The organism is Acinetobacter sp. CY73 (assembly GCF_059515865.1).
Genome location: NZ_JCAKMZ010000013.1, coordinates 1 through 57,671, shown reverse-complemented (window position 1 = coordinate 57,671; position 57,671 = coordinate 1). Strand labels below are relative to the sequence as shown.

The window sequence follows — 57,671 nt, the reverse complement described above, 5'->3', positions numbered from 1 at the left end:
GCATTCTTTGCAAAAATTAATTCACTAAATAGACTTTTTGAATTAACGCAACTCTGCACGTTCCACAGCACCATTTTGTAGTGCAGCATTGGCATCACGTTGTTGTGAATCCATCGTTTGAGGTTGCGTGCTATTTGAAGTTGGTGGTGCTTGCACTGGATTTGAAGTCGGAGCAGTATTCGTTGAACTTGTGTTCGATGAATTTTGCTGTGCGTTAGACGTTGTTGGTGTTGATGTGCGATAACCATAGGTATCAATCTTGCCACGGCTTTTACTTGATTTAGGTGGGGGCGTGGTTGTGTAATGTGTCGTCCCTTTGCTATCTACCCATTTGTAATATTCTTTTGCAAAGCTAAGTGATGGTGCTGAACACAGCAGACTCAAAGTTGCCCCAAGTAAAACAGATTTTTGCATCAATTTTTTATTGTTCATACCGTGTACCTAATTCCCAATTACATTCAAAATGAATCGTTGTATTTAAATTTTTAAAACATTATATCCTGTTACTGGAAATTTGGATATTTTGTCTTAATTTTAATCGAAAAGTATGAGGTTAAAAGATTTCCTTTTGAAATTTATAATCTTATAAGTGATTGAATTATTATTTATAAATGATACAAGAAAAAGTTATAGTTTGAAATTCGCCCGCTTGGTAAATAAACAATAAAAAGCACACATCAAACCTTGACTTTAGTCCTATAAATAACTAAAAATGCTGCTCTAGTTTTATATGTTTTGTTCGATCACCCTTCGAATGAAACACATTGCTTGTAATAACATCTGCTCTAAGCCGAGAAGATGAAATCGCAGAAATATGTTTATCCCAACATGTTGAATATGCACTCACAACTCAAACGGTTGTGAATCAGAAATTTTTTTATTACAGCAAAAACGAATGTATATGTGTGCTATAACAGTGCATACAAATGAATGAATGAGTCTCGAGTTATGTCTCCCATAACTTCGTGCATATAATATTTAGGGTGAAGACGTTGGAACTTTTATCTGGTGGTGAAATGCTTGTTCGCGCTTTGGCTGACGAGGGCGTTGAACATGTTTTTGGGTATCCAGGCGGCGCGGTTTTACATATTTATGACGCGTTATTCAAGCAAGACAAAATTAATCATTACTTAGTGCGCCATGAGCAAGCTGCTGGTCATATGGCGGATGCTTACTCGCGCGTTACAGGTAAAACAGGTGTGGTTCTCGTGACTTCAGGTCCGGGCGCAACCAACACCGTGACACCTATTGCAACTGCCTACATGGACTCAATCCCAATGGTGATTTTGTCTGGTCAGGTGCCGTCGCATTTAATTGGTGAAGATGCTTTCCAAGAAACAGATATGGTCGGTGTATCACGTCCAATTGTGAAGCATAGTTTCCAAGTGCGTCATGCAAGTGAAATTCCAGAAATTATTAAAAAAGCATTCTATATTGCGTCTTCAGGTCGTCCAGGCCCTGTTGTTGTTGATATTCCAAAAGATGTAACGAATCCAACGGATAAGTTTGCATACGAATATCCAGAAAAAGTAAAAATGCGTTCGTATCAACCGCCACATCGCGGTCATACTGGTCAAATTCGTAAAGCCATTGATGAATTAATTAACGCTAAACGTCCTGTCATTTATACAGGTGGTGGTGTTGTTCAAGGGAATGCTTCTGAATTGTTGACTGAGCTTGCACATCTTTTAAATTATCCAGTAACCAATACCTTGATGGGTTTAGGTGCTTTCCCTGGAAATGATGAGCAGTTCATCGGTATGTTGGGTATGCATGGTACATACGAAGCCAACATGACGATGCATAATGCAGACGTGATTTTAGCGATCGGTGCACGTTTTGATGACCGTGTAACCAATAATCCTGCAAAATTCTGTCTCAATGCAAAAGTGATTCATATTGATATCGATCCAGCCACGATTTCAAAAACCATCATGGCGCACATTCCAATTGTGGGTGCGGTAGAGCCAGTTCTTCAAGAAATGTTGGCTCAATTGAAACAATTGAATGTTTCTAAACCGAATCCAGACGTGATTGCCTCTTGGTGGTCGCAAATTAATGAATGGCGCAAGGTTCATGGCTTACGTTATGAAGCGGCTGTGGATGGTGGTATGAAACCACAACAAGTGGTTCAGGCTTTGGATAAAATCACCAATAGCCAAGCGATTATTACTTCTGACGTCGGTCAGCATCAAATGTTCGGTGCGAACTATTATAAATATACACGTCCACGTCAATGGATCAACTCGGGTGGTCTAGGTACCATGGGTGTTGGCTTGCCGTATGCAATGGCAGCGAAGCTTGCGTTCCCAGATCAACAAGTGGTGTGTATTACAGGTGAAGCATCGATTCAGATGTGTATCCAAGAGCTTTCTACGTGTAAGCAATATGGCTTAAATGTAAAAATTCTATGCTTGAATAACCGTGCACTGGGTATGGTTAAACAATGGCAGGATATGAATTACGAAGGTCGTCATTCAAGCTCGTATGTAGACTCATTACCTGACTTTGCAAAATTGATGGAAGCTTACGGTCACGTCGGTATTCAAATTGACCATGCGGATGAACTTGAGTCTAAGTTAGCAGAAGCGATGGCGATTAATGATAAATGTGTATTCATTAACGTGATGGTTGATCGTTCAGAACATGTATACCCAATGTTGATTGCAGGTCAATCTATGCAAGACATGTGGTTAGGAAAAGGGGAGCGCACAGCATGAGACACATTATCTCTGTACTTGTAGAAAACGAAGCAGGTGCGCTTTCACGTTTGGTCGGTTTATTTTCTCAACGTAACTATAATATCGAGACTCTAAACGTAGCACCGACTGAAGATTCGACGATGTCACGTTTAACCTTGACCACTTATGGCGATGATCACAAAATCGAACAAATTACCAAACAATTAAACAAGTTAGTTGAAGTGGTAAAAGTGGTTGATTTGTCTGAAGGTGCACATATTGAACGTGAACTGATGCTGATTAAAGTTAAAGCATTGGGTTCTGCACGCGGTGAAATTAAGCGCACAGCGGATATTTTCCGTGGTCAGATTGTCGATGTAACTCCTACAACATATACGATTCAAATCGCTGGTACGACTGAAAAAATTGATGGTTTTATTGATGCTTTGGCTGAAAATACCATTCTTGAAGTTGTACGTTCGGGTGTATCTGGTATCGCACGTGGCGAAAAAGTTTTAACGCTTTAATTTTCTCAAAAAGAAAATTAGACAAAATAGATTTAAATTTTATTCACAAATTCTTCCTGCTCTTTGAGCAAATCTGACCAAGTCATTCAATACTTGGTCGGGGAAAGGGAAAACAAAAGCATTTTAGCGGAGACAGCAATGCAAATTTTTTACGATAAAGACACAGACTTATCAATCATCCAATCTAAAAAAGTAGCGATCATTGGTTACGGTTCACAAGGTCATGCGCATGCGCTTAACCTTAAAGATTCAGGCGTTGACGTAACTGTAGGTTTACGTGCGAACTCTGCATCTTGGAAAAAAGCTGAAAATTCTGGTCTTAAAGTTGCTGAAGTTGCTGCTGCTGTAGCGCAAGCTGACGTAGTAATGATTTTGACTCCGGATGAATTCCAATCTCAACTTTACCGTGACGAGATTGAGCCAAACATCAAGCAAGGTGCGACTTTAGCATTTGCTCATGGTTTCTCTATCCTTTATAACCAAGTTGTGCCACGTAAAGACTTAGACGTCATCATGGTTGCGCCTAAAGCACCTGGTCATACCGTTCGTTCTGAATACCAACGTGGTTCAGGTGTTCCTGATTTAATCGCGATTCACCAAGATGCTTCTGGTAATGCACGTAACGTTGCACTTTCTTACGCTTCAGGCGTAGGTGGTGGCCGTACTGGTATCATCGAAACTTCTTTCCGTGAAGAAACTGAAACTGACCTTTTCGGTGAGCAAGCAGTTCTTTGTGGTGGTGCTGTAGAATTAGTTAAAATGGGCTTCGAAACTTTGGTTGAAGCGGGTTATGCACCAGAAATGGCGTATTTCGAATGTCTACACGAACTTAAATTGATCGTTGACTTAATGTTCGAAGGCGGTATCGCGGACATGAACTACTCAGTATCTAACAACGCCGAATATGGCGAATATGTAACAGGTACTGAAGTCATCAATGAACAGTCTCGTGAAGCGATGCGTAATGCGCTTAAACGTATTCAATCTGGCGAATATGCGAAGATGTTCATTCAAGAAGGTGCGTTGAACTACCCATCTATGACTGCTCGTCGTCGTCAAAATGCTGCTCACGGTATCGAAGTAACGGGTAACAAACTTCGTGCGATGATGCCTTGGATTCAAGCAAACAAAATCGTTGATAAAGAGAAAAACTAATTTCTTGAATCATTTGATTTGAATGCGAAAACCCACTCATTTTGAGTGGGTTTTTTAATAGATCAAAATTTAAGTTGCGTGCCTCAAAATATAGCAAAGCACTGCTTTGCTATATTTTTCGTACCTTGGATTCAAGTGAACAAAATCGTAGACAATGAAATGAGCTAAGTTTAAATTTCTAACTCAAAAATCCCTTGTTTTTAACAGAGGCTTTTTTGCGTAAAAATGATTCTCTTTATTTTGGAATTTTAAAGATGGTTGATCTAGTATCTTTTTGGAATATTTGCAATTTTTTTTTAAATTTTTATATACTTTAGCTATATATGAGTAAGAGAATAATAATGAAATTTAAATTTTTCACAGTTATATGTGCAAGTCTTTTTAGCAATTTTGCCTATTCTGAGATTATGACGCATGCAAAATATCAGTCTATGAAGCAAGAAGCATTGGATTTTGAAAAAAAACTTGAACCGCAAGTTTTGTCGGCACTTAATCTATCTAATGGACCTATTTTAAGAAATATATTTGAGGTCTGTACACCGCTTGAATTGCCTACATCATTTGAGGTTGTAGCACATGTCAATCCCAGTGGAATTGTTGAAAATGCATGGTCAGATACTCAGACCTTGTTTGGGCAGTGTGCTGCGAGAGTTTTTATAGGTAAAACTCAATACCCAATTAATCAGCAATATTATTATTCGATATTAAATCTTAATCTTACATCTAAATAATAACTTCAACATGAGGATATGTTTTTGATTTTGGGAAGATTAGCTTTATTTTGGTTGAAAAAACATGAGATTAGAAAATGAATTGAGGGTATGGAAGTTTTTCTCTTTTTCATGGACTGAGATCGGGTTGAGCGAAAGTGAGCTTCAAAGTCATGTAGAGGGTTTGCATATAAATCAACTTTCAATAAATGAGATTAAAGTAGTTCTTTATAGCCAAGTTTTATGGGGTTTTGCTTGGATTTCTTTAAGTATTTTATTTTGCTTTATTCCTTTGGTTGGAGTTTTAATTGCTTCGAGAATGATGCCAGATTGGGAGTTTGACAATATTTGGCTTAAGCATAGGTATCTCCATATACAGAAATGTAGATGGTTTTATGTGTTTTGCCCTTTGGCTTGGATAGGGTGGTTAGTAGGCTATATGGTTTGTAGACGAACGATGAAATTGATTTCTTCATTTTATGTGTCAATTAAATAGATCGTTTAATTGGGTATGAGAAAATCAGTAATTTGGTATTTGAGTGCGATGCGCTTATGCTAAATTAAACTAATTTTTTTGGATTTATGCAGGATTTTATAATGAAAATAAAAACATTTCTTAGCTCAATGCTGATCTCAATGCCTGTATATACGCATGCTGAGATAGTTCAAGATTTATCACTTAATCCATTAAAAAAACTGAGTGTTCGAGTCTCCATGCAACGCATGTTGCAATCTACAGATCAACAATATTTCTTAAGTTTATTTGCTGGTGTTACCAATCCTAAAGCCACTTTAACTGTGTTAGAAAATTCAGATTCAATTAAACTTAAAGGTACGCAAAAGGGTAACTATTTAACCCTGAATGCGGATACAACAACACAATCCAATATTGAAGTACTGAAGCAAATCACAGGTGTTTTAGATTCAAATTCAGGTATATTTCAAACAAAAATATTATTGGATGATGAATGGCATGAAGTTCAATTTGAGCCTGCCTTTAAAGTCGAAAATAAACCACTCTTTACTTTTAAATTCTATGGGGTAAAAGCAGATACCCAAACGCGTGAACAACTTCTTACACGTGTCGATGTGATCAATAAAACCAACAATACCGTGGCGCAAACACTGACAGGATTCTCAGCGTATCCAAACAGTATGGGCTATATGGATATTAACTTTGATGGTTATTATGACGTGATTTTGTCAGATCTGTCGCAAGACCGAAAAGTCACAGATAAGCGCTATATTTATTGGATGTATAACCCAAAAACCACCAAATATCAGCGCTCACCGCAGTTGGAAAAAATTGTAGGATTTCCAAACTTACATGGTGAAAAGCAACAGATTGATTTTGGAAATGGGCAATTGTTCCAAGTTGAAAATGGCTTACTCAATCAAATTGTTGCTGATGAATAAAGGGTATGATGACCACAAGTAAATGATCTAAGTGTGGTGATTTAAAATCATAGAAAAATTCTATAAATGCATCAGAATATGTTTGTAGAAAAAAATATCACGAGACTTTAATGAAAAATTCATGATATTGAAATTATTATCTTTTACTGTTTGGTAATGAAAAAAGAAATAATAGAGGTGTAATGATGAGAATCATGGACACTGCATTATCTAGACAGAGAACAATATGTGATCACAATCGTTTTCATTTTAAAAGTCAAAATAATCCACAGTCTGAATTAAAGTTAGTCGAAGATTTGATTCGCCCTCGATTAAAAATAGCCATTGTCACTGAAACGTGGTCACCTGAAGTCAATGGTGTGGCATTGTCGCTCTTGCATATTTGTAAAGGATTACAGAAGCTAGGGCATAAGATTTTATTAATTCGACCTTCACAAAAATTTGCCTGTACAGAATTTGCTCCAAATAAGGAGTGTTTGGTGAATGGGCAGACGATTCCAAAGTATGGACAAATGCAGTTTGGGTGGCCTCAATACCGTAAGGTTTCTAAGTCATTTGAAGCTTTTGCCCCTGATATTGTTCATATCGTGACGGAAGGGCCGTTAGGGCTTGCTGTACTTCAAGCTGCAAAAGCCAAAAATATTCCTGTAACCAGTGGTTTTCATTCTGCTTTTCAAGATTTTAGCCGATTTTATGATTTGGCTTTTTTGGTCAAGCCGATACAGCATTATTTAAAATGGTTTCATAATAATACACGTGTCACGTGTGTACCTAGTCGGGACACAGCAGAAGCCATCCAAAATTTTGGCGTGACCTGTGAGGTGCAGGTGATTAAAACAGGTGTGGACATAGAAAAATTCTCACCACGTTTTAGAAGCTCAGTTTTACGCCGTAAATGGAATGTATGTGAGTTTACAACAGTGATGCTCTATGTAGGACGAGTGTCACAAGAAAAAGAAATTCAAGTGCTGATTGATGCCTATATTCAACTCAAACAAAACTCAGATAAAAAAGCAAAACTGGTCATTGTGGGAGATGGGCCAGATCGGGAGCGACTTGAACGTTACAGCAAAGAGCATGATGTGATTTTTACAGGTGTATTGCGAGGTCAGGCACTGGCAGAAGCATTTGCCAGTGCAGATGTATTTTGCTTTGCCAGTCAGACTGAAACTTTTGGCAATGTCGTGTTAGAAGCGATGGCAAGTGGCTTAGCTGTTGTCGCTTATGATTATGCGTGTGCCAAACAATATTTAGATGCAGATTCTGCATGGTTGATTCCACTTGGGGAAAAACCACGATTTAGTCAACAATTACAGAACCTACCCAACAATAAAATACTGCATGCCATGGGACGAAATGCGCTGATTAAAGTTGAAAATGCAGGGTGGAGTCATCCTGTTCAGCAGTTAGAAGCCATGTTTTATCACATTGTTCATCAAGATGTCGGTCATCAAGATTTGGGTCGCCCAGGTTTAGGTCATAAAGATCAAGCTCATCCCGGTCAACCTAAGCAACTTCTCAATCCTATACATGCAAGGAGTGGAGATTATGAATATTAAAAACACCAAAACAAAAATATTGGATTTAGATTTAAAAGGCTGTTTATACCTCAATCATTTTTCGCATCAACACAAGATCGCTCATTTTTTTAAAGTCATTAGCCGACTGGGTGATGGTTTATTTTGGTATTTGATGTTGGTTTTGGTATGGGGCATACAGGGAATCGGCTACAGCCTACAAATTCTTTATCTCATTTTGGGTTGTAGTCTAGGAACAGTGATTTATAAAACTTTAAAGAATAAAACGACCAGACCTAGACCGTATCAAGTGCATCAGGTGATTCATTTGGGTGAGCGACCACTGGATCATTTTAGTTTTCCCTCAGGGCATACCTTACATGCGGTCATGGTTACTACCATCTTGGGGTATATTCAGCCGATGTTGTTAATTGTGATGTTGCCCTTTACGCTCTTGGTGGCATTGTCTCGGATGGTTTTAGGCTTGCATTATCCAACAGATGTATTGGTGGGGGCGTGTATTGGTGCGGTCATGGCGGTGAGCATGATTCACTTTGCATCTTACTTGAATATTCTGCTTTAGAGCCTTTTAAAAGTTGATGGTGAATTAGATGAACGCTGTAACAAAATGAATAGGCGTGTTTATTGAGTTTTGTTAATATTTAGCTTTAAAGCATTGAATTTAGGAATACCTATGGGCTTACGTTGGACGGATACCCTTGATATCGCGATTGAACTTCTTGAAGCACATCCAGATGTTGACCCACAATGGATTCGTTTTACGGATTTACATGCATGGGTATGTGCTTTACCTGATTTCTCTGATGATCCAAATAAATCGACTGAAGGTTTGTTGGAAGGAATTCAGATGGCTTGGATTGATGAGGCGCGCTAAGTCTCCAATTGAAAAAATCGATTTTTTTACACAGTAAAAGCAGAAAAATGGCTTTTATTCGGTATAATGCGCAAAATTTTCTCGTCTAAATAGACTTAAGGAGCCGATCATGGCTATTGAACGTACATTATCTATCGTTAAACCAGACGCAGTTGCTAAAAACAACATCGGCGACATCTTTGCTCGTTTCGAAAAAGCGGGTCTTAAAATCGTTGCGACTAAAATGAAACATTTGACTCAAGCTGAAGCTGAAGGCTTCTATGCTGAGCACAAAGAACGTGGTTTCTTTGGTGACCTTGTTGCATTCATGACTTCTGGTCCTGTAGTTGTATCTGTTCTTGAAGGCGAAAACGCTGTTCTTGCTCACCGTGACATTCTTGGCGCGACTAACCCTAAAGAAGCTGCTCCTGGTACGATCCGTGCAGATTTCGCTGTAAGCATCGACGAAAACGCTGCTCACGGTTCTGACTCTGTAGCATCAGCTGATCGTGAAGTTAACTACTTCTTCGCTCAAACTGAGATTGCTCCACGTACTCGTTAATACGCAGTATTCGAACCAGATAAGTGATATACTGCTTATCTGGTTTTTTTATTCCCGAAACATTTTTTTGCTCGATTATTGAGCAATCGCTTCCATCCCACGACATGATTTAGGTAGTCCTCATGAATTCAGAAGTTGTCGCTTCATCCGTACATTTAGATGAACCACAGCAATCCTCTCCTCGTACAATTCAAACCAGTACGGTTGAGAAGGTGAACTTACTGGGCATGTCTCGTCCTCAAATGGAAAAATTTTTTGAAGACATGGGAGAGAAGAAGTTTCGTGCAGGACAGGTGATGAAATGGATTCACCAGTTCTTTGTGACTGACTTTGCTGAAATGACCAATATTTCAGGCAAGCTCCGTGAAAAATTAGAGCGCATGTGTGAAATCAAAGCGCCAGAAGTGGTACATCGTAATTATTCAAAAGATGGGACACGTAAGTGGGTATTCCGTGTCGGTGATGGTGAAGGGTCTTTGGTTGAGACTGTACTGATCCCTGCTGATGATAAAACGGGTGCACGTAAAACTTTATGTATCTCATCGCAAGTCGGTTGTGCGTTGGATTGCTCATTCTGTTCGACAGGTAAACAAGGTTTTCAACGTGATTTAAACCAAGCAGAAATTATTGGTCAGCTTTGGATGGCAAACTTTTCTTATATGGAAGAGGTGCCTGTAGCTGATCGTGAGCGTTCGGTGACGAACGTGGTGATGATGGGGATGGGCGAACCATTACTCAACTATGATGCAGTATTAAACTCAATGCGTATCATGCTTGATGACTTTGCTTATGGCATGTCTAAACGCCGTGTGACCCTTTCGACGTCAGGGGTCGTACCGAAGATTGACCAAATGATCAAAGACATTGATGTTGCACTCGCAATTTCATTACATGCTCCAAATGATGAGTTACGTAATGAGTTGGTGCCGATCAATAAGAAATATCCGCTTGAGCAGTTGATCGCAGCTTGTCAGCGTTATATTGCCAAAGATGGCAATGAAAGTTCGCGTAAACATGTGACCATTGAATATGTGATGCTCGATGGTGTGAATGATCATCCAGAGCATGCGCAGCAAATGATTAAGTTGTTGAAAAACTTACCAAGTAAAATTAATTTAATTCCATTTAATCCATTTCCGCATGCGCCATACGGTCGTTCAAGCCGAAATCGAATTATTTCTTTCCAAAAAACTTTGTCTGATGCCGGATTTGTGTGTACGATTCGTCAAACACGTGGTGATGATATTGATGCGGCGTGTGGACAATTGGTCGGTCAAGTGGCTGACCGAACTCGCCGTGCAGAACAATGGAAAAAGAAAGTCGAAGAACGTAATGTGATTATGCGTTCTCAAGGCTAACATGATATAGCGAAAAGATATTATAAAGGGGCAGGTTTTGAATAAACCTATGTATAAAAAAACGGTCGTTGTATTCGCGATGTGTTTATCTGCATTGGTGGTCCAAGGTTGTCAAACGACGACCACTGGATCTGTCTTAAAAAAAGACCCTGAAAAAGCAGTCAAAGTCCGTACTCAAATGGCGGCAGAATATATTCGTAGTGGTGATTTAGATGCCGCAAAACGTGCATTAGATCAGGCGCTGGAAACGGATTCGAAAGATGCAACTGCTAATATGATGATGGGTGTCTTGTTGCAACAAGAAGGCAGTCAAATTAGCTTAGATAAAGCCGATCGTTATTTTAATCGTGCGATTTCTTTAGAATCTGATAATGCGCAAGCGCGTAATAATTACGGGACCTATTTGTTTCAAGCTAAACGCTATAATGATGCAATACAGCAGTTTACAATTGCTGGCGCAAGTTTAGGGTATGATCAACGCTTTCGAGCTTTGGAAAACTTAGGTCGCACCTATTTAGCAGTCGGTGACAGTGCAAACGCAGAAAAAGCATTTAAACAAGCACTGTCGGTCAATCGGAATTCTGCGATTTCCATGATTGAATTGTCTGAAATTTTTTATTTACAGCAGAACTTTGCTGGTGCTCGACAGGTATATGAACAATATGTTCGTATCGTCGGTCAAAAAAATCAGGGTGCACGTGCACTTTGGATTGGTTTGCGTATTGCGCGTGCCAATGGTGATGATATGGGAATGAACGTGATTATTAACCAATTACGTGCACTGTTTCCAGAGAGTCAAGAATATCAACGTTATTTGCAATTACAGTACAGTACTGAGGCCGTATGGAAGTAAATCCTAATTCACAGCAACCTACTGGTTCAAGCGTAGTACCTAATGTTTTAGGAAATATTCAGCGCCCTGGTGAGTATTTGCGTCAAATCCGTGTGTCTCAATCACTTGAGCTTTCACAAGTCGCTCAAGATTTGAAAATGCCGATGAAAACTTTAGAGGCATTAGAACATGATGATTATACCTCTTTGCCTGAAGCAACCTTTATCAAAGGCTATTACCGTTCATACGCAAAGTATTTAAAAGCAGATGCAACAGCCATTATTCAGCGTTTTGATGAAATTTATGAAAATGATACCGGCTTATTGCCGAATCACGCTCTAAATAATTCTCCAATTAAAATCATGGGTAAATTGTCGGGATCTAAATCAGATCGCAATCGCAAATGGTTAAAGCGTATTTTATATACCTTACTCGCATTGGCTATAATTTGGATGGTGGTTCTCGGGATTCAAAAAATCACAGCGAAAAATAAATCTACAACATCATCTACGACACAAAACAACGATCTTCAAGTTTTAAACTTGGATAATAACGCGACGACTGCTGTTTCAGGTGATCAAATGGAGTTACAGTTTACGCGTCCAACATCGGTACATATTGTCGATAGTACAGGTAAAGTTTTGGCAACAGGTCGCCAATCTACGGCATTGATTTTGAATGGTGAATCTCCATTCCAAATTCGTTTGGATGATGCAGAAGCTGTGTCATTGAGCTTAAACAAAGAGTCGATTTCATTGTCTCCATATACTGTGGACGGAAAAGCCGAATTCCGTTTGTCTCGTTAATGGAAAAAGAGTAAAGCGTACATGATCGTAAATCCAATTAAGCGCCGCCCGACCCGTAAAATCCGTGTCGGTTCTGTATATGTCGGTGGTGATGCACCGATCAGTATTCAAAGTATGACCAATACTGAGACTTGTGATGTGGCTGCGACAGTTGCACAGATTCAGCGTTGTGCAGATGCGGGCGCAGATATCATGCGTGTTTCTGTACCGTCGATGGAAGCCGCTGCTGCTTTTGGTGAAATTCGTAAGCAAGTGACTGTGCCTTTGGTTGCAGACATTCATTTTGATTATAAAATTGCGCTTGCTGTCGCGGACTTTGGCGCAGATTGTTTACGGATTAACCCAGGCAATATTGGTTCTGAAGCAAAAATTCGTGAAGTGGTTGCTGCGGCACGTCATCATGATATTTCGATGCGCATCGGTGTCAACGCGGGTTCGCTTGAGAAAGATATTCAGAAGAAATATGGCGAACCCACAGGGCAAGCTTTACTTGAGTCTGCAATGCGTCACATTGATATTTTGGATCGTTTAGACTTTCAAGAATTCAAAATTTCGGTAAAAGCATCAAATGTGTTTTTAACAATGGATGCTTATCGTTTATTATCAGAGCAAATTGATAATCCTCTACATTTAGGTGTAACAGAGGCTGGGATTTACCGAACAGGTTCGGTGAAATCAGCGATTGCTTTGGGTGGTTTGTTGATGGAGGGCATTGGTGACACCATGCGTATTTCATTGGCAGCAGAGCCTGAAGAAGAAGTGAAAATTGGTTTTGATATTTTAAAATCATTGAGTCTTCGTTCTAATGGGATTAATTTCATCGCTTGCCCAAGCTGTTCACGTCAAGAATTTAACGTGATTTCAGTGATGCAAGCATTAGAAGAGCGTTTAGAAGATATTCGTACACCGATGGATGTGTCGGTGATTGGTTGTAAAGTGAATGGGCCGGGTGAAGCCAAAGAAGCGGATATTGGCGTTGTGGGTGCTGCACCACGTTCATTGGTTTATCGAAATGGTGAGAAAAGCCATTTAATTGATACCAACCAATTGGTTGACGAAATTGAATCAATGGTTCGTCAACGCGTCATTGAGCTTGAAGAAGCTAAATCTAAAGAGATCATTCGTACAAGTTTTGAGTAAGTTTAAGTCATGAGTTCAATCGTCGCAATTAAAGGTTTTAATGACATTCTCCCAACGCAAACCCCTGCGTGGAGACGTCTTGAGCAACATCTAGCATCAATCATGGATGCTTATGGTTACCAGCAAATCCGTCTGCCGATTGTTGAACAAACAAATTTGTTTAAACGTTCAATTGGTGATGCAACCGATATCGTTGAAAAAGAAATGTACACGTTCTTTGATAAAGGGAATCCACCTGAATCTTTGACTCTGCGTCCAGAAGGAACAGCAGGTTGTGTACGTGCAATGCTTGAGCATAATATGCTACGCAGTGCGACGCCACGCGTCTGGTATGTAGGTCCAATGTTCCGCTATGAAAAGCCACAAAAAGGTCGTTACCGTCAATTCCATCAATTCGGTGTAGAGACATTCGGTGTTGCAACACCTGATATGGATGCTGAATTGATTTTGATGACGGCACGTTTGTGGAAACGTATGGGTGTTGCCGGCAAAGTACAGCTTGAACTTAATACTTTGGGTGAGTCAGACGAGCGCGCTGAATATCGTCATGCTTTGGTTGAATATTTGACTGCGCATAAAGATGAGTTGGATGAAGATTCTCAACGTCGTTTAACCACGAATCCATTACGTATTTTAGATTCGAAAGATGCACGAACTCAGCAAATTCTTGAAGATGCGCCAAAATTGCATGATTTCATGCAACAAGATACCATGGATCACTTCGCTAAATTGCAACAGTATCTAAGCGACGCTGGCGTGGATTTTGTGATCAATCAAAAATTAGTCCGTGGTCTAGACTACTACAACAAAACGGTATTTGAATGGACGACAACCCATTTGGGTTCACAAGGTACCGTTTGTGCAGGTGGTCGTTATGACGGTCTTGTAGGACAGTTGAAAGGTAAGCCAGAGCAATCTGTACCAGCAGTGGGTTTTGCGATGGGTATGGAACGTTTGTTGCTTCTTCTTGAACAAGTTGAAGACAATACGCCTGTACGTGACTGTGAAGTATTCTTGTTGGCAGATCCAAATACCCAAGGTCAAGCCTTGGTATTGGCGGAGCAGATTCGTAATCAACTTGAAGCGGCGAACAGTAATATTCGTTTAAAAACAGGTTCACAAGGTTCGATGAAAAGCCAAATGAAAAAGGCAGATCAATCGGGTGCATTGTTTGCTTTGATTTTAGGTGAGCGTGAATTAGAAGCACAACAACTGTTGGTGAAAGAGTTGGCGACAGCTGAACAAACCGAAGTTGCGATTGCTGATATTGTTTCGTTTATCATTGAAAAAATTTAGTCTAAATAATTCCAAGATAGGGTAAGGGTAATCCATGAACGCAATGACTGACCAAGAACAGCTTGATACAGCAAAGTCATTTTTCCAAAAATACGGCTCTGCCATGATCAGTGGTGTGCTCATTGCGTTGATTGCTTTCTTCGGATGGCAGTATTGGAATAAGAAAAACGCAGCTGAAGATCAAATTTCAACAGCAAAAGTTCAACTTTTGGTGGATGAAGCTCGCGCGGCTGAGACGGATCCTAAAGCGGCTGCAGCACTTGCGGCATCAGCTGATAAATTGGTTAAAGAAGACCCGAACTCTATACATGCAGTTCAAGCGCAAATGGTGATGGCAAAGCATGCTTTTGATCAAAAAGATTATGCAAAGGCTGAGCGTGAACTGAAAAAAATTGAAAATACTGAGTTAAAAGATGAAGGCTTAAAGCAAGTGGTTAAGATTAGCTTGGCAGATGCTCAATTGGCTCAGAAAAAATATGATGACGCTTTAAAGACTTTATCGACAGTAACATTGCCTGCGTTTAAAACGACTGTTGAGGAAGCACGCGGTGATATTTATGTGGCTAAAAACGATATTGAAAATGCTAAGAAGGCATATCAAAGTGCTTGGAATAATTTAGTAGAAACGAAACAAGAACGTCAAATTTTACAAATCAAATTGGAAAGCGTAGGTGTGCTGGTTGATGATATTGAAGTTGACCGCCCAATTATTCAAGTGGAAATGGATGAGTCTCAGACTGATCGCCCTGTCGCAGTAACACAAACGGATGAGTCTTAATGGATATAAAATATAAAATCTCGTGTGCATTAACCGTACTATCAATTGCAATGGTAGGCTGTTCAAGCAATAAAGTTAAAGTTGAAGACGTTAAACCGAATCCATTACCAAAGATTGCACAATCAGCAAGTTTAGCGCAAGTGGGCTCTTATAAAGTATCGGCTACGCCAGCTGAAGACCCGTTACGCTTAACCATGAAAAGTGATCAGGGCGTTTTATTTCTACTTGATCCAAAAGGTTCTGTCAGTGCTTATAAAGGCAAGCAGCGCGTTTGGGAAAAACAAGTTTCGAAAATTGGTTTGAGCTCAGGTGTTGAGGCTGCCAATGGTTTAGTGGTTGTCGGGAATAGTAAAGGTCAGTTATTTGCTTTAGATCAAGCAACAGGTGCTGAAAAATGGACGGTAAATCTGTCAAGTGCATTGATCAGCACGGCTTTGGTACAAGCGGATCGTGTCATAGTCGTTGCCAATGATGGCACTGTTTATGGCTTAAATGCTGCAACAGGTCAACAAGTGTGGACCTATAAACTACCGGCTGAACAGTTGAGTTTACGTGGTCAAGCTTCACCTGTAAGCTTGGATGGTCGTACAGTATTACTTGCATCTTCGAATGCATTTATCTATGCGATTGATAGCATCACAGGAACCTTGCGTATGCAACGTCGTGTTGCTGTGAGCGATGGGCGTTCTGATATTCAGCGTTTGATCGATATTGACGGTGAGCCAACAGTTGCAGGTCAGTTCGTGGTGACCACGAGCTATCAAGGTCAAGTCACTGTCACAGATTTAGCTTCACAACGTGTTGTATGGAGTGAAGACTCAAGTAGTACAACGCGTCCAGAAGTGTCTGGACGTCAAGTTTTTGTTGCACAATCTGATGGTAAGCTGAAATCGTATGACTTGGTGACAGGTCAAGTGATTTGGGAAAATGATCAACTTTTACATCGTCAATTGAGTAATCCTGTAATGCTGGGTCAACAGCTTATTGTGGGTGATTTGGCGGGTGCATTGCATTTGATCGATCCAACAACAGGAAACTTGGTTGGTCGCGAAAAAACCAGCAGTGAAGTTCGTACTTTGCGTGTAATGGACAACCAACTCTATGCCGTAACACGTGCTGGCGCTTTAAGCATTTGGCAGAACCGTTAATTTTTTTTCTGCTTATGTTAAACTAGCACAACTTTCAAATTTTATGCCTCGGGGTCTTCGATTTTCTAAGACCCCGAGCTTTTTATTCAGGTGCTTTACCTGAGGGGCTGTTCAACATAACAGTGCCTACAATCTTCCACAGTTTCTGATGTTCAGGCCAATTGAGTTGGCTGATCTTGTTAAAGGTTAATCTATGAAACCCGTTATTGCGCTCATTGGTCGTCCGAACGTCGGAAAATCAACGCTATTTAACCAAATTACCAAAAGCCGTGATGCACTGGTTGCAGACTTCGCGGGTTTAACGCGTGACCGTAAGTATGGTGATGCTAAATTTGAAAATAAATCATTCATCGTCGTTGATACTGGCGGTATTGGCGAAAATGAAGGTGGTATTGATTCATACATGGCAGAGCAGTCTAAAACTGCCATTAATGAAGCAGATATTATTGTATTTGTCGTTGATGCTCGTGCAGGCTTACTTGCTTCCGATGAACAAATTGCACGTGAGCTTCGTACATTAGGTAAGAAAGTTTATTTGGTTGCAAACAAAGTGGATGGCGTACATGCCGAAGCGGCTTTGGTTGAATTCTACAAATTGGGTATGGGCGAACCGATGCAAGTGGCTGCAAGCCATGGTCGCGGTGTACAGCAAATGCTTGAAGAGGTGCTTGCAGAAGTTCCTGAAGATCAAGATGAAGCTGAACACGATAAAGCAACAGGGCTACGTTTAGCGATTATTGGTCGTCCAAACGTAGGGAAGTCCACGCTAGTGAACCGTTTGTTGGGTGAAGACCGTGTGGTTGCATTTGACCAACCTGGTACGACACGTGATTCGATTTATATTCCGTTTGAGCGTGATGGTCGTCAATACACATTGATTGACACTGCAGGTGTACGCCGTAAAGGTAAAGTAGATGAAATGATTGAGAAATTCTCAATCGTGAAAACTTTACAAGCGATTAAAGATGCGCACGTGATTGTGGTCGTGCTTGATGCGCGTGAAGGTGTGGTTGAGCAAGATCTACACTTAATTGGCTACGCTTTAGAGGCGGGTCGTGCCATGGTCATCGCCATTAATAAATGGGATAACATGACAGAATACGATCGCAAGCAATGTAAGCTTGATATCGAACGTCGTTTTGACTTTATTCCTTGGGCGAAGGTTCATTTAATCTCTGCATTACATGGCACTGGTGTGGGCGAGATGTACCCATCAATCCATCGCGCATATGATTCTTCACACTTAAAAGTGTCACCTGCGAAGATCACTCAAATTCTGAGTGATGCTGTTGATGCGCATGCACCACCCATGGTACAAGGTCGTCGTATTAAAATGCGTTATGCGCACATGGGTGGTCAAAACCCACCGACGATCGTTGTCCATGGTAACAAGGTGGATAAAACGCCAGCCGATTATCGTCGCTACTTAGAAAACGTATTCCGTAAAGTGTATAAGCTTGAAGGAACACCCGTTCGTATCGAATTTAAAACATCTGAAAACCCATTTGAAGGTCGTAAGACGGTGATGGATGAGCGTATTGCAGCGCGTAAGCGTCGTTATGTTCAGAAATTCAAGAAAGCTGAGAAGAAGTTTAAGCGTTAATTTTCTAATGCATCACTTTAGATAATATCAGCGAAAAGCCCAAAGTGATCTTTGGGCTTTATTTGTATTTCAATTCTAGATTTATTTTTAAATGTATATAGGATTTCTGCACTCAAATGTTATAATTGGTTACAAGAGAGAATTCTTCATAGCAAATAATTACAGCGAAATTACGCTTTTAGGATCTGTATGATTCAGATTAATTTATCATATGTAAATTACTGTGATGTTCACCACCCACTAGATGCGATCGATATTATTCCCGCCATGCAACGCAGACGTTTGTCTTGTCTTGCAAAAATTGCGCTCAATAATTTGATAAAAACTAAAGAAAATTGCGCGATCAACTATATTGTTTGGGTCTCTCAATATGGCGAAGAAGAAAAAACACTCAAAATTTTAGAAGATGTATTACAAGATCAAACCCCATCACCAACACAGTTTTCAACGTCAGTTCATAATGCTATTTCAGGTTTATATTCGATTTTATGTCAAGACAGTACCCCTGCGACAAGTTTAGCTGGTTCTTGGAATGATGCACTGATTGAAGCGTATGCTTGGCTTAGAACTTCACATCAGTCGGATGCAAAGGTCATGATTGTTTACTATGAAGGGCCGTTACCAGATGTGTATAAGGAGTCACAAGTGTTCGATTCTTTTTCCTTGTCAGCAGTGGTGGGTTTGGCACAGCCTAACCTTGAAGTGAATGCTTATGATTTTACAGATAAAGGTGATCACTTTAAGCAGGCGAAGCAATTTTTAAACTTTTGGCAGGGTGACCAACAACATTTTAAGGTCTGGTCAAAATGTTAAATTTCAACCACCTCAAAAAAAATGCTAACTACAAGTGGCGTGTTGCTGCAACAGGTTTGAGTTTTGCAAGTTTTGGTTTGGGTGGTGTAGTTATTGGAAGCCTAATCGCGCCTGTGATTAAATTGACGACCCAAAATCCTGAATTACGTCAAAAAAGAACACAAAAGGTGATTAAACATAGTTTCAAAGGTTTCACTGAAATGATGGTGAAACTTGGCATTATGACCTATGACGTACAAGGTTTAGAAAAATTAGAAAGTAGTCGGCAAGAACTGGTGATTGCCAATCATCCAACGCTGATTGATGTGGTGGTTTTGATTGGTTTAATGCAAGAAACAAATTGTGTGGTGAAACAGGCTTTGTGGGCCAATCCATTCACCAAAGGTCCCGTGCAAAATGCTGGCTATATTTTAAATTCAGGTTCAGAACAGTTTATCGAAGACTGTGTTGCTCGTTTAAAGCAAGATAACGCTGCATCTTTGTTGATTTTTCCGGAAGGAACACGAACTGAAAAAGGACATCTTTTAAATCAGTTTCAGCGTGGGGCAGCCAATATTGCTTTACGTGCTCAAGTGCCTATACGACCCGTATTGGTCACTTGTACGCCATCGACTTTGACTAAAAATGAGCATTGGTATCATATTCCATCTCGACCCTTTCATATTCAAGTTAAAGTTTTAGATCCAATTCATGTCACTGATGTATTAGATAATGTGACGGTGAACCCTAAAAATGTCCGTCATTTGAATCATCAGCTACAGCAGTTTTTTAACCAAGAGTTATTGAAAAAATGAGCAATCTTGCTGAAGAATTAAAGCAAATGATTATTGATGTTTTAGTCCTAGAAGACATCACATCCGATGATATTGATACTGAAGCCCCATTGTTTGGTGAGGGTTTAGGCTTAGATTCGATTGATGCTTTAGAGCTCGGTTTGGCATTAAAAAAACGTTACCACATTCATTTAAATGCCGAGTCAGCTGAAACAAAACAACATTTTAAATCAATTCAAAGTCTTGTGGCTTTGGTTGAAGCACAAAGAACACTGTAAGAGGCCATTATGCTTAGCCAAGATCAAGTACTGAATCATCTGCGCGAGTGGATGGAGGAACTGTTTGAAATTGAACCTGAAGATGTTCAACTGCAATCAAATTTAGCCACTGATCTCGATGTAGACAGTATTGATGCGATTGATTTAGTGGTTAAAATTAAAGTATTGACAGGAAAGCAAGTGAATCCAGAAGACTTTAAGAGTGTAAGAACCGTTCAGGATGTCGTCACGGTCATTCAAAACATGACCGCTGAATGAATACCGTCTTAAAAGGGATTAGCGTGGTTGGATTGATCCTCTATCCCTTTTTGGTAGCTTACGGTTTATCCCATGGCCATGTGTTTTGGGTGGCTGTTTTGCTTATAATTTTCGGTGCTCTTCGATTGATGGGAGGGGGCAACCCCCTTATGTGGCCACTAACATTATTTGCCATTTTATGTGGTGGACTCAGTCTTGTGTTTAAAGATCAGGCTTGGTTAAAGTTGTATCCTGTGCTGATGAGTCTGGGGGCCTGTGGTATTTTTACCATGACCTTGATTAAGCCACCCTCAATGATTGAGCGTTTTGCACGACTGATTGAGCCAGATCTACCGCATGACGGGGTAATCTGGACCAAGAAAGTGACTCAAATTTGGTGTGTTTTCTTTGTGGTCAATGCTCTGATTGCCTTATATACGGTGTACTTCGCCAGCACTCAAGTTTGGGTGATTTATAATGGTTTTATTTCCTATGTGCTGATGGGGATTTTACTGCTGGGTGAATATCTTTTACGTAAACGCCAGCAACGTTTAAATCAAATGCAGCATTAGGCTTGCAGTATTTCTATGGATCGCTATGTGTTGTCATTTTAGAGACTATTTAAACTCTCCACGGATCTTATGTGTGAAGCCAGATCTGAGTGGTGTGAGTTTTCAAGAATTTTGGCAGGATGTGGCGGGGCAAGCAGCATGTATCAAGCAGAAAACCACGCCTGTTTGGGCACTCTGGGAGCAGGACAGCTACACATTTTTGGTGTTGTTTTTTGCAGCACTCAATGCAGGAAAAAAACTGCTACTGCCTCCTCATCGTATTCGTGATCTAGAACAAGAATTAGCACAGCAACAGATTTATTTTTTAAGCCGGACTGAACCTAGACCCTCTCTTGAACCGATTGAAATCAATGTTGATGATCAGTTCCTAAAAGACGCTGAAGTTTCTTTTTATACCTCAGGCTCTACCGGGCAAGCCAAAAAAATACCTAGAAATTTAATGCAACTCTTCAATGAAGTGGCAGGTTTAGAGGCGACTTTTAAGCGAGAACAACAGGGAATTGCCTTAGCAACAGTCAGTCATCAGCATATTTATGGCTTATTGTTTAAGTTGTTATGGCCTTTGGCGAGTGGACGGAGTTTTTATCAGCCACAACTGGCATTTCCAGAAGATGTTGTGGATGCGCAACAACATTTAACTGATTTCAATGTCCCGAACTATGTGGTTTCAAGTCCTGCATTGCTCAAGCGATGGACGGCTGATGTGTTGCTTAAAGACTGTATTAACGTGTATTCGTCTGGCGGTAAGCTTGATTCGGGTATTCGTCCTCAACTGAATCGACCGATTATTGAAGTTCTAGGCAGCTCTGAGACAGGTGGGATTGCATATCGACAACAGGATGAGGCCGCATGGACACCTTTTCAAAATGTCGAAATCAAGTCAAGTGCACAAGACGAACTTGCTGTCAGAAGTAATCATGCGTGTGATCAGGATTGGATTTTGACCGGTGATCGCGTCAAAGTATGGGATTCTCGAAATGTTCAATCTGCATTTGAATTGTTAGGTCGTTTAGACCGCATCGTGAAACTCGAAGAAAAACGACTGAGTTTGGATGCGATTGAACAGGTATTAATGTCGCTGACAGAGATTGAGCAATGTTATGCTTTGCTCATCCAAAAGGAAAATCGTCAGGTCTTGGCAGTCGTGGTGAAGTTGTCTACACAGGCTCGGCACGATTTAATCGGATTAGGAAAAGCCCGCTTTGTTCAAGGTCTCAAAACACAGTTGGCAGATAAATTAGAAGCACTTGCGATTCCAAGGCAATGGCGTTTTTTAACTGAAATGCCGCAGAATGCGCAGTCCAAGCTCAATAAACAGTATTTGGCTTCTTTGTTTGCTCCGCTTTATGTGCCTGTCGTGTTATCTCAATGTTTTGAACAAGATCAAATGCAAGCACGTTTAGAAATATGTCCTGAACTTGAGTGTTTTAAAGGGCATTTCCCGAATCACCCGATTTACCCAGGGGTAGGACAAATTGGATTTATCCAACATTTTGCAAAGCAATATTGGGCAGATTTAAAGTGGTGCTGCGGATTTGAGCAGCTGAAGTTTCAAGATTTAATTCGACCTTATGATCAGCTTGAAATGACGCTCACACGTAAAGCAGACAAGGTCATTTTTGAGTTGATCAAAACACAGAAAATAGTGGCATCGGGTCGACTGAATTTTGTTTCTGACAATCAGACCACCTCGGAGTAATAAAGTATGCAAACATGTTTTGTGATTCCGGTCTACAACCATCCGCATTATTTACAAGCGTTTATGAAACACTTAAGTGGCTTTGACTTGCCGATTGTAGTCGTCAATGATGGAAGTGATGCAGAGTGTTCGACAATCCTACGTCAACTGCGTTCGCAGTATAAGCAAGTTGATTTGGTTGAGCATCAAGTCAATCAGGGTAAAGGACAAGCAGTTATAACAGGGCTTCTACATGCCTATAATTTGGGTTATAGCCATGCTCTACAAATCGATGCAGATGGTCAGCACGATTGGTCCGATATTCAACGCTTTTTAGATGCAGCGCAACAACACCCAGAAGCGATGGTCATTGGGCAACCGATCTTTGATCAGTCTGTACCACGGAAACGTTTATATGGTCGTTATGCGACCCATATCTGGGTCTGGATCAATAGTTTATCTTTTGAGATTAAAGACAGCATGTGTGGTTTCCGTGTTTATCCTTTAGCACAAACCGTCAAGGTATTAAACTCGGCAAAATTTCAGCCGCGCATGGGGTTTGATTCAGAGATTTTGGTGCGTTTAAAATGGGAGCAAGTTAAATTTATCAATGTTCCCACGCAGGTCATTTACCCGGAAGATGGTATATCCCACTTTAATGTTTGGCGTGACAATCTAGGAATGACGCAGGCACATTCGCGTCTGTTTGCGGGCATGCTCTATCGTTTACCTACCTTACTGTATCGTAAAGTGAAAGGTGAGTAACATGCCACGCAGCCAAGCTCAGGCATGGAACACCATCAAAGAGCGTGGAGGGATGCTTCCACTGATGTTGGTGCTGTTTTTCTATCGTTTGGGAGGGCGCTGTTTATGTCGAGTTGTACTGTATTTTGTCATTTTGTGGTATTGGGTGTTTTCAACGACAGCACGCCAAGCATCTGTGCAGTATTTACAAAAATTGCATAATTTTGCAGGCGCTTTTTCACCCTTTGAAGGGGTGCCGCAGTTACCGCAGACCTTTACCCATCTCATGCAATTTGGCGAATGCATTCTCGACAAAATTGAAGGTTGGTTGGGGCGAGTTTCTGATCAAAATTTGCAGTTGCATGGACATGAGCATTTTCGTGAACATTATCAAAAGGGGGCGATTATTGTGGTGTCGCACTTTGGTAATATTGAATTACTACGAGCAGTCAAATCTGAGCATCCACAAAAAATCAATGTGTTGGTCTATCAGAAACACGCGACGCAATTTAATCAGTTCCTTAAAAAGCTTAATCAACATGCTGATGTGAATTTGCTCTCGGTCGATGCTTTGGGCATTGAAACTGCTTTAATCTTGCAGCAAAAGCTTGATCAAGGGGAGTGGATTATCCTTGCAGCAGATCGTGTACCGATTCAGTCTGATCGTATACAGCCCATTGAATTTTTGGGAGAACATGCGGATTGGCCGGAAGGCGCATGGATTCTTGCCAACCTTTTAAAAGCCCCTGTGTTGGCCGTGTTTTGTTATCGTGTCAAAGATCATTTCGAAGTGCATATTCATAACATTGCAGCACAACTCAATTTTCCTCGCAAAGATCGAGCGACAGCCATACGTCAAGTGATGCGAGTTTATGTTCATTTGCTCGAACAACATTGTCTTCGGGCACCCTACCAGTGGTTTAATTTTTATAATTTTTGGAATAAAAGATGAGTCTCGTGTTAATTGTTGGGGAAGCACCGCTCAGTATTGAAGATGTGATTGCTGTGGCTCGTAAAGAAAAAACGGTTGCATTACCATCTTCTTTGGCATGGAAAGAATTGATACAAAGAGGGGTTGATTTTCTTGATCAATTATTGCAAGACGAAGGTGTGATCTATGGAGTAACCACAGGCTATGGGGATTCTTGTCTAGTCGAAATCCCACCGCATCAAGTCAATGAGTTACCTTTGCATCTGTCACGTTTTCATGGCTGTGGACTGGGTCAGAATTTGGATATTATCACAGCACGGGCTGTGGTCGTGGTGCGTCTATGTTCTTTGGCTCGAGGCTATTCAGGGGTTTCACTGGCACTGCTTGAACGCTTGGTATGGATGTTAAATGAAGATGTAATTCCGGTGATCCCATCTGAGGGTTCTGTGGGTGCCAGTGGGGACTTGACCCCATTATCCTATGTGGCAGGGGCTTTGGTCGGTGAGCGCGATGTTTATTATCGTGGAGCGATTGTTCCTGTTGCTGAGGTCTATGCCGAAAAAGCCATGCAACCGCATGTGATGCGACCTAAAGAAGGTTTGGCATTGATGAACGGTACCGCAGTGATGACGGCCATCGCGTGTATAAACTATAAGAAAGCAGAACAGATTGGCTTTGCCAGTACCTTAATTACGGCGTGTAATGTGTTGGCACTCGAAGGCAATTCGAGTCATTTTGACGAAGTGCTCTTTGCCCAAAAACCGCATTCCGGGCAACAACATATCGCAGCTCAACTACGTGAGTGGCTCAATAGTGAAGTACAAACGGCCCATCAAAGTTCACGTTTACAAGATCGTTATTCATTACGTTGTGCACCGCATATTATTGGCGTTTTTGAAGATTCAAAAATCTGGTTACGTCAGTTTATTGAAAATGAATTGAATTCGAGTAATGACAATCCATTGATTGATCCTATCAATTTACGCGTTTTACATGGTGGTCATTTTTATGGCGGTCATATTGCACAGGCAATGGACAGTTTAAAGATTATGATGGCCAATATTGCAGATTTATTGGATCGTCAACTTGCGCAATTAGTTGATTATAAGATGAATAATGGACTGCCACGTAATTTAACAGGTTCAAGCAGTGAACGCTTAGCACTCAATCATGGGTTCAAAGCGGTACAGATTGCGGTTTCTGCGTGGACTGCTGAGGCCTTAAAACACACGTTATCAGCCTCTATTTTTTCACGCTCTACCGAATGTCATAATCAAGATAAAGTCAGTATGGGCACCATTGCAGCGCGTGATGCTACTCGAATTATGGTGTTGACTGAGCAAGTGGTTGCCGCTTTGGCATGTGCGTGTGTACAGGCACTTAAGTTAAAAGGGTTGAATACACAATTAACCCCTGCATTAACCGCTTTTCAACACTGGGTTCTTCAGAGCTTCACGTATGTAGACGAAGATCGTGCTTTACAAAATGAGCTACAGTGCTTGGTGGATCGTTTAGAACAGTTTGAACTTGTACGGCATCTAGATCAGCATCACGGTGAAGGAAAAGATTATGCATAGCGATGTCATCATTGAAGTGCCATTTCATGATGTCGATACCATGAATGTGGTCTGGCATGGGCACTATTTAAAATATTTTGAAATTGCACGTTGTAAGTTACTGGATCAATTTCATTACAACTATAATCAGATGCGGGATTCTGGTTATGCATGGCCAGTGATTGAAAGTCATGTGCGCTATGCACATGGGATTGTGTTTGAACAGAAAATTCGTGTTCGTGCAATTTTAAAAGAATGGGAAAATCGCCTCAAAATTGAATATCAAATTTTTGATGATGTTTCTGGGAAAAAATTAACCAAAGGCTATACCACTCAAGTTGCTGTCCATATTCAAACGCGCGAAATGTGTTTTCAATCGCCCCAAGTTTTATTGGATTGCTTAAATGCATGGTCTGAATTTAAAGCCGACTAGGTGATCAATATGTTAAATAGAATGCTCAGAAAAATTGGCGCGATTGCAATGTTGGTTCTGTGTAGCGCCATGCCCATCGTTTCAAATGCACAAACGCAAAATATCAAGCCTATCTTTACGCAACTTGCAGCAGTTCCCATGGTTCGTGCGCATTTTGAGCAACATAAAAAGTTAGCGTCTTTGAATAAGACATTTACTTCGCAAGGCACGGTGTTGTTTCATCAAAAACAAGGGGTGTTATGGCAGATTCGTAAGCCTGTCCAAGCAGAATTAATTGTGACGCAAAAAAAACTGGTACAGAAAACGCAACGTACCCAAAGCCAAATTGCGGTAGATCAGACTCCTTATGGTTCCGTTGCGACGATGTTCTTGCAATTAATGTCTGGCAATGAAGCTGCTTTGGCTCAGAATTTTAATATTGTTTCAGCAGAATATAGCCCGAACCAATGGAAGATGGTATTAACCCCTAAATCAGCTCTATTTAAAAAACTATTCGTACGGGTGGAAGCGCAAGGTCAACGCTATGTCGATCGAATTGTGATTGATGAAAAAGCCAATAACAGCACCACCATCCGCTTTAGTCAGCACACGGCTCAACCTCAATCTTTAACGGCAGCTGAACGTGCACTTTTCCAACTGGCAAAATAAACTCAGTGCAATCTGGCTGATGATCTTGTGTGTCATCGCGATTGCGCTTGGGATGGCTTGGCTGAAAAAAGATATTCATATCGAAACCAATATCTTTGCACTATTGCCTAAAGCTCACCAGGATGATGAACTTCAAAGTATTCAGACTTATGTCAGTGATCAACTGAATCAGAAAGTTTTTGTGGTGCTTGATGCAAAAACAGAGGCTGAGCTTGAGCAAGCGACCCAGTTGTTAAAAGATTCTGTCGCGAAGAGTGGGTTATTTGAAGCCGTTCAGCCACAATTAGATCAAGAAAAGTTTGCACAAACACTGTATCAACATCGAGCGGGGCTGCTTTCTGCATCAGACCGTCAGCATTTAGAGCATAAAGACTACCAAGCACTGACTGAGCAAAGTATGTTACAGCTCATGAGTCCAGGAATGCCGATGACTGCCGATTTGCTGAAACACGATCCTTTGTTGTTGTTTCCACGTTATGCAGTGCAACTCAGTGCATTACAAAGTCATCCTGAGATTCAGTTAGAACAGGGCTTAGCCACGATTAGAGATGATCAAGGCATTTCTCGTTTGCTGGTGTTAACGCTCAAAAATAGTCCTTATAACATCGCTTATCAGCAACAGACTGCTGAATTTATTGGCGTACTGAATCAAAAAATCGAGCAGATTCGGGTCAAACCGCATTGGACGGGCACTTTACTCTTTGCTCAATTCGGGACAACATCTGCCAAAAACGAAATTTCAACCATCGGCTTAGGCTCTACACTGGGTATTTTGCTGTTGGTTTGGTTCGGTTTTCGCTCAATTCGCCCGATGTTTACAGAGATGATTGCTGTTGGCAGTGGGTGCCTGGTGGCTTTTGCTGCAACGTTCTGGCTGTTTGGTGAAATACATCTGATGACCTTGGTATTCGGTGCAAGCCTCATTGGTGTCTGCGTTGATTTTTCATTTTATTTTATGGCGATGCAGTCTCAGCATCGAACCGTCGATGGCTTTACAGTCTTAAAACCCTTATTACCGAGTTTGTTTGTCGGGTTGATGACGACCTTATTGGCCTATGTGGTGCTCAGTTTTACCCCATTTCCAGGATTTAAACAGATCGCGGTATTCTCGATGGTCGGTTTGGCTGGCGCATGGGTGACAAGTATTCTGTTGCTTCCACGACTAAAAGCCTTAAATGCTGAACCTGCTATTCGTCGCCTTGGATTTATTGGTCGAGCACGTTGCTATATACAAGCGCGTCGCAGTTTACGCGTGGGGTTAATCATTGGCATTCTGGTGGTGAGCAGTAGCAGTTTGTTGTTCTTGAAAAGCAATGATGATATCCGTAATTTGCAAAGTATGGATGAAGGCTTGAAGCAGCAGGATCACTATATTCGTGATCGATTTATGCAGCAACAGGGCAGTGACTACTTTGTTGTTCGTGGCAAGAGTGCGCAAGATCTACAACAAAAAGAGCAACAATTGCTGAATGATTTATCTGCTTTACAAGCAGCAGCCAAGTTAGAGCATTTTCAGGCCTTAGGTCAGTGGCTTGTTCCAGAGCAGCAACAGCAGCAAAATATTGCACTTCTACAAGCGATTCCAAAAGCCGTATTGATCCAGTATGCCCATGACATGCAATTGGATGTCGATGAGGTCTTGCACTGGCAGAATCAGTTGTCCAACCCTGCATTTTTAACCACAGAGGCATTTGCAGATCATCCATTGGCGTTTTTGCAGATTAGCCCTACCGAGCGTTTAGTGATCTTACAGGGCATTCATGATTTAGCATCTTTGCAAAAGCTCAGTAATGAGCATGTCCAATTATTACGCCCGGTCAGTGAGTTGTCCGCACTCTTTCAGCAGCATCGACAACATGCCCAATATTTACTTTTGATCGCATTGGTCATGCTGGCTATGGGTTTAGGGCTATTGTATGGTCGAAAAGCTATTTTGCCTTTGATACTTCCGGTAAGTTTGGCATTGCTGAGTACCTTTGCGGTTCAGGCGTGGCTCGGGGTCGAAATCAATTTATTTAGTATTATGGGGACGTTCTTAATTATTGGGATCGGGGTTGATTACGCGATCTTTTATCGTCATGGCCATGATCATCCTCAGGTGGTCGGTATGGCGTTATTTTTGTGTATGATGTCGACTTTGTTTGGCTTTGGCTTGTTATCGTTGAGTCAAACCTATGCCATTCATTGTTTTGGTTTAACCGTACTTTTGGGCGTTATATTCGCATTTATTTATGCCACACTTTTTACCGCTTCGGATGAAAGCCAAACTGTGGTTCAACAGATTCAGCAGCAGGCTGAGTGATGAGGATCGAGTGCAATGAGCACCATGCAACAGACTGATGTCGTGATTATTGGGGCGGGACCTTCAGGGAGTTCAGCCGCCGCTTTACTACGGAAAAAAGGCTATCAAGTCACGATGCTTGAAAGGCAGTATTTTCCTCGTTTCTCCATTGGTGAGTCGCTGTTGCCACAGTGTATGGTGTTTTTAGAAGAAGCGGGGTTATTAGAGACAGTAAACGCACATGCTGAAGAATATGCGTTCCAGTTTAAAAATGGTGCTGCATTTTTGAGAGGTGAGCAACGTAGTTTTTATGACTTTAGACAGAAATTTAGCGAAGGGCCAGGAACCACATGGCAAGTACGCCGTGCGCAATTCGATCATCTTTTGGCACAACAAGCCGAAAAAATGGGGACAGATATTCGCTTTGGACATGAAGTCACTGCAGTCAACATTGAACTTGAACATCCTATTCTGGACGTCAACGATGAGCAGGGTGAGCATTATCAAATTCAGGCAAAATTTTTATTAGATGCCAGTGGCTTTGGTCGAGTATTGCCTAAACTCTTAGATTTAGAGCGTCCTTCCAATTTTCCAGTACGCCGTGCCGTGTTTACGCATATTCAAGATGGCATATTGGATCAGCCTGATTTTGATCGGGAAAAAATACTGATTACGGTTCATGCCAAAGATCATCGTGCATGGTATTGGTTGATTCCCTTTGCAGATGGACGTTGTTCATTTGGTGTGGTGGCAGAGCAAGATTTCTTCGACAAATATGGTTTTGAACATACGCAGGATGTTGATTTAGAACCATTATTTAAACGAATTTTAGCCGATGATGAAAGCCTATCTGCGCTTTTAAAAAATGCTCAATTTGATACCACTGTCCGTACCTTGGTGGGATATTCAGCCAATGTCAAATATTTGGCAAAACGAAATTTTGCCTTATTGGGCAATGCAGGGGAGTTTCTAGATCCTGTATTCTCATCAGGGGTGACCATTGCGCTGAAGTCTTCAAGTTTAGCAGTGCCCTTGGTTGATCAGGTATTAAAGGGGCAATCTGTCGACTGGATGGAGCAATATGAACAACCTTTACGTCGAGGGATTCAAGTATTTCGTGCTTATGTAGAAGCTTGGTATTCGGGCGAGTTTCAAGAGGTTGTCTTTTCACAGCGTCAAGATGAAAAAATCCGTGGAATGGTGTCTTCCTTATTGGCAGGTTATGCATGGGATGACACCAACCCGATTCATAAAAATGCCAAACAACGTTTAAATACATTAGCTGAGTACTGTCGTGAAGGACAATCTCGTGAAGCAGAATCTAATAAAGAAAAATCTCGTGAAGCAGATTGTCGTGAAACAAAGTAACGGGAAAATTCAATCCATGTTGATTTACCCTCGTATGCAACTCTTGATACTGCTGATGTGTGGCACTTTATGCTTGAGTGCTTGTCAACATGTTGTGCCGCCAGCGCAAGGCTTAATTACGCCAGCCTGGCAGGCAAAAAACTATCAGCGCCAAGATCAAATTGAAGTGCAATGGAAAAATCAGGGTTTAAGTTTTTTACTGTATCAACAGCAGCGCGGACAGACCCTTAAAATGTTGGCACTGACCCTCACTGGACAGCCATTGTTTCAGTTAACCTTCGATGGAAACACAGTGAACGTTCAACAACGTATTGATCCAATGAAGCGCTTACCGTTTGATTATCTGGTGCGAGACATTTTGTACGCAACCTATCCTGATTTTATGCAATTGCACCATAAACAAGTCATGCTCAAACAGGTGGATGACACAACCCAGGTTTATATCAAAGGCAAGGCCGTTCTAAATATTCAACAACAAAAGGCTGTGATTGAACTGAACAATATTCAAGTGCCTTATCAGATGAATATTAGCCCTGTCAGCGATACTTTGCAGAATAATGAGGCACAGCATGTCGACTAATGTTCAGCATTCCACTCATGCGGTTGGTATTCAATGTGCTGTCGGATTGTCAGCTCTAGGTTCTGATCAAGACGACATTCGAACTCATCTGACCACGGAAACCAATACTTTAACCCTCATCCCGAATCTTTTGGCCGAACGAGAAGTCTGGGTGGGGCATTACCCCCATGAGCTGGTTGGGCTGGTTGAATATGTCGATGTTCTCAAAGACAGCGTGTCACGTAATTTAAGATTTGCGCTCACCGCACTCAAGCAGATCGAGTCGCAAGTGCAAGAAAAAACAGCCAATATTAAAAAACAGCGTCTTGCGATTGTGATGGGAACCTCAACTTCAGGGATTCAAGACAATGAACAACCGCTACAAGCACATTTTCTTGGACTTTGTAGTGAGTTAATCTCACATCAAAAGCAAGAAATGGGGTGTTTGGCCAAAGCACTGCAACAGTATTTGGGTTGGCAAGGACCTGCTTATACGATTTCTACCGCCTGTTCATCGAGTGCCAAAGCCATGGCAGCGGGGCAACGACTGATCCATGCAGATTTGGCAGATGTCGTTTTGGTCGGTGGGGTCGATACGCTGTGTAAACTGACCTTAAATGGGTTTAATAGCTTAGAAAGTTTATCAAATGAAATTTGTCAGCCCTGTGGCATACAGCGTGACGGCATTAATATTGGTGAAGCTGCGGCTTTATTTTTACTTTCTAAACAATCAGCGCCTGTAATGTTGCTCGGGAGTGGTGAGTCTATGGATGCTTGGCATATTTCTGCACCACATCCTGAGGGAAAAGGAGCTGCGGAAGCCATGCAAAAAGCCCTGAATATGGCAGGTTTACGAGCTGAAGATATTGGGTATTTGAACCTGCATGGTACGTCTACCCTACAAAATGATGCGATGGAAATAAAAGCAGTGCAAACGGTCTTTAAAGATTATGCTGTACCTTTAAGCAGTACTAAACATAAGACAGGGCATTGCCTAGGTGCGGCAGGTGCGATAGAAGCCTTTATTTGTCATGAGATTTTACAAGATCAGCTTTCGAAAAATGAGCTTTCACAAGATCAGCTTTCACAAGGGCAGTGTTGGTTGCCTGTACATCAATCCGGTGCTATTGATCCTGAATTATCCGGACAAAATTATGTCCTTGAGTCATCCTCAAAGTCCCGTATTCGCTATGTCATGAGTAATTCATTTGCATTTGGGGGAAGTAATATCAGTCTGATTTTAGGTTGTTCAGAGTCATGATAGATGCTTTAGCTTTTATACCGCATGCTAAACCCATGGTCTTTGTAGATCAGCTTATTGAAGCCAATGATGATTTTGCGATTGTAGAGCTTAAAATCACAGCTGATTTGATGTTCTATGAAGCAGAAGGTCTACCGACATGGACCAGTATTGAACTGATGGCGCAAACCGTCAGCGTCTATGCGGGTTATAAGGGGCATTCTCGTGGAGAGTCGCCTAAGGTGGGTTATCTATTGGGCACGCGTAAATTACAGTTGCCGATTGCTTATTTTGCTTTGGGTGAAGTGGTCAGAATTCGCGTAGAACAACATTATTTACATGATGGATTGGGTCAATTCAACTGCGAAATTCAATATCAAGCACATTGTTTCAGTGCAATATTAAGCGTGTATGAGCCTGCAAGTGATTCAGAACAGATACAGATAGGGACGTAAAAGTGAATAGAAGAATTTTAGTGACAGGTTCAAGCCGCGGAATCGGCAAGGCAATTGCATTGGCATTGGCAGAAGCAGGGTTTGACGTGACGGTTCACGCACGCGCAAGACTGCACGAAGCAGAGCAGGTTGCACATGCAATCAGGCAACTGGGTCAACACAGTCATGTACTGATGTTTGATGTAAATCAAAGAGCTCAGATTAACGATATTCTGGAACAGGACATAGCGCAATACGGTGCATATTATGGGGTTGTGCTCAATGCCGGTTTAACCCGTGATGGCGCATTTCCAGCACTGACGGATGAGGATTGGGACGATGTGATTTCAACGTCATTAGATGGTTTTTACAATGTGCTCAAACCTCTGGTAATGCCCATGATTCGATTGAAAAAAGGCGGTCGAATCGTGACGCTTTCATCGGTATCAGGCCTGATGGGAAATCGTGGACAAGTCAATTATAGCGCTGCAAAAGCAGGATTAATTGGGGCAACCAAAGCGCTTGCCTTAGAGCTTGCTAAACGAAAAATTACAGTCAACTGTGTCGCACCTGGTCTGATTGAGACAGAAATGGTCACTGAAGAAGTCAAAGAACATGCCTTAAAAATGATTCCCATGCAACGGATGGGGCAGGTCGATGAAGTGGCCAACGTGGTGAAGTTTCTATGCAGTGATGATGCCAGTTATATCACTCGACAAGTAATTTCGGTGAATGGGGGGTTAATCTAATGAAGCGAGTCGTGGTCACAGGCATGTCCGGCATCACCTCATTAGGTGAAACGGCGGATCAAATTTTTGCCCAATTTGCGTTGGCTAAAAGTGGCGTGACCTATATGCCAGATTGGGAAATTTATTCCGATCTGCGCAGTAAATTAGCCGCGCCAGTCAAGCATTATACGATTCCCAAACACTTTAATCGCAAAGTGACTCGCGGTATGGGAAGAGTCGCCCTAATGTCGGTGGTGTGTGCTGAAAAGGCACTTGAAGATGCAGGACTGTTGAATTCTCCATTACTGAGGAATGGAGAGGCTGGCGTTGCATTTGGTTCATCAGCAGGGAGTGTGGACGCGGTACGTGAGTTTGGTGCCATGCTGATAGAGAACCATATGAATGAGCTGAATGCCACCACTTACATTCGCATGATGTCGCATACCAGTGCAGTGAATATGACGGTTTACTTCGGTTTAAAAGGATTGACCTTACCCACATCAAGTGCTTGTACCTCAGGTTCTATGGCGATTGGGCAGGCGTATGAAGCAATTAAATATGGCAAACAAACCTTAATGCTGGCAGGTGGAGCAGAAGAACTCAGCGCAGCAGGTTCAGCGGTATTTGATGTGCTTTTGGCAACAAGCACCCAAAATGAACATCCTGAAGCTACGCCACGCCCTTTCGATACCAAACGAGATGGATTGGTGATTGGTGAAGGTGCAGGTTGTTTAATTTTAGAAGAATATGAGCATGCCAAAGCACGTGGCGCTAAAATCTACGCGGAAATCGTAGGCTACGGCAGCAATACCGATGGTCAGCATGTGACACGGCCTGATTCTGAAATGATGGGTCATTGTATGCAGTTGGCACTCAAAGATGCACAATTGACTGCACAAGACATCGACTACGTGAACGCTCATGGTACTTCGACTGACCAAGGTGATATTGCGGAGTCGCAAGCCACAGCACGCATTTTGGGATATAAGCCGATCAGTTCCTTAAAAAGCTATTTTGGTCATACACTTGGCGCATGTGGTGCAATTGAGGCATGGCTCAGTATCGAGATGATGTTACGTCAAGAGTTTATACCCACCTTAAATTTGGATCAGATTGATCCAGCATGTGGGGATTTGGATTATATTCAGCATCAGTCTAGACAGCTTGATGCAAATCTCATCATGAGTAATAATTTTGCCTTTGGGGGAATTAATACATCACTCATTTTAAAGAAGATTTAAAATGATCAGTAGAATCGTATGGCATGTATTACATGAATTTAATCAAAGAATTACACGACTTTAACCAAAGAATTAGATTACTTTAATCAAAGAATTACATTAGTTTAACCAAAGAGGGGTTTCTCATGACTTTAAAAAAAATAGCAATGACATTTACATTGTGTATAGGCACGGCAATGGGGGTACATGCTGCTGATGATATGCATAATTTTAATTTTAAAGAAGCGGTTGACCGTGCAGTTGCCGATGGTTTCTTAGATGGCAGTGTGAAGTTCTATTTGGCAGGGACAAAGTCAGGTGGACAGGTGATTGAAAAAGATTTAGTCACCAATAAAAAGACCAATGGTTTTGCAAAGCCTGCCGATAAGGCATGTGATCATGTACTGCGTTCAGCCCTGATTCAATTTCAGAATACTGCAAAAGCAAAAGGTGCCAATGCAGTCACCAATATTGTGAGTTACTATAAATCCAATGAGAGCAAAAGTACCACCACTTACCAATGTGCTAAAGGAACTGCCCTTGCAGGTGTTGCACTCAAAGGGGATATCGTTAAACTATAAGTTGTATTTATAGTTTACTCATTGAGCCGATGAAACACGTGGTCATTCAAATTCATGTTCAGCCATTGGCTCAATTTATCCTCAAACAAAAACAGCAATTTTCAAATTTTGCTGAATTTAATCAGTATAAAAAAAATACCATTTACGCACATAGAAATACATTCATCTCGAATTTCTTGAATCAAACAATTTGCAATCAAGATATACAGCACACCGAGTTTGGAAAGCCTTACCTATCTAATGTGACGCAATTTTCATTTAATCATTCCCATAGTCAACATCATTATGCTTTAGCCATGTCAACCAATATGGCTGATTTAGGTGTGGATATCGAAGATTTAGATCGTCAAGTTCGCTTTGATGCTTTAGCACAACATGCATTTCACCCAACTGAATATCAGACTTGGCAAGGCTTGGACTGTGATCCCATGTATTGGTTTAAGGTCTGGACCACCAAAGAGGCGGTACTCAAAGCCAGTGGTTTAGGCATTCGGATGGATTTAAAAGATTTGAATACCCATGCTCATCCTCTACAAAATGGCGGAATGTGCGAACATGAAAAAGTGGGTATCTTCGCATATCAGAATTTTGAGCTGGCACATTGCATGCTGACCGTCGCATGGCGATCTGAGCGCTCCTGCTCAGGTTTTGCATTACCCAATATTCAAATTCATCAACATTCTGAATTTTGAAAGTCAAAAATGAATCATGCCTAAGTCTTTATTGTTGAAAATAGATTTATAAATTCACATTAAAAAAGCCCATCAAGTGATGGGCTTTTTGTGCAGTTAGATGTGTAAATGCTTAATGAGGAATTTCTTCTTCTTCAAATTCAGGCTTCACTTGTACGATAAAGTCCTGACGGTTTAGACCACGCCATAAGGCAAATCCTGTACCGATATAGATTGAAGAGTAAGTTCCCACGAAAACACCGACAAACATGGCAACAGAGAACCATTGTAGACCATCACCGCCCATAATCATCATTGCAACAACAACCAGCAATAGCGTCATAGAGGTGTGAATGGTACGACGTAGGGTTTCAGTCAATGCAATGTTAATTACTTCAAGCGGTTCTGCACCACGAATCTTACGGAAGTTTTCACGAATACGATCCGATACCACGATGTTATCGTTGAGTGAGAAACCAATAATCGCAAGCAATGCTGCAAGAACAGTGAGGTCAAACGGCCATTGCATTAAGGCAAAGATACCCAATGTCACCACAATATCGTGGAATAATGACAGTACAGCACCAATCGCCAATTTGAACTCAAAGCGAATCGTGACGTAAACCAACATGAGTAGCAGCGCAAGTGCTACAGCACCACCAGAGCGTACATAGAGCTCATTACCGACTTGACCACCCACTACATCCACTTTAGGAACAGTTACGGTATTATTTGGCAGTTGAACCGCTTGCGTAATCGCTTTGGTTAGGTCATCTGCTTCCATTTCTTCCTGAACGGGCATACGTACCATGAGGTCGCGTTCAGAGCCTAAGGTTTGTACCACAGAGTCCGTGAAGCCCGCTTTGGTTAAAGCAGCATTCACCTGTTCAGGTTTGACTGGATTGCTGTAATTAAGCTCAGCAGCGATACCACCCGTAAAGTCTAAACCTAAATTTAAACCTTTGGTTGCGATAAAAAATAGACTGGCAATCGTTAAGAAGATAGAAAGCAATGCCGCAGGCAAAGCAATCTTCATAAACGGAATCACGCGCTCGTCTTCAGGGCGACCATATTGTTTTGCTTTATCTTCTACTTTTTCAAGTTGAGTATTTTCAGTCATCATCGATCTCCTAAATGCTCAACTTTTTCAAGTTACGTTTTTTGCCATAAATGATTTGTACAATTGCGCGTGTCACGGTAATCGCAGTGAACATCGAGCAAACAATACCGATCATGAGTGTTACAGCAAAGCCTTTAATTGGACCTGTACCAATCGCGAACAAGATGAAGGCCACTAAGAATGTCGTCAAGTTAGAGTCGAAAATGGTGTTATACGCTCGATCATAACCTGCAACAATCGCCTGTTTAGGGGAGGCGCCCCATTTAATTTCTTCTCGTATTCGTTCACAAATCAATACGTTCGCATCGACTGCCATACCAATCGTGATCACGATCCCTGCAATACCTGGAAGGGTTAACGATGCACCAATCCAAGACATCACGGTAAGGATCATGGCAAGGTTAAATACCAGAGCAAAGTTCGCAATCAAGCCAAATAGACGGAAGAAAACGACCATCCAGATCGCAACCAGAATGAAACCGATTTGAGTAGAAAGGACACCTTTGTCAATGTTTTCTTGACCTAGGCTTGGACCAATCACACGTTCTTCAACGAAGTACATTGGCGCTGCTAATGCACCCGCACGTAGCATCAATGCAAGCTCAGCTGCTTCTTGGGGTGAATCCAAACCTGTAATACGGAATTGTGAACCTAATACCGCTTGAATCGTTGCAGCATTAATCACCACAGATTCAGTATAAGGTGTACGTACTTCAGTTTGTGTACCTGTTGCTGGGTCAGTCACAAAGCTAATTTTTTGTTTGTTCTCAATGAACAATACTGCCATACGTTTGCCGACCGCATTACGCGTAGCATCTGACATGAGCTTACCGCCAGCGGTGTCTAAAGTAATATTTACTTCAGCGCCACCACTGTCTTGGCTAAAGCCAGAAGATGCATTTTGAACACGTTCACCTGTGAGAATACGGTTACGGTTCAATAGCAGTTCACGACCACTGTCTAACGATTCAAATGCAAATTTTTCAGTGCCAGGTGGAAGGGCAGAACTTGTGGCTTGACCTGTCGCTGGACTGATGAATTGATCATTTAAATCAGAAACAAGTCGGAATTCTAAGTTCGCTGTACGACCCAAGACACGTTTCGCTTCTGCAGTATCTTGTACACCAGGAAGTTCAACCACAATACGGTTACTACCTTGGCTTTGAACCATCGCTTCAGCAACACCCAACTCGTTAATACGGTTACGTAATGTTGTTAAGTTCTGATCCAATGCATAGGATTGAATTTCTTGTTTGGCTGCAGCGTTATAAACCAGCTTTAAAGTTGAGCCAGTTGCTGTTGCTAAAGCCTGTTGATCGTATTTATTGCCATTACGACGAAGTTGTTCCATCGCTGCGGCACGGTCATCATTATTCGCAAATTGAACAGTGATCTCATTGTTAATTAAAGACAAACTATTGAATTTAATTTTATTTTCACGGAATTCGCGACGAAGATCGGATGCAGACGTTTCCATGCGTTGAGCAATGGCTTTGTCCATATCCACTTCAAGGAGGAAATGAACACCACCACGTAAGTCCAAACCGAGTTTCATCGGTTTTGCGCCAATCTTTTGCAACCATTCTGGGGTGGTTGGTGCAAGGTTGAGCGCCACAACGTAGCTTTCACCTAAGCCTTTAGAAAGTGCTTCTTTCGCTTTTAATTGAGCTTCAGATGAGTCTAAACGTAGTAATGCTGCATTTTGAGTAAAACTATTATCGTGTGAGGCAATATTATCGCTTTTTAAAATTTGCTCTGCTTTTTGTATAACGGACTGATCAATCACAGTACCCGCTTTAGCACCTGAAATTTGAACAGCAGGTTCATCAGGATACAAACTTGGCAGCGCGTATAATGTACTGATAATCAAAACGATGATAATCAGTAAATATTTCCATGCTGGGTAACGCATTTGCTTTCTTCTTAAAATGAAAAAGTCGTGCCTTCGCACGACTTATTGTGATTAAAGGTTATCTAGAGTGCCTTCAGGAAGCACAGAGATAACGCTAGCACGTTGGATTTTAACTTCATGACCACGGTTCAATTCGACCACTGCGAAATCACCATCGATTTTTGTAATACGGCCCATTAAGCCACCAGCAAATACGATTTCACTGCCAACCCCTAAGCTTTCAACAAGGGTACGGTGTTCTTTAGCGCGTTTAGATTGAGGGCGCCAGATCAGGAAATAGAAGATTGCCACAAACACAGCAATCATCAATAAGTTTGCTACGAGGCTTGGCTGTTGTGCCGCTTCACCAGCAGCATGTGCAGTCGAAATAAATAGGCTCATTACTTTTTCCTAAACTATAAAAAATCTTTAAAAGACGTGATAATAAATTTGCTTGTTCTGCAATTTACATTGTCTTTTTCTTCAGCGCAAATGCTGATGAATTAATCTTGTGGACAAGGGGGTACTTCTAAGCCACGACGCGCATAGAAATCTGCGACAAACTCATCAAATGTGCCTTTGTCTAAAGCATCACGCATCATTTCAGCTAAGCGTAGGTAATAACGTAAGTTATGTATCGTACCGAGCATTGAAGCAAGCATTTCACCACATTTTTCTAAATGGAATAAATACGAGCGTGTGAAGTTAGTACATGTGTAGCAATCACAGTGTGGGTCAAGAGGACCTTGGTCATGACGATACTGGGCATTACGAATACGTACTAAACCATCGGTGACAAAATAATGACCATTACGTGCATTACGCGTTGGCATGACACAGTCAAACATATCTACACCACGACGTACGGCTTCAACGATGTCTTCAGGTTTACCCACACCCATGAGGTAACGAGGTTTGTCTGCAGGCATTTGTTCAGGCAAATAATCCAAGACTTTGATCATTTCCTCTTTAGGTTCACCAACAGATAAACCACCAATGGCATAACCATCAAAGTCGATGTCGAGTAAGCCTTTCAAAGATTCTTCACGGAGGTCTTGGTACATACCGCCTTGAATGATACCAAACAGCGCATTACGATTTTTCAACACGTCGTGGTGTTGAGTTTTACAACGTTTTGCCCAGCGTAATGAAAGTTGCAGTGACTTTTGTGCTTCTTCACGTGTAGCAGGATATGGCGTACATTCATCGAAAATCATCACGATGTCAGAGTTCAAGGTATGTTGAATATCCATTGAAATTTCTGGTGACAAGAATACTTTTGAACCATCAATAGGTGAGCGGAACGTTACGCCGTCTTCTTTGATTTTACGCATAGCGCCCAAACTGAAGACTTGGAAGCCGCCTGAATCGGTCAAAATCGGTTTGTTCCATTTCATAAAGCCATGTAAGCCGCCATGCTCACGGATGACATCTAAACCAGGGCGTAAATATAAATGGAAGGTGTTGCCTAAGATGACTTGAGATTTAATTTCCTCAATATCACGTGGCAGCATGCCTTTTACCGTACCGTAAGTACCGACAGGCATGAACATTGGAGTTTCAACTACACCATGCTCAAGGGTCAAGCGACCACGACGGGCACGGCCCGACTGAGCTAATTTTTCAAACTTCATATAATTCCTAAATCAAGGCGAAAAAACAGTTCGCTGATTACTAGCTTCAAAGGAGGCTATTTTCTATGATTTTGAAATTGAAAGCCAGTAAACTTATTGTTAGCTTCAAATCGAAACAGCTTGTTACTGCAAATTCCATTATTCATTCATGTTTTTTATGGATTGAATTTAAAACGGAATCACCAAAATAATTTTTGTATTTGTTAAATTTTTCGAGAACAAACGCAACTTTTGCGATTCGTTCTGCTACAGATCCAGTCAATGAAATGTAGGGAATTTTACGTTGCTTTAGATCGGCGATGATTTGTTGATGGAAAATCTCGCGTTTTTGAGGACCACTACGATCCCAAGTATTGTCATAAGGGATATCGTCTTCACATAAGAAAAATAAATCATAGCGTTGCGCATTTTCAATTGCGAGGTGTTTGAGATGATCTGGTAATGCATTGTGATAGTCCATGCAATACATCGCTGTGGTGATGGCGTTGGTATCGACAAATAAGTAGCGATTGGCTTGAAGTGTCATTTGATTTTCATACGCAATGTGTCGATCAGCAATTACATTAAAATCCTCTAAACCAATGCGTCGGTCTACTTGATGTTTTTCCCAATATTCACGTCCATATTCTGGAGCAAAAGTGGTCTGATATTTCTGCGCCAATGCTTCGGTCAACGAAGACTTACCGGTCGACATTGCTCCCATAAAAACCACTTTTGTGATGAGGTCGGGATAGACCACATCAGAAATAAACGCACGGTGCTGATATGGATTTTCTCGAATTAGAGTGGCAGAAATCGGCACGTGATGACGATTTGGATCTAAACGACGATCAAACGCACCTAACGCTTGGCTGACATGCGTACCATAAAACTCACTGCTATAGAAATGAGTGATTTTAACGCCGTTTAGTTGCTTTAAAATATAATTTTCTTGCTCGATTTCAAACGCACGATCGTTTGAATAGCCTTCTGGACCATCCCACGCTTCAATGACATGAATTTGAGGATAGAGGTCACGAATCCACTGTGCTCTAAGGTGTAAGGGAATATCAGTGACACTGCTTTGATAGATCAGGACGTAAAGAATATCAACTTCTTTTAAAGCCGTTTCGAAAACCCATTGATGCCCAAGATGGAGGGGAGCGTATTTACCTAGAGTGAGACCGACTTTTTTCATATTTTATCTTTTAAAAAATTCGCGTGATTTTAGAAGTATACTCATCCATGATTTCTAGAAAACATGGGTGAGTTAAAACGATAAGAAGAATCAACTTTGCTCGGAAGAATGATTTGAATGAAAGCTTGAATTCGAGGAAAGAACTTGATTACGTTGCATTTTTCTCCAATTATAAAAGCCATAAAAGGCATTAATTAAAAATGCAAACCACATCACTACCATCATGGTGCCTTCCTGACTTCCATCCATTTGTCTCATTGCCCACATTAAAATCGTCAATAGATTGAGGCCGATATAAAACCACCATTGTTCTCGGAAGCGAAACATCATTAACAGTGTTGCTGTCATTGCGAGTGCATTGGTGGTGGCATCGATATAAGGCGTGTTTTGAGTGGGGATAAGCGAAAGGATATATCCTAAGGCAGCAATGCTGATTGCATTCAAAAAAATCAAACCGACTAAGCTTGTGGCCGAGAGTGACTGAATATGCTTCAGCTGATGTTGCTGGATATGCTTTTTCCACAGCATGATCCCGACTATGCCTGTAGGTACATAAAAGAAGAGGTTTAGCCCCCATTCACCATATAATCCATTGTTATAGCAAAGATAAGCATAGCAACAGCTGTTGAATAAGCCAAAATAATAGTTGGCAATATGTGCTTTGGCTGCCAGTACAACACACAAGATTCCTGAAAGCAAAACGATCAAGCTGAATCCGTTATTATCTTGCGTCAGTGCAACCAAAATACCAATACAGAGAAAACTGCAGAGCCAAATTTTTTCAAACACATTCCAATTTTTAAACATTTTTGATAATTATTCTTTTAGAGAGGATATTTCAAAATTTATATTGAATTGAAGTAATCAACCCATATAAAAACGATTAATTCTGGCTTGAATCTGCTCTTTGCTGATTACCAGAATTCCACTACCCATAGATGCAATTTCATTGATCAAACTCTGAATATAAGGACTGGTCTCTAGGAAATAAGGTTCTAGAGAGAGCATATAGGCTTGCTGAGCGACTTGCATGTCATCATAAGGGACCATTTCTAAAGCTTGTCCCAAGTCGATCAAAATTTCTTTGTCTACCTGACTCAGTTTAAATTTGGCTTTGCCTTGGCTAATGATCGTGGATTGTAAATTTGCAATTGCTTCAAATAAAGTTGAAGACGGCGGGTTTAAACGTTCTAGCGATGTAATCGCAATACTCGGATTGGACGGGAGGTGAACAATAAAAGTGATTTGATTGGCGGGCAGATGATATTTTTCAAGAATTTCATCTTTGGCATCTTTCATACCTTGTAAATAAAAGTTCAATGCATTTTGATTGAAACGATCTTTAGCATGGATATTGGTCAAGCCAATCCGAGTCTGTTGAAAATATTGACTCATTTGACGTGTAAATAGGGTAATCCCTTGATTGGTTTGAGCACGATATTGCCACTTTTCTACTTGCCATTTGTCTTCTTCCTGCAAATACTGATATTTATTTTCAGCTTCACTGAGAAGACTTTTGTGTGTGGATACCGTGCTGTATTGCGCAACCAGAAGGTCATCCAATACTAAAGCAAATGCGTAAATCCCCTGATCTTGATGCTTTTGGTAGTGCGCATCAAATTCATGTAACAAAGCGGTTTTTAAATCTGCCAAATACTCAGATTCATTAAACTGTAAATCAAACATTTTTTTCTCTATTATGATTGTTTTGTAATGCCAATAATTCTCGGATATTTGAGCAATAAAGTAAATTGATTGATCAAAAGGTTTTTAAAAATTCGGACGATAATCAAAGTTTTGCATCGCACTTGAATCTGAAAAAGGGCGGATCGCTTTCTTTGAAAGTGTGACACTATTCACTAAATTGTTTGGAAAGATCTGAATATTGTTATTAAATGCTTCAACATTACGATTAAAAATAGAAATGGCTGCACCCACATTCTCATTTTGTTCTTGAATGTCATCCATCATTTTTGCATAAAGCGTATCTGCTTTGAGTTCAGGATAGTTCTCAACCACGACACTGAGGTTTTTCATCAGATCTTTACTGAGGCTCTCGATATGTTGAAGTTTAGAAACATCTGTTTCTTGCATATTGAGATTTAAAATCTGCTGACGGAGTTCAGTCACTTTTTCCAAAGTGGATTTTTCAAATTGCGTATATTGCTGCAAGGTGCTTTCAAGGGATTCCAAGGTTTTAATTTTTTGGCGCTCAAAATTCGTCACTTCTGCCCATGCGCGACGTGTCGCATTAAAATAGCGAACGATATTATTTCTGACCACCACACCCCAAACCAAAATTAAAACGAAAATCGCTAAAAAAATAATTAAACCCATTTGGAATTTCCTAATTCAATCGTGTTTGTGTTTTTGTATGTTTATGCCACAAAGTTTAACATGCTCTGTTTGAATTTTTCATAGTTTGGCATGTTTAAGGTTCTTAAATATCCGCGTAAATCTGAAATATTTTGAATGCTGTCTTTATCTCGACGACTCACGGTATTGAAGATATTGTGCTCAGTCATAAAGCACAGGATATTTTCATCATGATGCACAATCAGATCGCCTTGATTATGTTTAAATAAATCACTGAGTCGAAGCGTGACAGAGGGGGTGATTGCACGTGCGATTTGCTGTTGATCATAGCCATAAATATTTAAATTTTTATTTAAATGGATATCGGCTGTTTCCCAGTGCGTGGTGTAAGGATGAGGAAGTCGACTTCTACGATTACTTGCAGCAAAACCTAAGGCTTCTGTTTCGAACAAGAAGCATCCCCAAAGATCCTTTTCGATTTTACGCACATTGTATTTATTGCCTTGTTCGTCTCGAACGCTGATTTCGGTCATATAGCGATATTTGAACAGTAAAACAGGATGCTTTTGCTCATGTTGGTCTATCCAAAGCGTCGATGCAAAACTGACGATATCGTTAGATTCAGTGCCCTGATTAAACAATGGAAAATTTTGTTTCAACTTGGCCAATACAAGCATTGGATTCATTGTGCCAGTGAGATGAGGTGGAAGCTTCTGGAAATTTAAATCGTACTTTAACAGTTTAATTTTGAGCTCTAATTCATCAATGACTTGTTCAACAGGTTCATTTGACTCATAACTAAAATAAGCAACTGCAAACCACAGTGTCGATATCAAGAGCGTTAATGTCATTGGAATATATTGATCGACCAACCATCCTAAGAGCAAACCAGCCATGCCGAAGAAAATGCATAATTTAGGCAGGAAGTTATTTAAGACCAGATTGTTGTTCTCACCCCAAGGATGCAAAGCATCAAGAATGTCTTGGGGTGTATGGGCTTGCCGTGAAATATCCCACAACCGAGCAACATTGTGCATGACCTTTTCATTTTTATTCGTTCGTATGTGAATGAGGTTTTGTACAGTGTCGATCGGCATGGCTAGAATTTATACCTTTGCTTTATCAATCAGCATCGCATCACCATAACTGAAGAAGCGATATTTGCTTTCAACCGCATGATGATAAGCATTCATAATATTGTCACGATTTGACAGCGCAGAAACCAGCATCAGTAAAGTAGATTCAGGCAAATGGAAATTGGTAATCAGTCGATCTACCACACAAAATTCGTAACCTGGATAGATGAAAATCTGAGTATCGCCTGTCCAAGCACCAATCTTTCCACCGCAAGCTTGAGCTGCACTTTCTAAAGCACGCGTAGCTGTTGTGCCGACAGCAATAACTTTGTTGCCTCGCGCTTGAGTTTCTTGAATCAATTTGACTGTATCAGCAGGAACATCACACCATTCGCTATGCATAATGTGATTTTGAATCTCTAAGGTACGGACAGGTAAAAATGTTCCTGCACCCACGTGTAGCGTCACAAACGCTTTATGAATACCTTTTGACTCAAGTTTTGCTAAAGTTTCCTCATCAAAATGCAAACTTGCTGTTGGTGCAGCAACACTTGCAATTTTGGTGGGGTCATTGAATACGGTTTGATAACGAACGGTATCAATATCTTCTGCTTCGCGGTTGAAGTAAGGCGGAATAGGGAGTTGACCGTATTGATCTAAAACTTGAAGAATCGGTTGTGAGAACTCAACCATATATAGATTTTCTTGGCGACCTGTCACGGTGACTTTAACTTCGTCTGGTCCAATAAAAAGTTCAGCACCGGCTTTAGGTGAGTTGCTCGCTTTAATATGACAATGCGCAATACGTTGATCTAGCATTCGTTCGACTAAAACTTCAACTGCACCACCACTGGCACGTTTTCCTTTTAGACGTGCTTTCATCACTTTGGTATCGTTTAAGACCAACAAATCGCCTTCATCCAATAAATCAATGATGTCTTTAAAATAAGCATCTTGATATTGACCATCCGCTTGAATATGTAACAGGCGTGAGGCACTACGTGTTTCTAAAGGGTAGCGAGCAATGAGTTCATCAGGAAGATCAAAATTAAAATCAGAAAGTTGCATAATCAAACAAAGCTTAAAAGGGAGAAAAACTGTGATTAGTATAGTCTTTTTAATCATTTTTAGCTGAAATTGATGCTTTATAAGTCAAAAAAGAGCAAGTTGGGTTAAAACTAAGCAGTTGAAAAATATTGGCGTTGACAATGTAAATAAATACGCTAATATACGCACACAACCTCTCCCGAGGTGGTGAAATTGGTAGACGCGGCGGACTCAAAATCCGCTGTCAGAGATGACGTGTCGGTTCGAGTCCGACCCTCGGGACCACTTATTTTAAGTGTGTAGTGTTTAAAGGATTTTAAAAAGCCCAAGCAAATTAAGCCTTGGGCTTTTTTTTGTCTAAAAATTGGTCTAGCGTTATTCATTACCGTGTTGATCGTTTCATGTGCAATAAACTCAAAATTTATCTAATAAAAGACGAGGTCTTTAAGTACCTGTATTTTGTATATTTGAATTACAGCTATTGGCGAACAACATAAAAGTTTCATCAGACTTATCTTTTTTATTCTAAGTTTAAACAAAGCTTTATCCATAAATTTATTGATAATGACAATGTAAATCATATATATGAATTTGCATATATATGATTATTCATATATAAACAACTATAAAATTATGGTCTAGATACATATGTCTCAAGTGAAAATCTATCACAACCCTGAATGTGGAACGTCTCGTAATACTTTGGCTTTGATTCGAAACGCTGGGATTGAGCCTGAGATTATCTATTACCTTGACCATCCGCCATCTGTTGATGAGTTAAATCAACTGATTAAAGAGGCTGGTTTGTCAGTCCGCCAAGCCATTAGGGTGAATGTGCCTCCTTATAGTCAATTAGGATTAGAAAAAGACATATTTAAAGATCAAGAATTGTTGAATTTCATGGTAGAGCATCCGTTACTGATTAATCGTCCTTTCGTTGTGAGTCCTATAGGGACACGTTTGGCTCGCCCATCGGAAGTGGTCTTGGATATTTTAACTGAGCCACAACGAGGTGCTTTGACTAAAGAAGATGGTGAAAAAATTATCGATGATCGTGGGCAGAGATTGAAATGAGTCTGGAGCAGCTGACTTTCTTAAAATGTTTAGCGGACGATACTCGACTTAACATTGTGTTATTAGTCGCAAAACATAAAGAACTTTGTGTCTGTGATTTGATTGAAAAACTTCAATTGAGTCAGCCAAAAATTTCTCGACATTTAGCTTTATTGCGTTCATCTAAACTGTTGCTTGATCGTAGACAAGGGCAATGGGTCTATTACAGCTTACATCCAGATCTGGATGTATGGGCTAATGATATTTTAGATATCTTGCTTCGAGGTCAACAAAATCAAGCATTGTTGAACCAAGCTTCGATTACATCATCATGCTGTGAGTAACTATGATTTCAAATCGTTTGTCTTTTCTAGATCGAAATTTAACGCTCTGGATTTTTTTGGCTATGGCTTTAGGTGTGATGATTGGATATTTCTTTCCCAAAGCATCTACTTCGCTCGATCAGCTTAGCTTCAACTCGGTCAATATTCCAATCGCGATAGGCCTAATTCTGATGATGTATCCACCTTTAGCAAAAGTGGATTACACGACTCTACCGCAAATATTTAAGGATAAACGAACACTAGCTTTGTCATTGATACAAAACTGGGTCATTGCACCTGTTCTGATGTTTATCTTGGCAATGGTATTCTTACAAGACTCTCCAGAATACATGACTGGTTTGATTCTCATTGGGCTTGCACGATGTATTGCGATGGTATTGGTTTGGAATGGTTTAGCTGGTGGTGATAATCAGTACGTTGCTGCCTTAGTTGCATTTAATAGTATTTTTCAAATTCTATTTTTTAGTACCTATGCATGGTTATTTTTAACTTTTTTACCACCATATTTTGGGGTTACTTCTCAAATCATCACCATTGATTTTTGGACGATTACCCAGGCTGTATTGATCTATTTAGGTATTCCATTTCTGCTGGGATTTTTGACACGTTTGATTTTGGTTAAACGAAAGGGTTTGAGTTGGTATCAAAATGAATTTATTCCAAAAATAAGCCCACTCAGCTTGATTGCATTGCTTTTTACTATTCTTGCAATGTTCAGCCTCAAAGGTGCAGAGGTGGTGAGTCTTCCTTTGGATGTTGTGCGGATCGCGATTCCTTTAACCATCTATTTTGTCTTGATGTTCTTGCTGAGTTTCTTTATGAGCAAGTGGATGGGGAATGATTATTCTAAAACCACAGCAATCTCTTTTACGGCTGCTGGAAATAATTTTGAATTGGCTTTGGCCGTTGCCATTGCGACTTTTGGATTGGCATCACCCGTGGCATTTACCACTGTCATTGGGCCTCTTGTTGAAGTCCCTGTACTGATTGCACTTGTTTCGGTCTCGTTATGGCTCAAACGTAAATACTATGCAAATACTCAAATAATGAAGAGATGAAAATGACACACGCAAATCTTATAAGTGATCTTTTGCCTACGCCTACATTTGAGCAAATTCAAGCAAAGGCGTTGCAACATCCTCCTCGAATATTGTTGATGTACGGTTCAAATCGAGAGCGTTCTTATAGTCGTCTTGCAGTGCTTGAAGCAGGACGTATTCTTGAGCGCTTTGGTTGTGAAGTTAAAATCTTCCATCCTAAAGGCTTGCCACTTCCTGAGGATGCTGATCATCAGCATCCTAAAGTCAAAGAACTACATGAGTTATTGGCATGGAGCGAAGGGATGGTCTGGTGTTCACCTGAGCGTCATGGTGCGATGAGTTCTATTCTTAAAGCTCAAATCGATTGGATTCCACTTGCGGCAGGCGCAATACGTGCCACCCAAGGAAAAACCTTGGCACTTATGCAAGTCAGTGGTGGATCTCAGTCTTTTAATAGCGTGAATCAAATGCGTGTTTTAGGGCGTTGGATGCGAATGATCACCATCCCAAATCAATCCTCTATTCCAAAAGCATTTCTTGAATTTAATGAAGATGGAACGATGAAGCCATCCTCACTCTATGATCGTATTGTCGATGTGATGGAAGAGCTTTATAAGTTCACGCTGTTGACCAGAGGGCAGTCTGCGTATTTAGTCGATCGCTACTCAGAACGTAAAGAGACAGCGGAGCAACTTTCTCAGCGCGTTAATCAGAAAAATATCTGATGTTGCTTCATTAAAAATAAGCAATAAAGAATGAAAGCCCAAATATTTTAAATTTGGGCTTTTTAATATAATTTTGACAACATAGATCTGGATGTATGGAGCTAGAGTTGTACTCATTTGAATTTGTAAAAATTTGGCAAGGTAGGCTGACTTTAAGCATTGATGATGTAAATGAGGATTAATGAACCAACATCAGTCCATCCCAGTGAAAGTAATTAGGGGAGAGTTTCGCGCGCGTCATTGCCCAAGTTCTGTCGGGAAATGCACTTGCGCCGATGGCGAGTTTTGATTTGCCAAATTTTTCATGAATATCTTCAAAAGTATCTGTGAGCTTGTCATTTTCTTCAATTTTTTTCACATCTGTGAATAAATCGAAAATATGGCTTTTTTGGGGTTCAAGTGAGTTTAAAATCACACCACATTTTTTGAATAAAATGTTTTTTCGATACAGTCGCTCGATTAATGAATTCACCACTTTAGACATGATGAGGAAATCATCGGTCGCTTCATTAAAATCATGACTTAATGATTGGTTGTAGTAGGGCGTTGTTGTATCAAACGGACTGGATTGTAGAAAAACGGTTACTGTTCCGCAGAGAAGTTGATCTTTGCGTAATTTTTTAATGGCTTCAATCGTATAGGCAGTAATTGCTTCTTTTAAATCGCTCAATTCTGTAATGCGATGCCCAAATGAACGACTGCTGATAATTTGTTTTTTTGCAGCTATTTCAGTTTCGAGTTGAATGCAGGAAATCCCTTGTAATTCCATGACGGTACGTTGCATGACCACAGAAAAGTGCTTTCTTAACATTTGTGGATCACTACAAGCCAAATCATAAGCCTTGTGTATGCCTAAGTTTTTGAGTCGTTTTTGATTTTTACGACCAACACCCCAGACTTCAGAGACGTCTATGTCTTGATATAAGGCCTCTACAGAACACAAATCCATGGCTGCTAAATTACAGACACCTTGATAACCTGAATGTTGCTTGGCAATATGATTGGCAAGCTTTGCTTCAGTTTTACTACGTCCAATACCAATACAAACAGGAAGCCCTAACCATTTTGCGATGCATTTCAGAATATGATGACAATACGCTGTGATGTCATAGTTTAAAGCTAAATTGGTTAAATCTAAGAAACATTCATCAACCGAATAGATCTCTTGCTCGTTCTCACCGACAAACTGAGCCAACACCTGCATGAAGCGTCGAGACATTTCTGCATAAACGGCATAATTGCTGGAAAGCACATGCACATTGTGCTTTTGAACGAGTTCCTGAATTTGAAATAGCGGCGCTGCCATTTTAATACCAAGTTTTTTGGCTTCATCTGAGCGAGAAACTGCACAACCATCATTATTTGAAAGCACAATCACAGGTCGACCAATTAAGGCCGGATTAAAAATGCGTTCACAACTGACATAACAGTTATTGATATCAACCAGTGCGATGATTTTATGAGGATGCTGCATGAGTATTTGTCGTTTATCTCTTGCACATTAACGTAACTTTTTGATGATAGAAGTCACGACACCCCAGATGATTAATTCTTGATTACCTTTTAAATGAATGTCAGAGAAATCTGGATTTTCAGCTTTTAACCAATGGTCACCATTTTTTTCAACCATCAATCGTTTAACCGTAAAATCATTGTCCACCAAGGCAACCACAATATCTTGGTTTTTAGAGGTTAGACTTCGATCGACAATGAGAATGTCATTTATATTGATACCTGCATTCAGCATAGACAGCGATGCAACCTTGACTGCAAACGTCGTCAACTCATTTTTAATTAAGTGTTTATTTAAATCGAGTGGTTTTTCTATATAACCTTCTGTATTTGAAGGAGGGCCCGCTGAGATTTTTTCCAAAGCAAGTGGAATACTGCTATTTTTTTGGGCAACAATTTGATGAATAGACTCAACTTCATTAACGTGCTGTCGTCGTTTTTTTAAAAAATCCTGAATATGGATAATGCTTGATTCGGGAACACGAATGACCTTGGTGGGTTCGTTAAATAAGGATTTTCGACCCGCCCCAGGTCGATAACCACCATGATTACTACTCATATTTACCTATGCTTGTTTCTGTTACAAAATCAATTTTAAAAGCATCTGAGTTTTGATCACAACCAATTTTCGACCAATGGTGAAATTTGGCAAATCAAAGGGGTGATACATATGAAAATTAATCCAATGTTATCTCTCTGTTTAATATAAAGATTAAATAATAAGCAATGCTGGTTTTCATGAGAGACGGACTTTACTCTGGTAGAAATGATAAATATAGATACATATTGAATAAGTTAAATCATTAACAATTCATTTGATATTTTCATGAAAAATGATTAACTATTAGTTGTTTAAGGTGTTGTAAGCTAGATTTATATAAATTTTACGTGTGCCTATATGCTTTTTTGATTTGATTTTATGAGTTACTATGCAGTAAGAAAAAATTCAAATTGAATTTTGTACTTTGGTTGTAAAATTTTAAAGTCTTTTATTTGCTGTTTTGAACGTTTGTAATCCCGGCATAAAATTGATGAATACTCAATTTTATAATTCTTCTTATAATATTTAGGTCTGGGCATGAAATTAGAATTATTAAAGGTGGAGAACGCAGATCAGCTGAGTGCTTGTAAGCTGTCGATTTTACTGGGTGTCATGACGCCTAAAAGTCAGGTGGAAGGTTTTCTCAAATTTGCACGCAGTATTTTAAAAACAGATTCTGCCATTCTTGCTTTTCATAATGAACCTTATATCTGGCACTCATCACCGCTGGGTTTTAATGCTTTTCATGCAAAAAAACAAGCCAACCTTTTGCCGTATTTTAATGGTGCGACATCACTCGGTTCAGATCACGAAAATTACTTCGCATTTTCACAGCATATTAAAGATTTAGGTGTGGATCACGAGCGTGTGATTGCATTTAATTTGAAAATTAATGATACCGATTCTATAGGGCAGGTCATTCTTTTTGATGAATGTAAAGACCCATACGATGAAGAATGCTTAGAGTTGGTTTATGACTTTTCAATGAGCTTAATTCGCATCATTGAAACACGACTCGATTATGAAGAATTAAAAGAGCTGTATGAACAACAATCCGCGTTGAATTTTAGTAAAACCAAATTTTTCCAAATTATTGCACATGACTTACGAGCGCCATTTCATGGTTTATTGGGTTTTTCTGAAGTCTTGGCTGAAGAGAGAGAAAGTCTAGACGATTCAAGTCTACAAAACATCGCTGATTATTTACATGATACGGCGCAGTCGACCTATAACTTGTTGGAAAGTTTATTGAATTGGGCGATGGCCGAAGGTGGTCGATTTGTCTATCACCCGATTAATTTTCAACTCAAACAAACCACCAAAATCGTTCATGATGTTCTCAATACTTTAGCGGTTAAAAAGCAGATTAAGTTGATAGAGAACGTAGCTGAAGATCTACGAGTCTATGCGGATATCAACATGATCACGTCTGTCATTCAAAACTTGGTTTCAAACGCACTAAAATTCACCCCTGTGGATGGTACGGGCTGTGTTTACATCGAAGCTCAGCGGTGTTCTCGTGGTGTTGAAATCACGGTTCGTGATACTGGTTTAGGCATGACAACCGATCAAATCGCAGGACTATTTCAACCTGATATAAAAGTTACCATCAAAGGAACGTCAGGTGAGAAGGGTGCAGGATTAGGATTGGTATTGTGCAAACGGTTTGTTGATTTGAATCATGGCGAAATTAGCGTGACCTCTAAACAGGGTAAGGGGACGACCTTTAAAGTCATCTTGCCTGCTGCTGAACATGCACATCAAAGTTTGGTTGTACCTCGAAAGAGTGAACTAAAAGAACTTCGTCCGATATAAAAATCAATTAATTTCTCCAAAAAAGTGAAGTGAACTGATATAAATGTTTTCAATATAAAGTTGAAGGCATTTTTGATGAACGCTGAACAATTGCAAAAAACCTTAAGAGCAAGTCAGTATGCAGAACAGGTTCTGTCATTGCATACACCATCATTAGAGCAAGATTTTGCAATTGATCAATTTCAAAAAAGCTTAACCACATCCCAGATTCGTTCACTTGTTCAAAGTACTCTGCTTGATATTCAAAATGAAAATCAATGGATGAGCACGTTGCGTATTTTACGTGCACGCCTGATGTTTCGATGGATCTGGCAAGATGCCAACCAACTCACTGATGTAGTGACGCTAACTCGAGAGCTATCTGATTTTGCTGATGCCAGTATTAATGCCGCCAAAGATTTTGCACGAGTTCCATTGGTTACAAAACATGGTGAACCAATAGGCTATAACGGAAAAGTACAAGACCTGATCGTTGTTGCCATGGGGAAATTAGGCGCTCAAGAGCTGAATCTTTCCAGTGACATTGATTTGATTTTTGCCTTCGATGAGCAAGGTGAAACCAATGGTCGAAAGTGCATTGATGTTCAGCAGTTCTGCATTGCTTGGGGGCAAAAGATTATTTATCTGCTTGAGCATATTACTGCAGATGGTTTTGTGTTTAGAGTGGATATGCGACTTCGACCTTGGGGCGATGGCTCTGCACTGGCCATAAGTCATGTGGCTTTAGAAAAGTACTTAAGCCAGCATGGTCGTGAGTGGGAGCGTTATGCGTGGATCAAAGCACGCATTGTTTCAGGTGGAGCAGATGGCGATGATCTACTGGCGATGACTCGACCTTTCGTCTTCCGTAAATATGTGGATTACACTGCTTTTGAAGCCATGCGTGAAATGAAAGCCATGATTGAGCGTGAAGTCGCGCGTCGTAATATTGAAGATGATATTAAATTAGGAGCAGGTGGGATTCGTGAAGTTGAATTTATTGTTCAAGTGTTTCAGCTGATTTATGGTGGGTCAAAACTTGAATTACAAGATCGTCAATGTTTAGTGAGTTTAAAGCATTTAGGTGAAGTAGGGCTTTTGGATGATGATGCTGTTATTGATTTAGAAGATGCCTATTTATTTTTACGCCGTGTCGAACACGCGATCCAAGCCTTAAATGACCAACAAACGCAGTCACTACCAACAGAGCCTGATTTAAGACGTCGAATGTGTGAAACTTTAGGGTTTACAGATTGGGATCACTTCATTGTTGTATTGAATCAAAAGCGTCAAAAAGTGATTTATCAGTTTCAACATTTGATTAAAGAAAAAGGCACAGAAACTTTAGTACAAAGTTTTGGCCAAATGGAAGAACGCTTAGAACAGATACTAGATGATCACGCGAAAAATTTAATTCAAGAGTTTTGGTTTGGGCATGCCATTAAAAAGCTTCCAGCAAAAGCAATTCAGCGCTTAAAAGAGTTTTGGCCACATTTGATTGAAGTGATTCTACAATCCGATAAGCCACAAACAGCGCTGGTCAGACTGATGCCTTTGATAGAATCCGTGATGCGCCGTACGGTGTATTTGGTCATGTTGATCGAGAGTAAAGGGGCATTGCAGCGTTTAGTGAAGATGGCAACGGTCAGTCCATGGATTTGTGAAGAGTTGACACACTATCCAGTGTTATTGGACGAATTCTTATCGATGGATTTTGAATTACCCAAGCGCAAAGATTTAGAAGACTCTTTACGTCAACAGCTATTGCGCATTGAAATTGATCAGGTTGAGGATCAAATGCGCGTGCTGAGGTTGTTTAAAAAATCCAATGTATTGACTGTGGCTGCCAGCGATGTGTTGGCTGAAAGTCCACTTATGAAAGTCTCGGATGCGTTGACGGATATTGCCGAAGTCTCTGTGATTGCAACATTGAATTTGGCCTATCAAATTACAGCTAAAAAACACGGCTATCCTTTAGATGCCGAAGGGCATCGTTGCTCAATGGATCATATTGCATTTGCCGTGATTGGTTATGGCAAAGTGGGAGGTATTGAACTTGGATATGGTTCAGATTTAGATCTCGTCTTTATTCACTATATGGATGAGCAGTCAGATACCGATGGACTTAAACCTATCAGTGGTTTCACATTTGCAATGCGAGTTGCCCAAAAGTTTATGTCACTCATGACCACGCAGACTTTGGATGGACGTGTGTATGAAATTGATACACGGTTGCGTCCTTCAGGGGAAGCGGGACTTTTAGTGACCAGTCTAAAAGCATTTGAGCAGTATCAACTTAAAAATGCATGGGTTTGGGAGCACCAAGCGATTGTTCGTGCCCGTTCGATTGCAGGAGAAAGTGCTTTGCGTGAAAAGTTCGAGCAACTTCGCAGAGTTATTTTGACCTTGCCTCGTGATGAGCATAAAGTTCGTGAAGAAGTGCTCAACATGCGCCAAAAAATGAAAGATCACTTGGGTTCATCTAAAGAACAAAAAAAAGATGGAATTTTTCATTTAAAACAGGATGCAGGTGGTATCGTTGATATCGAATTTATGGCACAGTATGTCGTGTTAGCCTGGAGTGGGACGAATCCTGATCTCGCCCATTATTCCGACAATGTACGAATCTTAGAAGATGCTGCCAAGGCACGTTGTTTATCCAGTGACGATGCTTCAGCCTTGATTCAAGCCTATTTGAGTGAACGCGCCGAGAGCCATAGACTCGCCCTTGCTAATCAAAGTATGCAAGTGAGCGCGGCTGATTGGTTTGATACCCGAGAGGTGGTTTGCACATTGTGGCGAAGATTGATTGATCCAACTGCGGTGTTCGCGTTGGAAAGTGAATAATTAAGTATACATTTGGAGTTTAAGTCATGAATTTGGCTGATCGTGATGGTTTTATTTGGCAAGATGGACAATTAGTTGATTGGCGTGAAGCGAAAACTCACGTCCTTACTCATACATTACACTACAGTATGGGTGTTTTTGAAGGTGTCCGTGCTTATGAAACACCAAATGGTACAGCGATTTTCCGTTTAAAAGAGCATACAAAGCGCTTACTTAACTCTGCAAAAATTTATCAAATGAAAGTTCCATTTGATCAAGCGACGTTAGAACAGGCTCAAATTGATGTTGTGCGTGAAAATAAACTCGCGTCTTGCTATTTGCGCCCGATCATTTTTATTGGTTCAGAAAAACTAGGTATCGCAGCAACAGATAATACCATTCATGCAGTGGTTGCAGCATGGAGTTGGGGTGCTTACCTAGGTGAAGAAGCAATGGCGAAGGGTATTCGTGTAAAAACGTCTTCATTTACGCATCACCATCCTAACGTGACCATGTGTAAAGCAAAAGCCTCAGGTAACTACACACTTTCAATTTTGGCGCATCAAGAAGTAGCACACTCTGGATATGACGAAGCAATGCTTCTCGATCCGCAGGGTTATGTATGCCAAGGCTCGGGCGAAAACGTATTCTTAGTACGTGATGGCGTGATTCATACACCTGATGTTGCAGGTGGTGCGTTAGACGGTATTACTCGTCAAACGATTATCACGATTGCAAAAGACTTGGGTTATGACGTGATTGAACGCCGTATTACACGTGATGAGTTTTATATCGCTGATGAAGCGTTCTTTACAGGTACAGCTGCTGAAGTCACCCCAATTCGTGAATATGATGATCGTCAAATTGGTGAAGGTGTTCGTGGTCCGATCACCACACAAATTCAAAAAGCCTATTTTGATGCTGTTCAAGGTAAAGATCCAAAATATGCACACTGGTTGACTTACATTAAGTAATCTCTCCCAATAAAAAACCTCTCAAATGAGAGGTTTTTTATGACTTAATTTTTAGCAATATCTAATGTAGTCTCATGATGATGCTGAGATAAAATTATTTCACTAGCTCGCCCAACATAACGATTTCCAAAAATATTATAGCCAAATATGAAATATAAGCTACATCATCTTAAATACGATATCCAGAGCTTCCTGAATGGTTTTATTGTTCTGAGCAATGATGTGCCTGACTTTACTTTTTAAGACAGACCATGCTTTTTCAATAGGATTGAGGTCGGGACTATACGCAGGTAGATAAACGATTCTTGTCTTATATTTTGCTGCTAAATCATCAATCGCTTGACCTTTATGAATTGAGGCATTATCGAGAATCAGCAAATAATTTTTAGTCTGAATATCCTTTTCCTGTAAGCCCTTTAACAAATACTCCAACCAACACAGAAAAATACTCCG

Annotated in this window: 59 protein-coding genes and 1 tRNA gene; 46 read left to right on the top strand and 14 right to left on the bottom strand. The window is 40.6% G+C overall.

Annotated features, from left to right (window positions below):
* Positions 1 to 42: 42 nt before the first annotated feature.
* On the bottom strand, positions 43 to 414 hold the full coding sequence (locus AC5YD2_RS08145) for a DUF4124 domain-containing protein (protein WP_496125870.1): 372 nt from the start codon (positions 412 to 414) through the stop codon (positions 43 to 45).
* Between the two features lie 578 nt (positions 415 to 992).
* On the opposite strand from AC5YD2_RS08145, the gene AC5YD2_RS08140 reads away from it, so the two are divergent.
* The 38 genes from AC5YD2_RS08140 (at position 993) to AC5YD2_RS07955 (ending at position 36,169) form a co-directional block, all read left to right on the top strand.
* Positions 993 to 2,720, top strand: coding sequence for an acetolactate synthase 3 large subunit (locus AC5YD2_RS08140; protein ID WP_496125851.1), 1,728 nt, complete (start codon positions 993 to 995; stop codon positions 2,718 to 2,720).
* On the top strand, positions 2,717 to 3,208 hold the full coding sequence (gene ilvN, locus AC5YD2_RS08135) for an acetolactate synthase small subunit (protein ID WP_496125850.1): 492 nt from the start codon (positions 2,717 to 2,719) through the stop codon (positions 3,206 to 3,208). Before AC5YD2_RS08140 ends, ilvN begins: the two co-directional genes overlap by 4 nt.
* Before the next feature lie 138 nt (positions 3,209 to 3,346).
* Positions 3,347 to 4,363, top strand: coding sequence for a ketol-acid reductoisomerase (gene ilvC / locus AC5YD2_RS08130; protein ID WP_496125849.1), 1,017 nt, complete (start codon positions 3,347 to 3,349; stop codon positions 4,361 to 4,363).
* 341 nt (positions 4,364 to 4,704) lie between these two features.
* Complete coding sequence (locus tag AC5YD2_RS08125) at positions 4,705 to 5,094, top strand: hypothetical protein (protein ID WP_496125848.1); 390 nt, start codon at positions 4,705 to 4,707, stop codon at positions 5,092 to 5,094.
* Between the two features lie 64 nt (positions 5,095 to 5,158).
* A complete protein-coding gene (locus AC5YD2_RS08120) occupies positions 5,159 to 5,569 on the top strand; it encodes a hypothetical protein (protein ID WP_496125847.1) in 411 nt (136 codons plus the stop codon).
* A 101-nt stretch (positions 5,570 to 5,670) separates the two neighbouring features.
* Positions 5,671 to 6,489: an XAC2610-related protein gene (locus tag AC5YD2_RS08115; protein WP_496125846.1), complete on the top strand. Its 819-nt coding sequence runs from the start codon at positions 5,671 to 5,673 to the stop codon at positions 6,487 to 6,489.
* Between the two features lie 182 nt (positions 6,490 to 6,671).
* Positions 6,672 to 8,048, top strand: coding sequence for a glycosyltransferase family 4 protein (locus AC5YD2_RS08110; RefSeq protein WP_496125845.1), 1,377 nt, complete (start codon positions 6,672 to 6,674; stop codon positions 8,046 to 8,048).
* Positions 8,038 to 8,589: a phosphatase PAP2 family protein gene (locus AC5YD2_RS08105; protein ID WP_496125844.1), complete on the top strand. Its 552-nt coding sequence runs from the start codon at positions 8,038 to 8,040 to the stop codon at positions 8,587 to 8,589. Before AC5YD2_RS08110 ends, AC5YD2_RS08105 begins: the two co-directional genes overlap by 11 nt.
* 111 nt (positions 8,590 to 8,700) lie before the next feature.
* A complete protein-coding gene (gene iscX, locus AC5YD2_RS08100; RefSeq protein ID WP_496125843.1) occupies positions 8,701 to 8,901 on the top strand; it encodes a Fe-S cluster assembly protein IscX in 201 nt (66 codons plus the stop codon).
* A 109-nt stretch (positions 8,902 to 9,010) separates the two neighbouring features.
* On the top strand, positions 9,011 to 9,442 hold the full coding sequence (ndk, locus tag AC5YD2_RS08095; protein ID WP_496125842.1) for a nucleoside-diphosphate kinase: 432 nt from the start codon (positions 9,011 to 9,013) through the stop codon (positions 9,440 to 9,442).
* A 122-nt stretch (positions 9,443 to 9,564) separates the two neighbouring features.
* Entirely contained in the window at positions 9,565 to 10,800 is a 1,236-nt protein-coding gene (gene rlmN / locus AC5YD2_RS08090) for a dual-specificity RNA methyltransferase RlmN (RefSeq protein ID WP_496125841.1), read from the top strand.
* A gap of 49 nt (positions 10,801 to 10,849) precedes the next feature.
* Complete coding sequence (gene pilW / locus AC5YD2_RS08085; protein WP_496125840.1) at positions 10,850 to 11,653, top strand: type IV pilus biogenesis/stability protein PilW; 804 nt, start codon at positions 10,850 to 10,852, stop codon at positions 11,651 to 11,653.
* The gene (locus tag AC5YD2_RS08080) at positions 11,644 to 12,438 is read left to right on the top strand and encodes a helix-turn-helix domain-containing protein (protein WP_496125839.1); all 795 of its coding nucleotides are present in this window, start codon (positions 11,644 to 11,646) and stop codon (positions 12,436 to 12,438) included. The genes pilW and AC5YD2_RS08080 overlap by 10 nt, the downstream gene beginning before the upstream one ends.
* A 21-nt stretch (positions 12,439 to 12,459) precedes the next feature.
* Positions 12,460 to 13,578 (top strand): flavodoxin-dependent (E)-4-hydroxy-3-methylbut-2-enyl-diphosphate synthase, encoded by a 1,119-nt coding sequence (gene ispG, locus AC5YD2_RS08075; protein WP_496125838.1) that lies wholly within the window; start codon positions 12,460 to 12,462, stop codon positions 13,576 to 13,578.
* A gap of 9 nt (positions 13,579 to 13,587) precedes the next feature.
* On the top strand, positions 13,588 to 14,874 hold the full coding sequence (hisS, locus tag AC5YD2_RS08070; protein WP_496125837.1) for a histidine--tRNA ligase: 1,287 nt from the start codon (positions 13,588 to 13,590) through the stop codon (positions 14,872 to 14,874).
* Positions 14,875 to 14,908: 34 nt separating this feature from the next.
* Positions 14,909 to 15,652: a YfgM family protein gene (locus AC5YD2_RS08065; protein WP_496125836.1), complete on the top strand. Its 744-nt coding sequence runs from the start codon at positions 14,909 to 14,911 to the stop codon at positions 15,650 to 15,652.
* Entirely contained in the window at positions 15,652 to 16,800 is a 1,149-nt protein-coding gene (gene bamB / locus AC5YD2_RS08060; RefSeq protein WP_496125835.1) for an outer membrane protein assembly factor BamB, read from the top strand. The genes AC5YD2_RS08065 and bamB overlap by 1 nt, the downstream gene beginning before the upstream one ends.
* Before the next feature lie 193 nt (positions 16,801 to 16,993).
* On the top strand, positions 16,994 to 18,403 hold the full coding sequence (der, locus tag AC5YD2_RS08055) for a ribosome biogenesis GTPase Der (RefSeq protein WP_496125834.1): 1,410 nt from the start codon (positions 16,994 to 16,996) through the stop codon (positions 18,401 to 18,403).
* Between the two features lie 189 nt (positions 18,404 to 18,592).
* Positions 18,593 to 19,216, top strand: coding sequence for a beta-ketoacyl synthase chain length factor (locus tag AC5YD2_RS08050; protein WP_496125833.1), 624 nt, complete (start codon positions 18,593 to 18,595; stop codon positions 19,214 to 19,216).
* Entirely contained in the window at positions 19,210 to 20,010 is an 801-nt protein-coding gene (locus tag AC5YD2_RS08045) for a lysophospholipid acyltransferase family protein (RefSeq protein WP_496125832.1), read from the top strand. The genes AC5YD2_RS08050 and AC5YD2_RS08045 overlap by 7 nt, the downstream gene beginning before the upstream one ends.
* Entirely contained in the window at positions 20,007 to 20,267 is a 261-nt protein-coding gene (locus tag AC5YD2_RS08040; protein WP_496125831.1) for a phosphopantetheine-binding protein, read from the top strand. The genes AC5YD2_RS08045 and AC5YD2_RS08040 overlap by 4 nt, the downstream gene beginning before the upstream one ends.
* Before the next feature lie 9 nt (positions 20,268 to 20,276).
* Entirely contained in the window at positions 20,277 to 20,525 is a 249-nt protein-coding gene (locus AC5YD2_RS08035; RefSeq protein WP_496125830.1) for an acyl carrier protein, read from the top strand.
* On the top strand, positions 20,522 to 21,076 hold the full coding sequence (locus AC5YD2_RS08030; RefSeq protein ID WP_496125829.1) for a COG4648 family protein: 555 nt from the start codon (positions 20,522 to 20,524) through the stop codon (positions 21,074 to 21,076). Before AC5YD2_RS08035 ends, AC5YD2_RS08030 begins: the two co-directional genes overlap by 4 nt.
* Before the next feature lie 25 nt (positions 21,077 to 21,101).
* On the top strand, positions 21,102 to 22,775 hold the full coding sequence (locus tag AC5YD2_RS08025) for an ApeI family dehydratase (protein WP_496125828.1): 1,674 nt from the start codon (positions 21,102 to 21,104) through the stop codon (positions 22,773 to 22,775).
* 6 nt (positions 22,776 to 22,781) lie between these two features.
* Entirely contained in the window at positions 22,782 to 23,519 is a 738-nt protein-coding gene (locus AC5YD2_RS08020; RefSeq protein WP_496125827.1) for a glycosyltransferase family 2 protein, read from the top strand.
* 1 nt (position 23,520) lies between these two features.
* Complete coding sequence (locus AC5YD2_RS08015) at positions 23,521 to 24,450, top strand: lysophospholipid acyltransferase family protein (RefSeq protein ID WP_496125826.1); 930 nt, start codon at positions 23,521 to 23,523, stop codon at positions 24,448 to 24,450.
* Positions 24,447 to 26,006 carry an HAL/PAL/TAL family ammonia-lyase gene (locus AC5YD2_RS08010; protein WP_496125825.1) on the top strand — a complete coding sequence of 520 codons (1,560 nt, stop codon included), beginning with the start codon at positions 24,447 to 24,449 and terminating at the stop codon, positions 26,004 to 26,006. Before AC5YD2_RS08015 ends, AC5YD2_RS08010 begins: the two co-directional genes overlap by 4 nt.
* Positions 25,999 to 26,418, top strand: a complete 420-nt coding sequence (locus tag AC5YD2_RS08005; protein ID WP_496125824.1) for an acyl-CoA thioesterase — start codon at positions 25,999 to 26,001, stop codon at positions 26,416 to 26,418. Before AC5YD2_RS08010 ends, AC5YD2_RS08005 begins: the two co-directional genes overlap by 8 nt.
* 21 nt (positions 26,419 to 26,439) lie before the next feature.
* Positions 26,440 to 27,066, top strand: a complete 627-nt coding sequence (locus AC5YD2_RS08000) for an outer membrane lipoprotein carrier protein LolA (RefSeq protein WP_496125869.1) — start codon at positions 26,440 to 26,442, stop codon at positions 27,064 to 27,066.
* Complete coding sequence (locus AC5YD2_RS07995; RefSeq protein ID WP_496125823.1) at positions 27,041 to 29,368, top strand: MMPL family transporter; 2,328 nt, start codon at positions 27,041 to 27,043, stop codon at positions 29,366 to 29,368. Before AC5YD2_RS08000 ends, AC5YD2_RS07995 begins: the two co-directional genes overlap by 26 nt.
* A gap of 15 nt (positions 29,369 to 29,383) precedes the next feature.
* Positions 29,384 to 30,715 carry an NAD(P)/FAD-dependent oxidoreductase gene (locus AC5YD2_RS07990; protein ID WP_496125822.1) on the top strand — a complete coding sequence of 444 codons (1,332 nt, stop codon included), beginning with the start codon at positions 29,384 to 29,386 and terminating at the stop codon, positions 30,713 to 30,715.
* 16 nt (positions 30,716 to 30,731) lie between these two features.
* Positions 30,732 to 31,295 carry a DUF3261 domain-containing protein gene (locus AC5YD2_RS07985; protein WP_496125868.1) on the top strand — a complete coding sequence of 188 codons (564 nt, stop codon included), beginning with the start codon at positions 30,732 to 30,734 and terminating at the stop codon, positions 31,293 to 31,295.
* Positions 31,273 to 32,535, top strand: coding sequence for a beta-ketoacyl-ACP synthase (locus AC5YD2_RS07980; RefSeq protein WP_496125821.1), 1,263 nt, complete (start codon positions 31,273 to 31,275; stop codon positions 32,533 to 32,535). The genes AC5YD2_RS07985 and AC5YD2_RS07980 overlap by 23 nt, the downstream gene beginning before the upstream one ends.
* Positions 32,532 to 32,969, top strand: a complete 438-nt coding sequence (locus AC5YD2_RS07975; protein WP_496125820.1) for a hotdog family protein — start codon at positions 32,532 to 32,534, stop codon at positions 32,967 to 32,969. The genes AC5YD2_RS07980 and AC5YD2_RS07975 overlap by 4 nt, the downstream gene beginning before the upstream one ends.
* A gap of 2 nt (positions 32,970 to 32,971) precedes the next feature.
* On the top strand, positions 32,972 to 33,697 hold the full coding sequence (locus AC5YD2_RS07970) for a 3-ketoacyl-ACP reductase FabG2 (RefSeq protein ID WP_496125819.1): 726 nt from the start codon (positions 32,972 to 32,974) through the stop codon (positions 33,695 to 33,697).
* The gene (locus tag AC5YD2_RS07965) at positions 33,697 to 34,917 is read left to right on the top strand and encodes a beta-ketoacyl-ACP synthase (RefSeq protein WP_496125818.1); all 1,221 of its coding nucleotides are present in this window, start codon (positions 33,697 to 33,699) and stop codon (positions 34,915 to 34,917) included. The genes AC5YD2_RS07970 and AC5YD2_RS07965 overlap by 1 nt, the downstream gene beginning before the upstream one ends.
* A gap of 125 nt (positions 34,918 to 35,042) precedes the next feature.
* Positions 35,043 to 35,477 carry an excinuclease gene (locus AC5YD2_RS07960; protein ID WP_496125817.1) on the top strand — a complete coding sequence of 145 codons (435 nt, stop codon included), beginning with the start codon at positions 35,043 to 35,045 and terminating at the stop codon, positions 35,475 to 35,477.
* A gap of 29 nt (positions 35,478 to 35,506) precedes the next feature.
* Positions 35,507 to 36,169, top strand: a complete 663-nt coding sequence (locus tag AC5YD2_RS07955; protein ID WP_496125816.1) for a 4'-phosphopantetheinyl transferase family protein — start codon at positions 35,507 to 35,509, stop codon at positions 36,167 to 36,169.
* Positions 36,170 to 36,281: 112 nt separating this feature from the next.
* Here the strand turns inward: AC5YD2_RS07955 and secF are convergent, their stop codons facing one another.
* The 10 genes from secF to queA all read right to left on the bottom strand — a co-directional run bounded on the left by secF (position 36,282) and on the right by queA (position 46,430).
* Complete coding sequence (gene secF, locus AC5YD2_RS07950; protein ID WP_496125815.1) at positions 36,282 to 37,271, bottom strand: protein translocase subunit SecF; 990 nt, start codon at positions 37,269 to 37,271, stop codon at positions 36,282 to 36,284.
* Positions 37,272 to 37,278: 7 nt separating this feature from the next.
* On the bottom strand, positions 37,279 to 39,180 hold the full coding sequence (gene secD, locus AC5YD2_RS07945) for a protein translocase subunit SecD (RefSeq protein ID WP_496125814.1): 1,902 nt from the start codon (positions 39,178 to 39,180) through the stop codon (positions 37,279 to 37,281).
* Positions 39,181 to 39,231: 51 nt separating this feature from the next.
* Positions 39,232 to 39,561, bottom strand: a complete 330-nt coding sequence (gene yajC / locus AC5YD2_RS07940; RefSeq protein WP_496125813.1) for a preprotein translocase subunit YajC — start codon at positions 39,559 to 39,561, stop codon at positions 39,232 to 39,234.
* Between the two features lie 101 nt (positions 39,562 to 39,662).
* Positions 39,663 to 40,793 (bottom strand): tRNA guanosine(34) transglycosylase Tgt, encoded by a 1,131-nt coding sequence (gene tgt / locus AC5YD2_RS07935; protein ID WP_496125812.1) that lies wholly within the window; start codon positions 40,791 to 40,793, stop codon positions 39,663 to 39,665.
* Positions 40,794 to 40,935: 142 nt separating this feature from the next.
* The gene (locus tag AC5YD2_RS07930) at positions 40,936 to 41,970 is read right to left on the bottom strand and encodes an AAA family ATPase (RefSeq protein ID WP_496125811.1); all 1,035 of its coding nucleotides are present in this window, start codon (positions 41,968 to 41,970) and stop codon (positions 40,936 to 40,938) included.
* Between the two features lie 90 nt (positions 41,971 to 42,060).
* Positions 42,061 to 42,777 (bottom strand): nicotinamide riboside transporter PnuC, encoded by a 717-nt coding sequence (gene pnuC, locus AC5YD2_RS07925; protein WP_496125810.1) that lies wholly within the window; start codon positions 42,775 to 42,777, stop codon positions 42,061 to 42,063.
* 57 nt (positions 42,778 to 42,834) lie between these two features.
* A complete protein-coding gene (locus tag AC5YD2_RS07920; RefSeq protein WP_496125809.1) occupies positions 42,835 to 43,656 on the bottom strand; it encodes a DUF4303 domain-containing protein in 822 nt (273 codons plus the stop codon).
* An 84-nt stretch (positions 43,657 to 43,740) separates the two neighbouring features.
* Positions 43,741 to 44,307, bottom strand: coding sequence for a LemA family protein (locus tag AC5YD2_RS07915; RefSeq protein ID WP_496125808.1), 567 nt, complete (start codon positions 44,305 to 44,307; stop codon positions 43,741 to 43,743).
* Positions 44,308 to 44,348: 41 nt separating this feature from the next.
* A complete protein-coding gene (locus AC5YD2_RS07910) occupies positions 44,349 to 45,323 on the bottom strand; it encodes a hypothetical protein (RefSeq protein ID WP_496125807.1) in 975 nt (324 codons plus the stop codon).
* A 69-nt stretch (positions 45,324 to 45,392) separates the two neighbouring features.
* On the bottom strand, positions 45,393 to 46,430 hold the full coding sequence (gene queA / locus AC5YD2_RS07905; RefSeq protein ID WP_496125806.1) for a tRNA preQ1(34) S-adenosylmethionine ribosyltransferase-isomerase QueA: 1,038 nt from the start codon (positions 46,428 to 46,430) through the stop codon (positions 45,393 to 45,395).
* 177 nt (positions 46,431 to 46,607) lie between these two features.
* On the opposite strand from queA, the gene AC5YD2_RS07900 reads away from it, so the two are divergent.
* The 5 genes from AC5YD2_RS07900 to arsH all read left to right on the top strand — a co-directional run bounded on the left by AC5YD2_RS07900 (position 46,608) and on the right by arsH (position 49,571).
* A tRNA-Leu gene (locus AC5YD2_RS07900) sits at positions 46,608 to 46,694 on the top strand.
* A 363-nt stretch (positions 46,695 to 47,057) separates the two neighbouring features.
* Entirely contained in the window at positions 47,058 to 47,483 is a 426-nt protein-coding gene (arsC, locus tag AC5YD2_RS07895; protein ID WP_496125805.1) for an arsenate reductase (glutaredoxin), read from the top strand.
* On the top strand, positions 47,480 to 47,806 hold the full coding sequence (locus AC5YD2_RS07890; protein WP_496125804.1) for a metalloregulator ArsR/SmtB family transcription factor: 327 nt from the start codon (positions 47,480 to 47,482) through the stop codon (positions 47,804 to 47,806). The genes arsC and AC5YD2_RS07890 overlap by 4 nt, the downstream gene beginning before the upstream one ends.
* Positions 47,807 to 47,808: 2 nt before the next feature.
* Positions 47,809 to 48,864 carry an ACR3 family arsenite efflux transporter gene (gene arsB / locus AC5YD2_RS07885; RefSeq protein ID WP_496125803.1) on the top strand — a complete coding sequence of 352 codons (1,056 nt, stop codon included), beginning with the start codon at positions 47,809 to 47,811 and terminating at the stop codon, positions 48,862 to 48,864.
* Positions 48,865 to 48,866: 2 nt separating this feature from the next.
* A complete protein-coding gene (gene arsH / locus AC5YD2_RS07880) occupies positions 48,867 to 49,571 on the top strand; it encodes an arsenical resistance protein ArsH (protein WP_496125802.1) in 705 nt (234 codons plus the stop codon).
* A gap of 178 nt (positions 49,572 to 49,749) precedes the next feature.
* Here arsH and AC5YD2_RS07875 read toward each other — a convergent pair whose 3' ends face one another.
* Entirely contained in the window at positions 49,750 to 51,045 is a 1,296-nt protein-coding gene (locus tag AC5YD2_RS07875; protein WP_496125801.1) for a Y-family DNA polymerase, read from the bottom strand.
* Between the two features lie 27 nt (positions 51,046 to 51,072).
* Positions 51,073 to 51,642, bottom strand: coding sequence for a LexA family protein (locus AC5YD2_RS07870; RefSeq protein WP_496125800.1), 570 nt, complete (start codon positions 51,640 to 51,642; stop codon positions 51,073 to 51,075).
* 519 nt (positions 51,643 to 52,161) lie between these two features.
* Between AC5YD2_RS07870 and AC5YD2_RS07865 the strand changes: the two genes are divergently transcribed.
* The 3 genes from AC5YD2_RS07865 (at position 52,162) to AC5YD2_RS07855 (ending at position 57,218) form a co-directional block, all read left to right on the top strand.
* Positions 52,162 to 53,439, top strand: a complete 1,278-nt coding sequence (locus AC5YD2_RS07865) for a sensor histidine kinase (RefSeq protein ID WP_496125799.1) — start codon at positions 52,162 to 52,164, stop codon at positions 53,437 to 53,439.
* 75 nt (positions 53,440 to 53,514) lie between these two features.
* Positions 53,515 to 56,265: a bifunctional [glutamate--ammonia ligase]-adenylyl-L-tyrosine phosphorylase/[glutamate--ammonia-ligase] adenylyltransferase gene (gene glnE / locus AC5YD2_RS07860; protein ID WP_496125798.1), complete on the top strand. Its 2,751-nt coding sequence runs from the start codon at positions 53,515 to 53,517 to the stop codon at positions 56,263 to 56,265.
* 26 nt (positions 56,266 to 56,291) lie between these two features.
* Entirely contained in the window at positions 56,292 to 57,218 is a 927-nt protein-coding gene (locus tag AC5YD2_RS07855) for a branched-chain amino acid transaminase (protein ID WP_496125797.1), read from the top strand.
* 159 nt (positions 57,219 to 57,377) lie between these two features.
* On the opposite strand, the gene AC5YD2_RS07850 is transcribed toward AC5YD2_RS07855, so the two are convergent.
* Positions 57,378 to 57,671, bottom strand: a 294-nt coding sequence (locus tag AC5YD2_RS07850) for a transposase (RefSeq protein ID WP_496125194.1), incomplete at its 5' end; no start/stop codon positions are given.

What these genes read in the sequence shown, in the direction of transcription:
- AC5YD2_RS07855 (WP_496125797.1), top strand. Translation starts at nt 56,292, where the DNA reads ATGAATTTGGCTGATCGTGATGGTTTTATTTGGCAAGATGGACAATTA.
- AC5YD2_RS08015 (WP_496125826.1), top strand. Translation starts at nt 23,521, where the DNA reads ATGCCACGCAGCCAAGCTCAGGCATGGAACACCATCAAAGAGCGTGGA.
- ilvN (WP_496125850.1), top strand. Translation starts at nt 2,717, where the DNA reads ATGAGACACATTATCTCTGTACTTGTAGAAAACGAAGCAGGTGCGCTT.
- AC5YD2_RS08005 (WP_496125824.1), top strand. Translation starts at nt 25,999, where the DNA reads ATGCATAGCGATGTCATCATTGAAGTGCCATTTCATGATGTCGATACC.
- AC5YD2_RS07920 (WP_496125809.1), bottom strand. Translation starts at nt 43,656, where the DNA reads ATGTTTGATTTACAGTTTAATGAATCTGAGTATTTGGCAGATTTAAAA.
- pilW (WP_496125840.1), top strand. Translation starts at nt 10,850, where the DNA reads ATGTATAAAAAAACGGTCGTTGTATTCGCGATGTGTTTATCTGCATTG.
- AC5YD2_RS07875 (WP_496125801.1), bottom strand. Translation starts at nt 51,045, where the DNA reads ATGCAGCATCCTCATAAAATCATCGCACTGGTTGATATCAATAACTGT.
- queA (WP_496125806.1), bottom strand. Translation starts at nt 46,430, where the DNA reads ATGCAACTTTCTGATTTTAATTTTGATCTTCCTGATGAACTCATTGCT.
- ilvC (WP_496125849.1), top strand. Translation starts at nt 3,347, where the DNA reads ATGCAAATTTTTTACGATAAAGACACAGACTTATCAATCATCCAATCT.
- AC5YD2_RS07990 (WP_496125822.1), top strand. Translation starts at nt 29,384, where the DNA reads ATGAGCACCATGCAACAGACTGATGTCGTGATTATTGGGGCGGGACCT.
- AC5YD2_RS07965 (WP_496125818.1), top strand. Translation starts at nt 33,697, where the DNA reads ATGAAGCGAGTCGTGGTCACAGGCATGTCCGGCATCACCTCATTAGGT.
- AC5YD2_RS07955 (WP_496125816.1), top strand. Translation starts at nt 35,507, where the DNA reads ATGAAACACGTGGTCATTCAAATTCATGTTCAGCCATTGGCTCAATTT.
- AC5YD2_RS08020 (WP_496125827.1), top strand. Translation starts at nt 22,782, where the DNA reads ATGCAAACATGTTTTGTGATTCCGGTCTACAACCATCCGCATTATTTA.
- arsH (WP_496125802.1), top strand. Translation starts at nt 48,867, where the DNA reads ATGACACACGCAAATCTTATAAGTGATCTTTTGCCTACGCCTACATTT.
- hisS (WP_496125837.1), top strand. Translation starts at nt 13,588, where the DNA reads ATGAGTTCAATCGTCGCAATTAAAGGTTTTAATGACATTCTCCCAACG.
- iscX (WP_496125843.1), top strand. Translation starts at nt 8,701, where the DNA reads ATGGGCTTACGTTGGACGGATACCCTTGATATCGCGATTGAACTTCTT.
- AC5YD2_RS08025 (WP_496125828.1), top strand. Translation starts at nt 21,102, where the DNA reads ATGTGTTGTCATTTTAGAGACTATTTAAACTCTCCACGGATCTTATGT.
- AC5YD2_RS08110 (WP_496125845.1), top strand. Translation starts at nt 6,672, where the DNA reads ATGATGAGAATCATGGACACTGCATTATCTAGACAGAGAACAATATGT.
- AC5YD2_RS08145 (WP_496125870.1), bottom strand. Translation starts at nt 414, where the DNA reads ATGCAAAAATCTGTTTTACTTGGGGCAACTTTGAGTCTGCTGTGTTCA.
- AC5YD2_RS08115 (WP_496125846.1), top strand. Translation starts at nt 5,671, where the DNA reads ATGAAAATAAAAACATTTCTTAGCTCAATGCTGATCTCAATGCCTGTA.
- AC5YD2_RS08035 (WP_496125830.1), top strand. Translation starts at nt 20,277, where the DNA reads ATGCTTAGCCAAGATCAAGTACTGAATCATCTGCGCGAGTGGATGGAG.
- AC5YD2_RS08125 (WP_496125848.1), top strand. Translation starts at nt 4,705, where the DNA reads ATGAAATTTAAATTTTTCACAGTTATATGTGCAAGTCTTTTTAGCAAT.
- ndk (WP_496125842.1), top strand. Translation starts at nt 9,011, where the DNA reads ATGGCTATTGAACGTACATTATCTATCGTTAAACCAGACGCAGTTGCT.
- yajC (WP_496125813.1), bottom strand. Translation starts at nt 39,561, where the DNA reads ATGAGCCTATTTATTTCGACTGCACATGCTGCTGGTGAAGCGGCACAA.
- AC5YD2_RS08080 (WP_496125839.1), top strand. Translation starts at nt 11,644, where the DNA reads ATGGAAGTAAATCCTAATTCACAGCAACCTACTGGTTCAAGCGTAGTA.
- AC5YD2_RS07910 (WP_496125807.1), bottom strand. Translation starts at nt 45,323, where the DNA reads ATGCACAATGTTGCTCGGTTGTGGGATATTTCACGGCAAGCCCATACA.
- AC5YD2_RS08045 (WP_496125832.1), top strand. Translation starts at nt 19,210, where the DNA reads ATGTTAAATTTCAACCACCTCAAAAAAAATGCTAACTACAAGTGGCGT.
- tgt (WP_496125812.1), bottom strand. Translation starts at nt 40,793, where the DNA reads ATGAAGTTTGAAAAATTAGCTCAGTCGGGCCGTGCCCGTCGTGGTCGC.
- AC5YD2_RS07865 (WP_496125799.1), top strand. Translation starts at nt 52,162, where the DNA reads ATGAAATTAGAATTATTAAAGGTGGAGAACGCAGATCAGCTGAGTGCT.
- AC5YD2_RS08105 (WP_496125844.1), top strand. Translation starts at nt 8,038, where the DNA reads ATGAATATTAAAAACACCAAAACAAAAATATTGGATTTAGATTTAAAA.
- AC5YD2_RS08040 (WP_496125831.1), top strand. Translation starts at nt 20,007, where the DNA reads ATGAGCAATCTTGCTGAAGAATTAAAGCAAATGATTATTGATGTTTTA.
- rlmN (WP_496125841.1), top strand. Translation starts at nt 9,565, where the DNA reads ATGAATTCAGAAGTTGTCGCTTCATCCGTACATTTAGATGAACCACAG.
- AC5YD2_RS08000 (WP_496125869.1), top strand. Translation starts at nt 26,440, where the DNA reads ATGCTCAGAAAAATTGGCGCGATTGCAATGTTGGTTCTGTGTAGCGCC.
- AC5YD2_RS07870 (WP_496125800.1), bottom strand. Translation starts at nt 51,642, where the DNA reads ATGAGTAGTAATCATGGTGGTTATCGACCTGGGGCGGGTCGAAAATCC.
- arsC (WP_496125805.1), top strand. Translation starts at nt 47,058, where the DNA reads ATGTCTCAAGTGAAAATCTATCACAACCCTGAATGTGGAACGTCTCGT.
- der (WP_496125834.1), top strand. Translation starts at nt 16,994, where the DNA reads ATGAAACCCGTTATTGCGCTCATTGGTCGTCCGAACGTCGGAAAATCA.
- AC5YD2_RS07980 (WP_496125821.1), top strand. Translation starts at nt 31,273, where the DNA reads ATGAGGCACAGCATGTCGACTAATGTTCAGCATTCCACTCATGCGGTT.
- arsB (WP_496125803.1), top strand. Translation starts at nt 47,809, where the DNA reads ATGATTTCAAATCGTTTGTCTTTTCTAGATCGAAATTTAACGCTCTGG.
- AC5YD2_RS07915 (WP_496125808.1), bottom strand. Translation starts at nt 44,307, where the DNA reads ATGGGTTTAATTATTTTTTTAGCGATTTTCGTTTTAATTTTGGTTTGG.
- AC5YD2_RS07890 (WP_496125804.1), top strand. Translation starts at nt 47,480, where the DNA reads ATGAGTCTGGAGCAGCTGACTTTCTTAAAATGTTTAGCGGACGATACT.
- AC5YD2_RS07985 (WP_496125868.1), top strand. Translation starts at nt 30,732, where the DNA reads ATGTTGATTTACCCTCGTATGCAACTCTTGATACTGCTGATGTGTGGC.
- AC5YD2_RS08120 (WP_496125847.1), top strand. Translation starts at nt 5,159, where the DNA reads ATGAGATTAGAAAATGAATTGAGGGTATGGAAGTTTTTCTCTTTTTCA.
- bamB (WP_496125835.1), top strand. Translation starts at nt 15,652, where the DNA reads ATGGATATAAAATATAAAATCTCGTGTGCATTAACCGTACTATCAATT.
- ispG (WP_496125838.1), top strand. Translation starts at nt 12,460, where the DNA reads ATGATCGTAAATCCAATTAAGCGCCGCCCGACCCGTAAAATCCGTGTC.
- AC5YD2_RS08030 (WP_496125829.1), top strand. Translation starts at nt 20,522, where the DNA reads ATGAATACCGTCTTAAAAGGGATTAGCGTGGTTGGATTGATCCTCTAT.
- AC5YD2_RS08065 (WP_496125836.1), top strand. Translation starts at nt 14,909, where the DNA reads ATGAACGCAATGACTGACCAAGAACAGCTTGATACAGCAAAGTCATTT.
- AC5YD2_RS07930 (WP_496125811.1), bottom strand. Translation starts at nt 41,970, where the DNA reads ATGAAAAAAGTCGGTCTCACTCTAGGTAAATACGCTCCCCTCCATCTT.
- glnE (WP_496125798.1), top strand. Translation starts at nt 53,515, where the DNA reads ATGAACGCTGAACAATTGCAAAAAACCTTAAGAGCAAGTCAGTATGCA.
- AC5YD2_RS08010 (WP_496125825.1), top strand. Translation starts at nt 24,447, where the DNA reads ATGAGTCTCGTGTTAATTGTTGGGGAAGCACCGCTCAGTATTGAAGAT.
- pnuC (WP_496125810.1), bottom strand. Translation starts at nt 42,777, where the DNA reads ATGTTTAAAAATTGGAATGTGTTTGAAAAAATTTGGCTCTGCAGTTTT.
- AC5YD2_RS07960 (WP_496125817.1), top strand. Translation starts at nt 35,043, where the DNA reads ATGACTTTAAAAAAAATAGCAATGACATTTACATTGTGTATAGGCACG.
- secF (WP_496125815.1), bottom strand. Translation starts at nt 37,271, where the DNA reads ATGATGACTGAAAATACTCAACTTGAAAAAGTAGAAGATAAAGCAAAA.
- secD (WP_496125814.1), bottom strand. Translation starts at nt 39,180, where the DNA reads ATGCGTTACCCAGCATGGAAATATTTACTGATTATCATCGTTTTGATT.
- AC5YD2_RS08050 (WP_496125833.1), top strand. Translation starts at nt 18,593, where the DNA reads ATGATTCAGATTAATTTATCATATGTAAATTACTGTGATGTTCACCAC.
- AC5YD2_RS07975 (WP_496125820.1), top strand. Translation starts at nt 32,532, where the DNA reads ATGATAGATGCTTTAGCTTTTATACCGCATGCTAAACCCATGGTCTTT.